This is a genomic window from Clostridium liquoris, assembly GCF_002995785.1.
Lineage (GTDB): Bacteria > Bacillota > Clostridia > Clostridiales > Clostridiaceae > Clostridium_AO > Clostridium_AO liquoris.
Window position 1 is genome coordinate 1 of record NZ_PVXO01000005.1, and the last position, 56,071, is coordinate 56,071.

Genomic DNA, 56,071 nt, shown 5'->3' on the forward strand with positions numbered 1-56,071 from the left:
AGACCATATTGATATGACTGTTGAATTAATAACACCAATAGCAATGGATGAAGGATTGAGATTTGCTATAAGAGAAGGCGGAAGAACAGTTGGTTCAGGAGTTGTTACTAAAATAATTGAATAATATCCCTAATGTAACATATTACTTAATATGATATAAAAAGGAAGGGTGATAATCGCTCTTCCTTTTTATAGGATATATGGTAGAAATGTTATAAAATGCATAATATATAAAAATTTTAGTATAAGTAATATAATAAATAAAAGTAAAGTAAAAAACTACTTGTCAAATTAAAAAAAATATTGTATACTATAGAAGTTGCAATATGGTAATGGCGATGAGGCAAGAGGTTGCCGGGCTTCCGGGTAATTCTTGACTGAGTGAGCTATGGTCTAGAACCAGGCGACGGTTATTCTGTATGGTGACTTTTGTATTTTACATAATGCAACACCAGGAACAGTTTACAGAATACATCCGCTGTTGTGCGTATGAAGTAAAGCATGCAGAAAAAAGGAGGGAAACTAAAATGGCAAAACAAAAAATAAGAATAAGATTAAAGGCATTTGATCACACAATATTAGATCAATCAGCCGAAAAAATTGTAGAAACTGCAAAGTCATCAGGAGCAAAGGTAGCAGGCCCAGTTCCACTACCAACAGAAAAAGATGTAATAACAGTCTTAAGAGCTCCACATAAATACAAAGACTCAAGAGAGCAGTTTGAAATCAGAACACATAAGAGATTAATTGACATAATCAGTCCTTCACCAAAGACTGTAGATTCATTAATGAGATTAGATTTACCAGCAGGTGTTGACATTGAAATAAAATTATAATTGTAATAGATTGACCTATTACGAACTATTATGACCGCTATTGTGGTCCGCTAATATGTTGAGGAGGTGTAGAGAACAATGAAAAAGGCTATAATAGGTAAAAAGCTTGGTATGACACAGATATTCGATGAGAATAATAGAGTAGTTCCTGTTACTGTAATTGAAGCAGGTCCATGTGTAGTTGTTCAGAAAAAAACTACGGAAAAAGATGGATATGAGGCAATACAGGTTGGATTTGGAACAATAAAAGAAAAGTTGGTTAATAAACCATCAAAAGGACATTTTGCTAAAGCAGGTGTTGAATTTAAAAGAATGCTTAAAGAGTTCAAACTTGAAAATGCAAATGAATATCAAGTTGGACAGGAAATAAAAGCAGATATGTTCCAATCAGGAGAAAAGGTTGATGTATCAGGAGTTTCAAAGGGTAAGGGATTCCAGGGTACAATAAAAAGATGGAATGCACATAGAGGACCTATGTCACATGGTTCTAAGTTTCATAGAGCAGTTGGTTCAATGGGCGCTGCATCAGATCCAGCAAGAACTTTCAAAAACAAGAGAATGCCTGGACATATGGGTAATGTTAATACAACTGTATTAAATTTAGAAGTTGCAAAAGTAATTGCAGAAAAAAATCTAATTTTAATTAAAGGTGGAGTACCAGGACCAAATAAAGGCTTCGTTGTAATAAAAAATTCAGTGAAAGCTTAATTTTCTGTAGAAAGGAGGATACAGGATGTCTACAGTAGGATTATTTAATAAAGAAGGACAAAAGGTTGGGGATATCCAACTTGCAGACAACGTATTTGGTGTTGAAGTTAATAAGGATGCTTTACATCAGGTAGTTGTAGCACAGTTAGCAAATAAAAGGCAGGGAACTCAGTCAGCAAAAACAAGAGCTGAAGTTTCTGGTGGTGGAATAAAGCCTTGGAGACAGAAGGGAACTGGCAGAGCAAGACAAGGTTCTATAAGATCACCACAATGGATCCATGGTGGTATAGTATTTGCACCAAAGCCAAGAAATTATAGAGTATCTATTCCTAAGTCAATGAGAAGAGTTGCAATGAGATCAGCTCTTACAGCAAAAGTACAGAACAATGAAATGATTGTTTTAGAATGTCTTGAACTAGAAGCTCCTAAAACAAAAGAAATAGTTAATATGTTAAAAGCTTTAAATGTTAATAAAACATTGATAGTTACTGCTGAATCAAATGAAAATATATATAAATCAGCAAGAAATATTAAGGGAGTATGTGTGCTTCCAGTTAATAACTTAAATGTTTATGACATTTTAAAGTATGAAAAATTCATAGTAACTAAGGATGCTGTATCAAAAATTGAGGAGGTGTACGCATAATGAAGCTAACAAATTATGATGTAATAAGAAGACCTGTTATAACTGAAAAAAGTATGGCTTCTATGAGTGAAAAGAAATACGCCTTTATCGTTGATAAGCATACAAACAAATGTCAGATAAAAAAAGCTATAGAGGATGTTTTTGGAGTAGAAGTTGCAGAAGTAAAAACTGCTAACTACTTAGGAAAAAACAAGAGAGTAGGAGTTCATTACGGGAAAAGATCAGATTATAAAAAAGCTATCATTAGATTAACTGAAGGTAGCAAAGCTATCGAGTTCTTTGAAGGAATGTAATTTCTAGGAATCTAAATAAAGCGCTATTGGCTGCAAGCCAGATAAGCTCAAGATAAGGAGGTAACAAAATGGCTGTTAAGGGATTTAGACCTACCACTCCTACTAGAAGACAGATGACTGTATGTACATATAGTGATATAACAACTGATTCACCAGAAAAATCACTTCTAGTAGCATTAAAAAATACTGGTGGTAGAAATAATAATGGTAAAATAACAGTTCGTCATCGTGGTGGCGGAGTTAAAAGAAAATATAGATTAATAGATTTTAAGAGAGATAAGGATGGTATTCCAGCAAAGGTTGCTACAGTAGAATATGATCCAAATAGAACAGCATTTATAGCACTTGTTGTGTACGCCGATGGAGAAAAGAGATATATTATAGCTCCAGAAGGATTAAAGGTTGGGGATACAGTTTACTCAGGATCAGAATCAGATATAAAGGTTGGAAACTGTCTTCCACTTAAGAATATACCAGTTGGTACATTCGTTCATAACATTGAATTATCAAAAGGTAAAGGTGCTCAGCTTGTTAGATCTGCAGGAAGTTCAGCTCAGTTAATGGCTAAGGAAGGCGATTATGCAACATTAAGACTTCCAAGTGGTGAAATGAGATATGTAAGAATAGAATGTAGAGCAACAATAGGAACAGTTTCAAACTTAACAAATGAAATTGTTAACATTGGTAAGGCTGGTAGAAAAAGGCACATGGGCTTCAGACCTACAGTTAGAGGTTCTGTAATGAATCCTAATGACCATCCACACGGTGGTGGTGAAGGTAAAGCACCAGTAGGACACCCAGGTCCACTTACTCCATGGGGTAAACCAGCTCTTGGATACAAGACAAGAAAACATAAGAAATACTCTAATAGATTTATTATTAAGAGAAGAAATGATTAATTTGGAGAGAATAGTTTTATTCTCTTCAAAAGTAGTTAATAAGGTTTATATGAAGGGAGGCCAATTAAGTTGAGTAGATCCATTAAAAAAGGACCTTTTGTTCATGAAGGGCTTTTAAAGAAAATAAACGAGATGAATAAAATTGGTGAAAAGAAAGTAATAAAGACTTGGTCAAGAAGTTCAACTATTTTTCCACAGATGATAGGTCATACTATAGCAGTGCATGACGGAAGAAAGCATGTTCCTGTATATATTTCAGAAGACATGGTTGGACACAAATTGGGAGAGTTCGTATTAACTAGAACATTTAGAGGCCATGCAGATAAGACAGAAAAGTCATCTGGCTTAAGATAGTGCAGGAAGGAGGTAATAGTCAATGGAAGCTAAAGCAATAGCTAAGTATGTAAGAATGTCCTCAATGAAAATAGGGATTGTTCTTGATTTAATAAGAGGTAAAAATGTAAATGAGGCTTTTGCAATATTACAGTATACACCAAAGGATGCAGCTATAGTAGTTAACAAGGTTTTAAAATCAGCTGTGGCCAATGCTGAAAATAATTTAAATTTGGATACAAGTAGATTATATATTGCTGAAGCTTATGCTTGTGAAGGATCAATATTAAAGAGATTTCAACCACATGCACAAGGTAGAGCGTTTAGAATAAATAAGAGAACTAGTCATGTTACTTTAGTTGTTAAGGAAAGAGATTAAAAGAAGGAGGGAAATAGATGGGACAGAAAGTACATCCACACGGTCTAAGAGTTGGAGTTATAAAAGATTGGGATGCTAAATGGTATGCTGATAAAAGAAACTTTGCAGATAATTTAGTTGAAGATAATCTTATAAGAGAATTTGTAAAAAATAAGACTTATTCAGCCGGTGTTTCAAAGATTGAAATAGAAAGAGCTGCTAAAAGAGTCAAGTTAAATATTTATACTGCTAAGCCAGGTATGGTAATAGGAAAAGGCGGTCAAGGAATTGATGCTTTAAAGAAAGAACTTCAGAAATTAGTTAAAAATGATAAAAATATTTTAATAAATATTGTAGAAGTTAAGACACCAGAAACTAATGCTCAGTTAATGGCGGAAAACGTAGCTCAACAGCTTGAAAAGAGAATATCATTCAGAAGAGCTATGAAACAGACAATTCAAAGAGCAATGAAAACAGGTGTTAAAGGTGTTAAAACTGCTTGTTCAGGAAGACTTGGCGGAGCTGATATTGCTAGAACAGAACACTATCATGAAGGAACAATTCCTTTACAGACTTTAAGAGCTGATATAGATTACGGCTTTGCTGAAGCTAATACTACATATGGAAAAATCGGTGTAAAGGTATGGGTATATAGAGGCGAAGTTCTTCCAGCTAAGAAAGAAATAAAGGAAGAAGTTAATGCATAAGGAAGGAGGAATATGACATGTTAATGCCTAAAAGGGTTAAACATCGTAAGGTACAACGTGGCAGAATGAGGGGTAAAGCTACAAGAGGTAACTTTATTGCCTATGGTGATTTTGGTATTCAGGCTACAGAATGTGGATGGATTACAAGCAACCAGATAGAAGCTGCCAGAATAGCTATCAATAGATATATAAAAAGGGGAGGAAAACTTTGGATAAAGATTTTCCCAGATAAACCAGTTACAGAAAAACCTGCTGAAACACGTATGGGTTCTGGTAAAGGATCACCAGAATACTGGGTAGCAGTAGTAAAGCCTGGTAGAGTATTATTTGAATTAACAGGTGTTGATGAAAAAGTAGCAAGAGAAGCTATGAGACTTGCTTCACATAAACTTCCAATATCAACAAAGTTTGTTAAGAGATCAGATTTCGAAGAAATGGGTGGTGAAATCAATGAAGGCTAGAGAATTACAGGAATTAAGAAAAAGTAGTTCTGAAGATTTAGCAGTTAAGTTAAATGATCTTAAGGGCGAATTATTTAACCTTAGATTTCAGTTAGCTACTGGTCAATTGGAAAACCCAATGAGAATAAGAGAAGTAAAAAAATCTATAGCCCAGATTAAGACCATCCTTAGAGAAGAAGAACTAAGGAACTTTGAGCAGTAAAATTGAAGGGAGGTTTGTCCTGTGGAAAGAGCAAATAGGAAAACAAGAATAGGTAAGGTTGTTTCTGATAAAATGGATAAAACTGTTGTTGTTGCAGTTGAAACTAAGGTACGCCATCCACTATACGGTAAGACTGTAAATAGAACGACAAAGTTTAAAGCTCATAATGAAAATAATGAAGCTAAAGTTAACGATAGAGTTTTAATAATGGAAACTAGACCTTTATCAAGGGACAAAAGATGGAGAGTTGTAGAAATCGTTGAAAAAGCTAAATAGTGTTAGAAATCTGAAAGGAGGGTGTTTTAATGATTCAGCAGCAAACTATGTTAAAAGTTGCAGATAACTCTGGTGCTAAAGAAATTATGTGTATAAGAGTGCTAGGTGGTTCCAAGAGAAAATGGGGTAACATCGGAGATATAATAGTTGCTAGCGTTAAAAGTGCAACACCAGGCGGTGTTGTTAAAAAAGGCGATGTTGTTAAAGCAGTAGTTGTAAGATCTGTAAAAGGTTTAAGAAGAGCAGATGGTTCATACATCAGATTTGATGAAAATGCCGCTGTTATAATAAAAGATGATAAACAGCCCAAAGGGACTCGTATCTTCGGACCTGTTGCAAGGGAGCTAAGAGATAAAGATTTTACAAAAATATTATCACTAGCACCTGAAGTTCTATAAGATAGGGAGGTGGCTTAAATGCAGAATAAAATACATGTAAGAAAAAAGGACACAGTAATGGTTATATCCGGAAAAGATAAGGGAAAAATAGGTGAAGTTTTAAGCGTATTCCCTAAGCATAATAAGGTATTGGTTAAAGGTGTTAACGTAGTTACAAAACACCAGAAACCAAATAAAGGAAATATGCAAGGTGGAATAGTTCATAAAGAAGCATCTATATATAGCTCAAAAGTTATGTTATACTGTACAAAATGCAAATCAGTAACAAGAATTAGTCATAAAATATTAGATGATGGAACAAAAGTAAGAGTATGTAAAAAGTGCGGAGAAACATTCTAATCTTGAAAGGAGGTCCAATAAATGATTCCAAGATTACAGGAAAAATACGAAAAAGAAGTAATTCCAGCTTTAATGGAAAAGTTCGAATATAAAAATATAATGGAAGCACCAAAACTTGAGAAAATAGTTGTTAATATGGGTGTTGGAGAAGCTAAAGAAAATCAAAAAATATTAGAGTCAGCAGTAAGTGATTTGACAATTATTACAGGACAAAAGCCTGTATTAACAAGAGCTAGAAAATCAATAGCTAACTTTAAGATCAGAGAGAATATGCCAATCGGATGTAAGGTCACTTTAAGAAAACAAAAAATGTATGAGTTTGCAGATAAATTAATGAATGTTGCGCTACCAAGAGTAAGAGACTTCAGAGGAATTTCAGATAAATCCTTTGATGGTAGAGGAAATTATTCATTAGGAATTAAAGAACAACTTATATTCCCTGAAATTGAATATGATAAGATTGATAAAGTAAGAGGTATGGATATAATATTTGTTACTACTGCAAAGACTGACGAGGAAGCAAGAGAGTTATTAAGATTCCTTGGCATGCCATTTGCTCAACAATAAGGAGGGAAGATTGTGGCACGTAAGGCTTTAATAGAAAAGTGGAAAAAAGAACCAAAATACACAACAAGAGCTTATACAAGATGCAGAATTTGTGGAAGACCACATTCCGTTTTAAAGAAGTTCGGTATATGTCGTATTTGTTTTAGAGAACTTGCATACAAAGGTGAAATACCTGGATGTAAGAAAGCAAGTTGGTAATTTGTTATAGGAAAGGAGGCACATTAAATATGGTTATGACTGACCCAATCGCGGATTTACTAACACGTATTAGGAATGCTAATATAGTTAGGCATGAAACAGTAGAAGTTCCTTCTTCAAATATAAAGAAGGCTGTTGCAAATATAATGCTTCAAGAAGGATATATAAAAGACATTGAGGAATATAATGATGGTTCAGTTCCAATGTTGAAATTAACAATGAAATATGGCCAGAATAAAGAAAGAGTTATAACTGGATTAAAAAGAATATCAAAACCAGGTTTAAGAGTATATTGCAGAACAGAAGAAATTCCTAAGGTTTTAAATGGTCTAGGAGTTGCAATTATATCCACCTCAAAGGGAATAGTAACGGATAAAGATGCAAGAAAATTATCAGTTGGTGGAGAAGTACTTTGTTATATTTGGTAATGAATGAACAGGAGGTGTAATCATGTCAAGAATAGGAAGACTTCCAATAGCTATACCAAATGGCGTAACAGTTACAGTAACACCAGACAACGTTGTTACTGTAAAAGGACCAAAAGGTCAACTTACAAAGAGTATGCATCCTGCTATTAATATAGCTGTTGAAAGTAATTCAGTAATAGTTACAAGAAATAATGATCAAAAAGAAAACAGAGCTCTTCATGGATTAACAAGATCATTAATAAATAATATGGTTGTAGGAGTAACTGAAGGATATAAGAAAACACTAGAATTAGTTGGAGTGGGTTATAGAGCTCAGCTACAAGGGAAAAAATTAGTATTAAATCTTGGATTCTCACATCCAGTTGAAATAAATCCAGTTGAAGGTATAGACTTCCAACTTGAAGGCGCTAATAAAATCCACGTTATGGGTATTGATAAAGAAGTAGTAGGAGATGTAGCAGCCGATATAAGAACATGGAGAAAACCTGAGCCTTACAAAGGAAAAGGTATTAAATATGATAATGAAGTTATTAGACGTAAGGAAGGTAAAACTGGTAAGAAATAATAATTGAGAAAGGAGTGAGTCTCTATGTTTAATAAAGAGGACAGAAAAAAATCAAGAATTAAACGTCACTTAAGAGTTCGTAAAAAGGTTTTTGGAACTCCAGAGATGCCAAGACTTGCAGTATATAGAAGTGAAAAGAATATATATGCTCAGATAATAGATGATATTAATGGTATAACTTTAGTTGCTTCATCAAGTTTAGACAAAGAGTTTAGTGGCATCGGAAGCAATAAAGAAGGTGCTAAATTGGTAGGAGCATCAGTAGCTAAAAAAGCATTAGAAAAAGGTATTAATGCAGTTATCTTTGATAGAGGCGGATATATTTATCATGGAAGAGTAAAAGAACTTGCAGACGGTGCAAGAGAAGCAGGTTTACAGTTCTAAAAAAGGAGGGAAATAAATGAGAATAGATCCTAGCACTTTGGATTTGAAAGAAAAAGTTGTATTTATAAATAGAGTTGCTAAGGTTGTAAAAGGTGGTAGAAACTTTAGATTCAGCGCCCTCGTAGTTGTTGGAGATGAGAACGGTCATGTAGGCGTTGGCATGGGAAAATCTATAGAAATACCTGAAGCTATAAGAAAAGGTATAGAAGACGCAAAGAAAAACTTAATAGAAGTATCAATGGTAGGAAAAACAATACCACATGATTTGCAAGGAGAATTTGGAACAGGAAAAGTTCTTCTTATGACTGCTAGTGAAGGTACAGGAGTTATAGCTGGTGGTCCAGTAAGAGCTGTACTTGAACTTGCAGGATTAAAAGATGTTAGAGCTAAATCTTTAGGTTCTAATAATCCAAGAAACATGGTTAATGCTACAATTAACGGTTTATCAAGACTAAGAACAGCTGAACAGATAGCTAAGCTTAGAGGTAAAACTGTTGAAGAGATTTTAGGTTAGGAGGGATAGCCTTGGCTAAACTTAAAATAACTTTAAAAAAGAGTATAATTGGTAGAAAGAAAGATCATATAGCTACTGTTAATGCTCTTGGATTAAAGAAAATAGGAAAGTCAGTTGAGCAAAATGATACTCCTCAAATCAGAGGTATGATAAATAAAGTAAGCTATCTTTTAGAAATAGAAGAATTACAGTAAAAGAGGAGGTGTAATATATGAAACTTCACGAATTAAGACCAGCAGAAGGTTCAAGAAAAGCTCCAAAGAGAGTAGGTAGAGGTACTGGTTCAGGACTTGGAAGAAATGCAGGAAAAGGCGAAAAAGGACAGAAATCTAGATCCGGTGGCGGAGTAAGACTTGGCTTTGAAGGTGGACAGATGCCATTATATAGAAGATTACCTAAAAGAGGATTTACAAATATTTTTGCAAAAAAATTTGTAGCTATCAATATTGATAGATTAAATATGTTTGAAAATGGAACAGTTGTAACTCCAGAATTATTAATGGAAAAGGGAGTTATAGGAAAAGTATATGATGGAGTTAAAATTTTGGGAAACGGCGACTTAGAAAAGAACTTAACAGTTAAAGCAGCAAAGTTCTCTAAAGCAGCAGCTGAAAAGATAGAAGCAGCTGGAGGAAAAGTTGAGGTGATATAAGGTGTTATCAACCCTACGTAATGCCTGGAAAGTTCCTGATTTAAAGAAAAGGTTAATCTTTACTTTTTTAATGTTAGTACTATTTAGGATGGGAAACTTTATTCTTGTCCCAGGGATTGATCAGATGAAGTTAAAGTCACTAACAGAAGCAGGAAACGGAAACCTATTTAGCTTTTATGATTTAATATCCGGTGGTGCGTTTAGTAAATTTAGCATTTTTGCTATGGGTGTAGTTCCATATATTAATTCATCCATTATATTTCAGCTTTTGACTATTGCTATACCTTCTCTAGAGCAGTTATCTAAAGAAGGGGAGGAAGGCAGAAAGAAAATTCAGCAATATACTAGATATTGGGCTGTAGTTTTCGCTGTTCTTCAAGGGCTTAGTACATATGTTATAATATCGAGAGCTGGAGCATTACAAGATACATCGAAGCTTAATATGGTATTAATAATACTTACTTTAACCACAGCCTCAACTTTCTTAATGTGGTTCGGAGATAAGATAACAGAACATGGAATAGGGAATGGTATTTCACTTATTATATTTGTAAATATTATTTCAAGATTTCCAAGTACAGTATATGGAATTTCTTCTCTTCAAAAGGCAGAAGAAGTTAATTCTGTTCAAGTTATAATGTTTGTTGCTTTAGCATTGGCATTATTTTTATCAGCAGTTGTGATGAGCCTTGCAGAAAGAAGAATCCCTGTTCAATATGCAGGCAAAAACGTTGGCGGGAAAATGTATAAGGGACAATCAACACATATTCCTATCAATTTGAGTTCTTCAGGAGTTATTGGAATTATATTTGCTATGTCCGTTATGCTTTTTCCAGCAACTATAGGTGCGTTTTGGCCCAATTCTAAGTTTTATTTGTTTGTAACAGGAAGTAAGTATAGTATTTTTAAAGAAGGAAGTTGGCAGTATATTGTAGTTTATTTTTTACTAATAATATTCTTTACATGGTTTTATACAGAAGTTACATTTAAACCTGATGAAATGGCTGAAAATATGCATAAATCATCTGGATTTATACCTGGGATAAGACCAGGGGAATCTACTGCTAATTATATTGAAAAGGTACTGGCAAGAATAGCAGTATTTGGGGGTATTTTTGCTGGAATAATAGCAATTATTCCTATAATAGTGGCAGCAAGTACACCGTTTAAGGGAATATCCTTTGGAGGTACTAGTTTACTAATTATTGTAGGAGTTTCACTTGAATCTGTGAGACAAATAGAATCCCAGCTAGTCATGAGACATTATCAGGGATTCTTAAAGTAATAAGATATTTGGAGATGGTTTAGTTGAAGATAATTTTACTAGGTCCTCCGGGAGCTGGAAAAGGAACACAGGCTAAGTTAATTAGCCAAAAGTATTCCATACCACATATATCAACAGGAGATATATTTAGAAAAAATATATCAGAACAGACGCCCCTTGGAATTAAAGCAAAAAGTTATATGGATAAAGGTCAATTAGTACCTGATGAATTGACTATTGATATAGTTAATGATAGATTAGCCAATGACGATTGCAAAAAAGGCTTCTTGTTAGATGGATTTCCTAGAACTGTAAAGCAAGCAGAAGCACTGGATAAATTTTTAGATAGTAAAGATTCAAAAATTGACAATGCCTTATTGATAGAAGTTCCTCGAGAATTTATTCTAGAGAGAATGACTGGAAGAAGAGTATGTAAAGATTGTGGAGCTAGTTATCATATTAAATTTAATCCTCCAAAAATTGAGGGAAAATGTGATTTATGCTGTGGAAAGATTATACAAAGGAAAGATGACACTGAAGAAACAGTTAAGGAAAGATTAGATGTGTATTCAAAACAGACTGCGCCACTAATTCAGTATTATAAAAATAAAGATTCACTTTGTGTAATTGACGGAACTAGTGAGATTAACGAAGTATTTCAGAAGGTTTGTAATATCCTGGGGAGCGATAAATAAATGATAACTATAAAAAATGATATAGAAATTGAATATATGAGGCAAGCAGGTAAAGTTGTAGGAGAAACCCTTGCAAAACTTGAAGAGGCAGTAAAACCCGGAATAACTACTGCAAAATTGGATAGAATAGCAGAAGAGTTTATTGCAAAATGTGGTGCTAAACCATCTTTTAAGGGATATTATGGATTCCCAGCTTCTATATGTACATCTAGGAATAGTGAAGTAGTTCATGGCATTCCATCAGAAGATATTATTCTACAGGATGGTGACATTATAAGCATCGATTGTGGAGCGATTCTTAATGGATATCATGGAGATGCAGCTAGGACTTTTCCTGTAGGAAAGGTATCTGAAGAAGCCAAAAAGCTTATTCAGGTAACTAAAAAAAGTTTCTTTACAGGAGTAGAAAAAGCTATAGTTGGGAATAGGTTGACTGATATTTCTTCTGCAATTCAGCAGTATGCTGAAGGCTTTGACTATTCTGTTGTTAGAGACTACGTTGGTCATGGTATCGGTAAAGAAATGCATGAAGATCCTGAGGTTCCTAATTTTGGCAGACCTGGTAGAGGCCCTAAATTAATAAAAGGCATGGTTCTAGCCATAGAGCCTATGGTTAATGTTGGAGATTATCATGTTGAAGTTAAACCAAATGGATGGACAGTTGTAACTAAAGATAATAGTTTGTCAGCTCATTATGAAAACACAGTTGCTATTTTAGATAACGGCCCAGAAATACTAACATTGATTTAATAGAGGTGAAAATCTTGAAGGATAATGGCCAAATAGGTAGAGTAGTCTATTCTAAAGCAGGAAGAGATAAAGGTAGATTCTTCATGGTTATAGGTGTTTTAAATGAAGAATATGTTTATATTTCAGATGGCAGTTTGAGGTTTGTAGAGAAACCTAAGAAAAAGAAGGTTAAGCATTTAGTTTTTACTAATGAAGTAGCTGATGAAGTAAGAATTGAATTACTAGCAGGTAATGAAGTTAGCAATTTAATTATCAGGAAATTTTTGCAGTCTCACGACATGAATAAGGAGGTTTGAGACCTTATGTCAAAAGAGGATGTTATAGAAATGCAGGGTACTGTTTTGGAAGCTTTACCTAATGCTATATTTGAAGTAGAATTGGAAAGTGGGCATAAAATATTAGCTCATATTTCTGGTAAATTAAGAATGAATTTTATAAGAATATTACCAGGTGATAAAGTCACTGTGGAGCTTTCTCCATATGATTTAACACGTGGAAGAATAACTTGGAGAGCAAAGTAATAAGGGAGGGTTAGCTATGAAAGTAAGACCATCAGTTAAGCCTATGTGTGAAAAATGTAAAGTTATAAAAAGAAAAGGAAGAGTAATGGTTATCTGTGAAAATCCAAAGCATAAGCAAAAACAAGGTTAATAATGTTTTAGGTACGGCTGACATTAGGCTCACAATATATCCTAATGACCTAAAACTTTATATATATATTTAATAAATTTTAATAAATCCTTTATCTATAAGTAAGATATTCAGGAGGTGTAATATTAATGGCAAGAATAGCAGGAGTTGACCTACCAAAAGAAAAAAGAGTAGAAATAGGTCTAACCTACATTTTCGGTATAGGATTACCAACTTCACATAAAATTCTTAAAGAAACAGGAGTTAATCCTGATATAAGAGTTAAAGATCTATCCGAAGAAGAAGTTAACGCATTAAGAGACTATGTAAATAAAAACCTCACAGTTGAAGGCGATCTAAGAAGAGATATAGCTCTTGATATTAAGAGATTAATAGAAATTGGTTGTTATAGAGGTATTAGACATAGAAGAGGACTTCCAGTAAGGGGTCAGAAAACTAAGACTAATGCTAGAACTAGAAAAGGACCTAAGAAATTAGTTGGTTCAAAGAAAAAGAAATAAGTGTAAGAGACTACATTAAGGAGGGAAAAAGATGGCAGCTGGATCAAAAGTTAAAAAGACAAGAAGAAGAAAAGAAAGAAAAAATATTGAGCACGGAAGTGCACATATAAAGTCAACTTTTAATAATTCTATTGTTACATTAACTGATACTGCTGGTAATACATTGTCATGGGCAAGTGCCGGCGGATTAGGATTTAGAGGATCAAGAAAGAGTACTCCATTTGCAGCTCAGATGGCAGCTGAAACTGCAGCCAAAGCAGCAATGGAACATGGTTTAAAGAGCGTAGAAGTATATGTAAAGGGACCAGGAGCTGGTAGAGAAGCTGCAATAAGATCTTTACAGGCTGCTGGATTAGAAGTAACTTTAATAAAAGATGTCACTCCAATACCACATAATGGTTGTAGACCACCAAAGAGAAGAAGAGTGTAATATTTTAGCAATAGGAGGTGTAATATTAAATGGCAAGATACACTGGAGCAACTTGCAGACTTTGCAGAAGAGAAGGATTAAAACTATTTCTTAAAGGAGATAGATGTTATACAGACAAATGTGCATTCTCAAGAAGAGGATATGCACCTGGACAACACGGACAGGGTAGAAAGAAAATTTCTAACTACGGATTACAGTTAAGAGAAAAACAGAAAGCTAAGAGAATATACGGAGTGCTAGAAAGCCAATTCAGAACATATTATGAAAAGGCTGATAAAATGAGAGGAATAACTGGTGAAAACTTATTAAGACTTCTTGAATTAAGACTTGATAACGCAGTATATAGATTAGGATATGGCAATTCAAGGAAGGAAGCTAGACAGTTAGTAACTCATGGACATTTCTTAGTAAATGGACACAAAGTTGATATTCCATCATATATATTATCAGTAAATGATGTAATTACTGTTTGTGAAAAGAGTAAAGCTACAGAAAAATTCAAGACATTTGCTGAAAATCCAAAGACATTACCAAATTGGTTAACAGGAAACCCAGAGAATTTTGAAGGAAAAGTTGTTAGTGAACCAGCTAGAACTGATATTGATGTTCCTGTAAATGAAACATTAATAGTTGAGTTATACAGTAAGTAATAACTAACAATTAAAAAGAATCAGTTGCCCTCAATGTAAACTAATAGATAATTGAAAAGGAGGGTTCCTAATGTTAGAAATTGAAAAGCCAAAAATAGAATGTGCAGAGATGGCTGAAGATGGTTCCTATGGCAAGTTTGTGGTAGAACCTTTAGAAAGAGGATATGGAATTACTCTAGGCAATGCATTAAGGAGAATACTCCTTTCTTCATTACCTGGAGTTGCTGTTAATTCTATAAAGATTGAGAATGTATTGCATGAATTCTCTACTGTTAAAGGTGTAAAAGAAGATGTTACTGAATTAATATTAAATATTAAATCACTAGCTTTAAAGATGAGCGGAGAAGGCCCTAAAACTATATATATAGATGCAAAAGGACCAGGTGAGGTAACAGCAGGTGATATAAAAACTGACGGCGATGTAGAAGTAATTAGTAAAGACCTACATATAGCTACATTAGATGAAGATGGAAGACTTTATATGGAATTGGTGGTTAATAGAGGTAGAGGCTATGTATCACAAAATCGAAATAAAGTTGAAGGTTTACCAATAGGAACTATCCCTGTAGATTCAATTTATACTCCTGTAAAAAGGGTTAACTTTACTGTAGAAAATACAAGAGTAGGCCAAATTACCGATTATGATAAACTAACTCTTGAAGTATGGACTAATGGAACAATAATGCCTGATGAAGCAGTAAGCTTATCAGCTAAGATATTAATAGAGCATTTCAAATTATTTATGACTTTAACAGATCATGCAAATAATGTTGAAATCATGGTAGAAAAAGAAGAAGATAAGAAAGAAAAAGTCTTAGAAATGACTATAGAAGAACTAGATCTTTCAGTTAGGAGTTATAATTGCTTAAAGAGGGCTGGTATAAATACAGTACAAGAATTAACTGAAAGAACAATGGATGATATGATGAAGGTTAGAAACCTAGGTAAAAAATCTCTTGAAGAGGTTGAGCAGAAACTTGCTGCTTTAGGATTAAGTTTAAAACAGAGTGAAGAGTAGTTTATAAGCTATAATACTACACGGAACGTAAGGAGGTATAGAGATGGCAGGATATCGTAAATTAGGTCGTCCAACTGACCAAAGAAGAGCAATGCTTAGAAGTCTAGTTACTAGTTTCTTAAAGAATGGTAAAATAGAAACCACTGCAACAAGAGCAAAAGAAGCTAAAAATTTAGCTGAAAAAATGATAACTCTTGGAAAAAGAGGAGACTTACATGCAAGAAGACAGGTGCTTGCATTTGTAACTGAGGAAGAAGTAGTTAAAGATTTATTTGAAAATATAGCTCCTAAATACGCTGAAAGAAATGGTGGATATACTAGAATGTATAAAGTTGGTCCAAGAAGAGGCGATGGAGCAGAAATGGTTATACTAGAATTAGTTTAGTAGCTTAGGGGATTAAGTAGAGACATAGCTTAGTCCCCATTTTAATATACTATCAATCATTATGAGGTGTTTATAAATGAATAAAAAAATGATTGAATGTAAGAATGTAGTGTACAAATATGAGGATGGCGGTGAAGGTAACTATAGATTAGCCATAGATGATGTGTCAATGGATGTGGGAAAAGGTGAATTTGTTGTAATACTAGGAAGAAATGGTTCTGGAAAATCTACAATAGCTAAGCATATGAATGCACTGATAATTCCTACTGAAGGAAAAGTTTACGTAGATGGAATGGATACTTCACTTATGGAGAATGTATGGAATATTAGAAGTAATGCAGGGATGGTGTTTCAAAATCCAGATAACCAAATTGTAGCTACAATTGTAGAGGAAGATGTTGCATTCGGCCCAGAGAATCTTGGAATAGAACCAGCTGAGATCAGAAGAAGAGTTGATGAATCTTTAAAGAGAGTAAATATGCAGGAATACAAAAAACATGCACCTCATTTATTGTCTGGTGGTCAAAAACAAAGAGTTGCTATAGCTGGAGTTTTAGCTATGAGACCAGAATGTATTATTTTTGATGAACCAACAGCTATGTTAGATCCGTCAGGAAGAAAAGAAGTAATAAAAACAATAAAAGAATTAAATAAAAAATTTGGTATTACTATAGTACTGATTACTCATTATATGGAAGAAGCTGTCGAGGCAGACAGAATTATCGTAATGGATTCAGGTAAGGTAATTATGGAAGGATCACCAAGAAAGATATTTAGTAATGTAGCAGCTATGAAAAAAATTGGTCTTGATGTACCTCAGGTAACGGAATTAGCTTACGAACTTCGAAAAGAAGGATTAGATATAGATTCAGATATATTGACTATTGATGAGATGGTGGATGCATTATGTCGATTAAAATAGAAAATTTAACCCATATTTATATGAAGGGAACCCCTTTTGAAAAAAAAGCAATAGATAATGTTACATTAGAAATAAAGGACGGGGAATTTATTGCGTTAATAGGTCATACTGGCTCAGGAAAATCTACCCTTATACAGCATATAAACGGTTTACTTAAGCCTGATTCAGGTAAAATTATAATTGATAATGTGGATATAACTAGTAAAAACATAAAGTTATCAAACATAAGAAAAAAAGTGGGTTTGGTATTTCAATATCCAGAATATCAACTTTTTGAGGAAACTGTTGAGAAGGATATTGCTTTTGGACCTAAAAATTTAGGATTAGGTGAAGAGGAAATAAACTCTAAAGTAAGAAGAGCCATGAATATCGTAGGTCTAGATTATAAAAAGTATAAGGATAAATCCCCATTTGAATTGAGTGGTGGACAAAAGAGAAGAGTTGCTATTGCTGGTGTAGTAGCAATGGAACCTAAGGTTCTTATATTAGATGAACCTACTGCTGGGTTAGACCCAAAAGGTAGGGATGATATATTAAGCAATATAGTAGATCTTCATAGAGAGTATAATATGACTATTATACTTGTTTCTCATAGCATGGAGGATGTAGCTAAGGTAGCTTCTAGGATACTTGTAATGCATAATGGGAAATGTATATTGGATGGAGAACCTGCAAAAGTATTCAAGGAAATAGATACCTTGGAGAGTGTAGGATTAGCTGTGCCCCAAGTAACTTATTTAGTAAAAAGATTAAGAGATAAAGGTTTTAATATATCTGAGGATATATTTACTGTAGAGCAAGCTAAAAAAGAGTTACTTAAGGTGTTAAAGAAATAAGATTGTTTATAATTATAAAAATCAAAGATAATTGTTAGGAGAGCATATAGATGATTAAAGATATTACATTAGGACAATATATACCTGGTGATTCCTTTGTACATAAACTTGACCCAAGAATTAAAATATTAATATCTTTAATATTCATTATAGATTTATTTATCATTAATAATTTTATAGGATATATATTTATAATACTATTTACAGCAACTGCCATAATAGTATCTAAAGTTCCTTTAAAATTCATCTATAAAGGTCTTAAACCTATTTTTGTATTGATAATTATTACAGCTATATTAAATATCTTCATGACAAGTGGAGGCAGAATAATATATCAGGGGAAATTTATTACTATATATGAAGAGGGATTAAGACTAGCAATATTTATGGTTATAAGATTAGTTTTTTTGATTATTGGTACATCACTTCTTACTTTAACTACGTCACCCATAGAACTTACAGATGGTATAGAGAAACTCTTAAACCCTTTAAGGAGAATAGGAGTACCAGCCCATGAACTAGCCATGATGATGACTATTGCTTTAAGGTTTATTCCTACGCTTATGGATGAGACAGATAAAATTATGAAAGCTCAAATGGCAAGGGGAGCCGATTTTGAATCTGGAAATATCATTCAAAGAGCTAAGAGTTTAATACCACTTCTTGTACCATTGTTTATAAGCTCATTTAGAAGAGCTGACGAATTAGCTATGGCTATGGAGGCAAGGTGTTATAGAGGGGGAGAAGGCAGAACTAGAATGAAACAGCTAAAACTAACCAGTAGAGATCTTATAGCTTCATTAGTTGTATTAGTTTTAATAATTTTATCAGTATGGAGTAGGTACTTATAATGAAGAATATAAAATTGTTAATAGAATATGATGGAACAAACTATTCTGGCTGGCAAAAGCAAATTAACAATAACGTAAGTACAATACAGGGAACCATAGAGCAATGTTTAAGCAAAGTTACCGGGGAGAAAGTGGAGGTAATAGGTTGCAGTAGAACAGATGCAGGAGTACACGCAAAGGGATTTGTAGCAAACTTTATTACTGAAAGCAGGATACCTAGTGATAAGTTTAAATATGCTATTAATAGAGTATTACCAGAGGATATAGTAATAATAGACTCTAAGGAAGAAAATATAAATTTTCATGCTCGATATTGTTGTATAGGTAAAAGATATATATATAAAATCTTAAATAGGCAATGGAAATCGCCAATATTGCGAAATTATGCCTATCATTTTAAAGATAAACTAGATGTAGAAAGTATGAATAAAGCTGCACAATATCTAATAGGAAAACATGATTTTACTTCCTTTAAAAGTTCTGGCAGCAGTGTTAGATCATCAGTTAGAACAATAATGGATGCGAAAGTGTATGCAGTTGAGGATTTGGTAATCTTTATTATTTCAGGCGATGGATTTTTATATAATATGGTAAGAATAATAGTTGGTACTTTAATAGAAGTTGGAATAGGTAAAAAGAAACCAGAAGATATTGTTAGTATATTAGAGGCTAAGGACAGGCAGAAAGCAGGAGCATCTGCTCCAGCAAGAGGGCTGTATTTAGATGAAGTATTTTATTAAAGAATGAAATTTCATTGACACGCCAGGCTGCTTGTATTATAATATAAATGTTTGTATTTTAAAGTATAAAGGATCCACTAGCCCCGGGTCTTTATATAGAACGAAAGTTTTTATGTCAATAGTTTAAGGAGGGAAAAAGATGAAATCGTACATTGCAAAACCACAAGAAATTGAAAGAAAATGGTATGTTGTAGATGCTGCTGGAAAACCACTAGGGAGAGTAGCAAGTCAGGTTGCATCAATATTAAGAGGAAAAAATAAGCCTATATTTACACCACATGTAGATACAGGAGATTTTGTAATAGTAATAAATGCTGAGAAGATAGTTTTAACTGGTAAAAAACTAGATCAAAAAATGTTAAGACACCATTCATTATATCCAGGCGGATTAAAAGAAACTTCATACAGAGAAGCTTTAGCAAAGAAACCAGAATTTGTTTTTAGTGAAGCAGTAAGAAGAATGCTTCCAAAGGGAGTTCTTGGAAGAGATATGCTTAAAAAGCTAAAAGTATACAGAGGAACAGAACATAATCACGAAGCTCAAAAACCTGAAATATTAGAATTAAGATATTAATAGGTAGAGCTGGGAGAAGGAGGAATAAAAATGGCAAAAGTTCAATATTTTGGAACTGGTAGAAGAAAGAAAGCAATTGCTAGGGTAAGACTTGTACCAGGTGAAGGTAAAGTAGTTGTAAATAAAAGAGATATAGAAAATTACTTTGGGTTAGAAACTTTAAGAGTTATTGTAAATCAACCATTAGTTTTAACTGGAACAAAAGATAAATTTGATGTTTTAGTAAATGTTCATGGTGGTGGATTTACTGGTCAGGCAGGAGCTATAAGACACGGTGTATCAAGAGCATTATTAAAAGCAGATGAAAGCTTAAAACCTGAATTAAAGAAAGCAGGATTCTTAACAAGAGATCCAAGAATGACAGAAAGAAAGAAATACGGTCTTAAGAAGGCTAGAAGAGCTCCACAATTCTCAAAGAGATAGTGGAAAGGAGAGGTATATCCTCTTCTTTTTTTTATAAAAATTTATAATAAAATCTATAATTATGAGAAGAATATTAAGGAGAAGGAGGAGGTGAAAACTTTGCACAGTCATAAAAGAAAAATAATTACTTTATTGGCCATTGGTGTTTATTGCATATGCATTTTTGTAAATATGGACGTATTAGCCTGTACAGCCGAAAAAAATTTAATTGATCAAAAGATAATATTAATAGATCCAGGCCATGGAGGTATGGATGGAGGAGCAGTATCTAAAAATGGCACCATAGAAAAGGATATAAATTTAAGTATAAGCCTAAAATTAAGAAGTGAATTAGAAAAGCTTGGATTTAAGGCTGTAATGACAAGAGAAGAGGATAAATGGTTATGTAGCGATAAGGGGAAAATTAGGGAGAAAAAGAGAGAAGACCTATATAATAGATGGAAAATGAAAAAAGAATCAAATTGTGATGCTTTTGTAAGTATACATCTAAATATGTTCCCGGAAAGTAAGTACTACGGAGCACAGGTATGGTACTCAAATAATGAAAACAGTTTAAAATTGGCATCATTGATTCAGTCCAATTTTAAATTATATTTAGATCAAAGTAATAAAAGATTGGAGAAACCAGCCAATGATGCTTATAAAATATTAAGAAATGGTGATAATATACCTTCTGTTATAGTAGAGTGTGGATTTTTATCTAATGCTCAAGAAGAACAAAAATTAAAAGATGAAGAATATCAAAGCAAGATAGCGATTATTGTCGCAAAATCAGTAAAAGAATATTTTGAAAATCAGTAGAAGGTAAACATAAATATTACATTTATGATATAATAATATACAAAATGACAAAAACTTAAAAAAATTTTATGTTTTTAAAAAAAAGATATTGATGTTATAAATAGGTTATGATATTATTAAATTGGTTAATGGATTAGTCCATTGGTCAATTTAGCTTTAAAGCTTTGGGAGTGATTTATATTCAAATTGTAATAGATAAGGGAAATAGAATTCCTTTATATTTACAGGTGAAAAAACAAATAATGGATTTGATTAAAGATGGATCTCTCAAAGTAGGATTTAAAATGCCAACAGAAAGAGAATTATCACAAAAGCTTCAGGTAAGCAGGAATACAGTAAGTATGGCTTATCAGGAACTTGAAAAAGATGGAGTGCTTAAATCTTATCAAGGGAGAGGTACCTTTGTAGCTGAAGAAGTCAAGTTGTGGGAAGATGAAGATATAAGAGATAAGTTAAAAAAGTTTGTTGATTTGGCTTTTGAAGAGGCTATAGAAACTGGAATAGATGCAGACGAATTTATGGAGATTGTTACAGAAAGAATCGAAGAGAAAAGAAGACTTATAAATGAGATAAGCGGGATATATGTTGAGTGCAATATAGAACAATCTAGGATATTTGCAGCTCAGCTAAAGGAAAGAACTAATATAGATTTTAAACCTGTAACAGTAAACGATTTAAGGATAATGGATAAAGATACGGAAGAGCTATTACAAAAATCGCAGATAATAATAACTACCTTTAATCATGTGAATGAAGTAAGAAGACTAACTAGAAACTTTAATAAAAACGTACTAGGGGTCGCCATTACACCAGACTTAGAAACTATAGTAAAGATTGCTAGATTCCCTATAGGAACTAAATTTTACTTTGTCTGCATATCTGAAGAATTTAAGTTTAAAGTAAGGGACGCTTTGGAGAGTGCAGGATTAGGTAACATAAATATAGAATATACAAATTCATCATATAAAGAGGAATTAATAGAAATAATAGAGAGGTCTGATGTGATAATAGCTTCACCAGGTAGATATAAAGAAATTAATGAACTAAACGGTGGAAGGAAGCAAATTATTAATTTTCTATATAGTTTAGATGATGGCTCTGTAAAGGCATTAAAATCTAAACTTTTAGAGATCAAATATTCAAAATAAGCTTAAGATAGATATATAATTTTTATATATATAAATTATCTAGGAGGTTTTAAAAATGGAGAAAAAGACTATTGTTCTTGGAGTTATTGGTTCAGACTGTCATGCAGTTGGTAACAAAATATTAGACCATTCATTTACAAATGCAGGCTTCAATGTTATTAACATAGGAGTTTTATCATCACAGGAAGATTTCATAAATGCAGCTATAGAAACTAAAGCAGAGCTTATATGTGTTTCTTCTCTATATGGACAGGGAGAAATTGACTGTAAGGGATTAAGAGAAAAATGTGATGAAGCAGGACTTAAAGGAATAAAACTATTTGTTGGTGGAAATATCGTTGTTGGAAAGCAAAACTGGCCAGATGTTGAACAAAGATTTAAAGCAATGGGATTCGATAGGGTATACCCACCAGGAACATCTCCAGAAACAACAATAGCTGATATGAAAGAAGTTTTGGGAGTAAAATAATTAACAAAGGCTACTGTGTATTGCCTAAATTATAGGAGTTGATTAGGGTGGATGCTTATTTACTTTTAGACTTTGGTAGCACTTATACAAAATTAACAGCAGTAGACATCGAAAATGAGGAAATACTAGCTACAGCACAAGATATTACAACTGTAGAAACTGATATAATGATAGGATTTAATAAGGCTTATGAAAGTCTTACAGAACAGCTTAAAGGCAAAGAAGTAAACTTTGTAAAAAAACTAGCATGCTCTTCAGCTGCTGGTGGATTAAAGATGATAGCCATTGGTCTTGTACCAGAACTTACAGCAGAAGCTGCAAAAAGAGCTGCTCTTGGAGCAGGAGCTAGAGTATTAAATGTATATAGTTATGATTTAACTAATAAGGAAATTGAAGAAATAAAAAATACAAATTTAGATATAATACTATTAGCTGGTGGTACAGATGGTGGAAATAAAGAATGTATAATCCACAATGCAAAGATGTTGGCTGAACATGGAGTTAAACTTCCAATAGTTGTAGCAGGGAATAAAGTAGCTAGTGATGAAATATCAGAAATATTGGATAAAGCAGGTATATTCTATAAAGTTACAGAAAATGTAATGCCAAAGCTAAACATTTTAAATGTAGAGCCTGCAAGGGAACAAATAAGACAGATATTCATGAAAAGAATTGTAGAAGCAAAGGGAATGAAAAATGCAGAAAACTTTATTAATGGAATTCTTATGCCTACCCCGGCAGCAGTTTTAAAAGCTGCTAGAGCATTAGCAGAAGGAACTGATAAAGAAGAGGGCGTTGGAGATCTTGTAGTTGTTGATATTGGTGGCGCTACCACTGATGTACACTCTCTTGCAGAGGGTGATCCATCTAAGCCAGGAGTAACATTAAGAGGACTTCAAGAACCTTTTGCAAAAAGAACTGTCGAAGGTGACCTGGGAATGAGATATTCTGCACTTTCTTTATGGGAAGCAGCAGGAACAAGAAAGGTTCAAAAATATCTATGCGATAATAGTGTAGATATAGAAGCTTCTTGTAAATATAGATCTGAACATATAAAAATGGTACCTGACACAGAAAAAGAAATTAAATTTGATGAAGCCATGGCTAAAGTAGCAACAGATATGGCTTTAGAAAGACATGTTGGGGTTATAGAAAGCATGTATACTCCTATGGGAGTTGTATATAGTCAGATAGGCAAGGATTTATTAGATGTTAAATGTTTAATAGGAACTGGAGGGGTACTAGTTCATAGTAAAAATCCAGGGGAAATATTAAAAGCAGGAACATTTGATATGGCCGATCCTACTCATTTAAAACCACAGCATCCAGATTACTATATAGATAAGACATATATATTATCTGCAATGGGTCTTCTAGCAGAGGATCTTCCAGATAAAGCGGTTAGAATTATGAAGAAATATTTAGTTAAAGTTAACTAAAATTTGATAGGAGGGAATTTCAGTGGAACTTAGAAATAAAAGATGGACAGATGAAGAGTTTTTTAAAGAGAGAGAAGAAGTATTAAGCCAGTGGCCAACAGGTAAGGAAGTAGATTTACAGGAAGCTGTAGATTACTTAAAGAAGATACCAACAGAAAAGAACTTTGCTGAAAAATTAGTTAGAGCAAAAAAAGCAGGAGTAACTATGGCTCAGCCAAGAGCAGGTGTTGCATTAGTTGACGAACATATTACTTTATTAAGATACTTACAGGATGAAGGTGGCGCAGATTTCTTACCTTCAACAATTGATGCATATACAAGACAGAACAAATACGAAGAGTGTGAAATTGGTATTAAGGAAAGCTTAAAAGCTGGAAGATCATTATTAAACGGTTTCCCAGCAGTTAACCACGGTGTTAAAGGCTGTAGAAAAGTTTTAGAATCAGTAAACTTACCATTACAGGCAAGACACGGTACACCAGATTCAAGATTACTTGCTGAAATAATCCATGCTGGTGGATGGACTTCAAATGAAGGTGGATGTATTTCCTACAATGTTCCATATGCAAAATCAGTATCAATAGAAAGATCACTTAAAGATTGGCAGTATTGTGATAGACTTGTTGGTTTCTATGAAGAACAAGGTGTTCATATAAACAGAGAACCATTCGGACCATTAACTGGAACACTTGTACCACCATCAATGTCAAACGCAATAGGAATAATAGAAACTTTACTTGCAGCAGAACAGGGAGTTAAAAATATAACTGTTGGATATGGTGAGTGTGGTAACATTATCCAAGATATAGCTGCATTAAGATCATTAGAAGAACTTACAAATGAATACTTAAAAACTTATGGATACAATGATGTATTTGTAACAACAGTATTCCATCAGTGGATGGGTGGATTCCCACAGGATGAATCACAAGCATTTGGTGTTATAGTTACAGCTACAACTATAGCAGCATTAGCTGGAGCAACTAAAGTTATAGTTAAGACTCCACATGAAGCTGTTGGTATCCCAACAAAAGAAGCCAACGCTGCAGGTATCAAAGCTACAAAGATGGCATTAAATATGTTAGAAGGACAAAGAATGCCAATGTCAAAAGAATTAGAAACTGAAATAGCTATTATCAAAGCTGAAACTAAATGCATACTTGACAAAGTATTTGAATTAGGAAATGGAGATTTAGCAGTAGGTACAGTTAAAGCATTTGCAAATGGTGTTCTAGATGTACCATTTGCTCCAAGCAAATACAATGCAGGTAAAATGTTACCAGTAAGAGATAATTTAGGCTGTGTAAGATACTTAGAATTCGGTAATGTTCCATTTACTGAAAAATTAAAGAACTTTAACAGAGAAAAATTAGCTGAAAGAGCTAAATTCGAAGGAAGAGATGTAAGCTTCCAGATGGTTATCGATGATATATTTGCAGTAGGTAAGGGAAGACTTATCGGAAGACCAGAAGCTAAATAATTAAATACAACTTGGTTATTACCACATTTAATGCTGGCAGGAAACTGTCAGCGTGGATGTGGATAAAAATATATAACAAAAACTAGTTATTAAATAAAAAAAAGGACAGGTGAATAATTATGAAAATTGTTGACGTACTTTGTACACCAGGTTTGACTGGATTCTACTTTGATGACCAGAGAGCAATCAAAAAAGGAGCAGGACATGATGGATTTACATACACAGGATCCACTGTAACTGAAGGATTTTCTCAGGTTAGACAGAAGGGTGAATCAATATCTGTATTATTCGTTCTTGAAGATGGTCAGGTTGCTCACGGAGACTGTGCAGCAGTTCAGTATTCAGGAGCAGGCGGAAGAGATCCATTATTCTTAGCTAAAGACTTCATACCTGTTATAGAAAAAGAAATAGCTCCAAAATTAATTGGAAGAGAAATAACTAACTTCAAATCAATGGCAGAAGAGTTTGATAGCTTAAAAGTAAATGGCAAGAGATTACACACTGCTATTAGATATGGTATAACTCAGGCTATACTTGATGCAGTAGCTAAAACTAGAAAAGTAACTATGGCTGAAGTAATCAGAGATGAATATAATCCAGGAGCAGAAATCAAAGCAGTTCCTGTATTTGCTCAGTCAGGTGATGATAGATATGACAACGTTGATAAGATGATAATTAAAGAAGCTGATGTTTTACCACACGCTTTAATAAACAACGTTGAACAAAAATTAGGCCTTAAGGGTGAAAAACTTCTTGAGTACGTTAAATGGTTAAGAGACAGAGTAATCAAATTAAGAGTAAGAGAAGACTACTCTCCAATATTCCACATCGACGTATATGGAACAATTGGTGCTGCATTCGATGTTAATACAAAAGCTATGGCTGATTACATCGAAACTTTAGCTAAAGCTGCTAAGCCATTCCATTTAAGAATAGAAGGACCAATGGACGTTGAAGACAGACAGAAGCAGATGGAAGCTATGAGAGATTTAAGAGCTGAATTAGATAGAAGAGGAGCAGACGTAGAACTAGTTGCTGATGAATGGTGTAATACAGTTGATGATGTTAAATTCTTCACTGATAACAAAGCTGGACACATGGTTCAGATAAAGACTCCAGATCTTGGCGGAGTTAACAATATAGCAGATGCTATTATGTACTGTAAAGCAAACGGAATGGGAGCTTACTGTGGTGGTACTTGTAACGAAACTAACAGATCAGCTGAAGTTACAACTAACATAGGTATGGCTTGCGGAGCTAGACAGGTTCTTGCTAAACCAGGCATGGGTGTTGATGAAGGAATGATGATAGTTAAGAATGAAATGAACAGAGTATTAGCTCTTGTAGGAAGAAGAAAATAATTATATAAGGTTTATACAACTTAGGTTTTGAAAAGGCGGTTTACTTTTAAACTGCCTTTTCAACTATAAATAAGTATTTAATAATATTTTGAAAGGAGGCATTTATCTGGTAAGTGAATTAAGCCTACACTTACTTGGTAAATAATTCATATATGAAAGAAGTAAATGTTGCCGAGATAACAAAAGCTATAAAAGAATTGTGTATAGAAGCTAACTATAGACTTCCAGCTGATGTTAAAGCAAAGCTTGAAGAATACAATAATAAAGAAAAATGGCCAATGGCTAAAGGTATAATTGAAAAAATATTACAAAATGTTGATATATCTGATAAAGAAGATAGACCAGCTTGTCAGGATACTGGTATGGCATGTGTATTCGTTGAGATGGGTCAGGATGTGCATATTGTAGGTGGAAGCCTTGAAGATGCAATCAACGAAGGTGTAAGACAGGGATACACTGAAGGATATTTAAGAAAATCAGTTGTTAGTGATCCAATTGAAAGAATAAATACAAAGGACAATACTCCAGCTGTTATTTACTATGATATAGTACCAGGAGATAAGTTAAAGATAACTGTTGCTCCAAAGGGATTCGGTTCTGAAAACATGAGCCAGCAAAAAATGTTAAAACCTGCTGATGGACTTCAAGGTGTTAAAGACTTTATAATAAAAGTTGTAAAAGATGCAGGTCCAAACCCATGTCCTCCAATAGTTGTAGGTGTTGGTATAGGAGGAACTTTTGATAGATCAGCTAACTTAGCTAAAAAAGCTTTAATGAGGCCATTAGATGAAAGAAATTCAAATCCTTTCTATGCAAATCTTGAAAATGAATTATTAGAGATGATAAATTCATTAGGAATAGGACCTCAGGGATTTGGGGGACTTACTACAGCAATAGCTGTTAACATTGAAACTTATGCTACTCACATAGCAGGACTTCCTGTAGCAGTAAATATCAACTGCCATGTAACAAGACATAAGAGCGTAGAATTTTAGGGGGTGCTAATATGGAAAAGAGAATAACTACTCCACTAACTGCTGAAAAAGTTAAAGGCTTAAAAGCAGGGGATTCAGTATTAATATCAGGAGTTATATATACATCAAGAGATGCTGGTCATAAAAGACTAGTTGATTTATTAGATAAGGGAGAACAACTTCCAATAGATGTAAAGGATCAAATTATATATTACGTTGGACCAACACCAGCAAAGCCTGGTCAGCCAATAGGTTCAGCAGGTCCAACTACTAGTTACAGAATGGACCCATATACTCCAAGACTTCTTGACGTTGGATTAAAAGGAATGATTGGAAAAGGATTAAGATCAAAAGAAGTTATAGAAGCTATAAAGAGAAATACTGCGGTTTATTTTGCTGCAATCGGAGGAGCCGCTGCATTAATGGGAAGAGCAGTTAAAAAAGCTGAAATAGTTTGCTATGAAGACTTAGGTGCAGAAGCTCTAAGAAGATTAGAAGTAGAAGATCTACCAGTTGTTGTTGTTATAGATAGCGAAGGCAATAACTTATATGAAATGGGACAAAAAGCATATTTAGATAGCTTAAAGTAATTTGAATCCATAATTGAAACTGAAGATTTACATAGTCTTCAGTTTTCAATTGTTGATTTTAGAAAGGAAGGTTTAGAAAATGAAAATAAATAAAGTAGCTAAAGCTGGAACACTAGAATCAAATGACATTCTTATTATGGTTATGCCAAATGATAAAGCAGGCGTTGAAATAGAACTTGAAAGTATTGTTATGAAACAGTTTGGTGACCAAATCCGTAAAGTATTAACTGAAAAAGCTGCAGAATTAGGACTTGATGGAGTTAAAATTCAGGCTCAGGATAAGGGAGCCCTTGATTACACAATAAAAGCAAGATTAGAAACTGCTGTAAACAGAGCGCAGTAATAACACAATAGACAACTTGATCTAAAATGTAAAATTGAGGTGATTAATTCATGAAAACATTAAGAAGAACTATGCTATTTATGCCTGGTAATAACCCAGGAATGCTTCAAAATGCACCAATATTGGGAGCAGATGCTGTAATACTTGACTTAGAAGATGCTGTTAGTTTAACAGAGAAAGACGCTGCTAGAGCATTAGTTAGCGGCGCTATAAAAACATTAGACTATTCAAATGTTGAATTAGTAGTAAGAGTAAATCCATTAGATACACAATTTGGACACAAGGATTTAGAGACAATTGCAAGGGTTAAACCAGATACTATATTATTGCCAAAAGCAACAAGAGAACAGTTACAGGAAGCTGATACAATAATAACAAAAGTAGAAAAAGAAGAAGGATTTGAAAAGGGAAGTATCAACCTATTCGGACTTATTGAAACTGCTTATGGATTAGAAACAATTTATGAAGTAGCTACAGCAACTAAAAGATTAGTTGGATTACTTCTTGGAGCAGAAGATTTAACTTCTGACTTTGGTATAAAGAGAACAAAAGAAGGTAATGAAATTTACTATGCAAGAAACAGATTTTCAGCAGCTTGTAGAGCAGCAAGAATTGATGCAATAGATACTCCATTTACTGATACAAACGATTATGAAGGATTAAGACTTGATACAGAAAAAGCAAAATCTCTTGGATTTACAGGAAAGTCTTCTATCAATCCAAGACAGATAGATACAATTCACTCAGTTTATAATCCAACTGAAGATGAAATTAAATATTCTGTAAGGGTACTTGAAGCAAGAGATGAAGCTTTTGCTAAGGGTCTTGGAGTATTCGCATTAAACGGAAAAATGATAGATGCTCCTGTAATCAACAGAGCCATTACAACAGTAGAATTAGCTAAGAGATTAGGACTTTTAAAATAATCTCAATAAACTAAATTTGTAATATAAATGATAAAGTGAGGGATTAACATGAAAAACGTACTTGGCAGAGAGCTACCAGAATTTATAGAAGGTTATGGTAAAGTAAAGCCATTTGAAGGCGCTTTTGCAAATTGTGGAGCTGCTGAAAAGAAAGCAGTTAAAGTACAAAGTGTAGTACCAGGTGATAATAAAGTTTTAGCAAGTATTGAAGAAGCTTTAGATAAAGTAGGAATAAAAGATGGAATGACAATATCTTTCCACCACCATTTAAGGAATGGTGACTTCGTACTTAACATGGTTATGTACGCTATAGCTCAAAGAGGAATAAAAGACATAACAATAGCTGCAAGCTCAATATTCCCTATTCATGAACCACTTGTAGAATACATGAAGAGTGGAGTAGTTACAGGAATATATGCAAACTATATGTCAGGTCCAGTAGCTGAAGCCATTTCAAAAGGATACTTAAAAAAACCAGCAGTAATGATGACTCATGGTGGAAGACCAAGAGCAATTGAAAGTGGAGATTTACATATAGATGTAGCTTTTGTTGCAGCACCAACAGCTGATACATATGGTAACTTAAACGGAGTTGAAGGACCATCAGCTTGCGGTACAATGGGATATGCTATGTCAGATGCAGAATATGCTGATAAAGTTGTTGCTATAACTGACAATTTAGTACCATATCCAGCATCACCAATAGATATTAACCAGACTTATGTTGATTATGTTGTAAAGGTTGATTCTATCGGAAATCCAGCAGGTATTGTTTCAGGTACAACTAAAATAACAAAAGATCCTGTAGGATTAAAAATAGCTAAAATGGCTACTCAAGTTATAGAAGCTTCAGGGCTAGTAAAGGATGGTATATCATTCCAGACTGGGGCAGGTGGAACATCACTTGCTGTTGCAGCTGAATTAAAAGAAATAATGAAGAAAAAAGGAGTAGTTGGAAGCTTTGCAGCAGGTGGAGTAACTGGCTATATTGTAGATATGTTTGAAGAGGGATTATTCAAAGCTATATTTGATGTACAGTGCTTTGATTTAAAAGCTATAGAATCATATAAGAAAAATCCAGCACATATGGCAATGTCAGCATCTATGTATGGTAACCCACATAATAAGGGATCAGTTGTAAACAACCTTGATGTTATGATTCTTGGTGCAACAGAAATAGACACTGACTTTAACGTTAATGTTACAACTGGATCAGATGGAGTTATCATGGGTGGTTCCGGTGGACACAGTGACACTGCAGCAGGAGCAAAACTTTCTATAATAGTTACTAACCTTGTAAAAGCAAGACTTCCAATTATAAAGGATAAAGTAACTACAGTTACTACTCCAGGTGAAAGCATAGATGTTTTAGTAACTGAAAGAGGCATAGCTGTAAATCCAAGAAGAACAGATTTAATTGAAAAATTAAAGGAAACAAATCTTCCAGTAATGACTATAGAAGAATTAAAAGAAATTGCTGAAAAAATGACTGGAAAACCTGAACCAATAAAGACTACAGATGAAGTAGTTGCTGTAGTTGAATACAGAGATGGTACTGTAATCGACGTAGTTAAAAAAGCAATAGAATAATATATATAAATATGGACTGTATATAATCTACAGTCCATATTTTTATATGAAGAAATATTAAGATCTTATACACTTTGTTATTTAAATATTATGGGGTATAATAATATATAATTGTAAAAATTGTAGATAATAATAAAAAAGCGGGTGTTAAATGTATGTTTGGTTTACAGGTAAAAACAGTTAATTTAAAAAATGAAGAAGAACGATTAAGTGTACATAAATTTTTAGAAAGCTTTGGATTAAAGCTGGATGATGATGTAGATTATACTTTAGTTATAGAAATTGATGGAAATATAAAAGCAACTTGTTCTAAAGCAAAAAATATATTTAAATGTTTTGCAGTATCAGATGATTTGAGAGGAGAAAATGTTACTTCAACATTAATATCCGCATTAATAGATAAGCTTTTTGAAGAGGGAATGTACCATAGTTTTATATTTACTAAGCCAGATAAAATTAAAGTGTTTACTTCATTAAATTTTAAACCTATTTATGAAGCACATGATGCTGTTTTTTTAGAGTATGGAATTTATGACATAAACAAAGCCTTAGATAAAATGGGAAAAGATTATGAAATAAATTCAGATAATGAAAAAGGTGCCTTGGTTATGAACTGCAATCCTTTTACATATGGACATAGATATCTTATAGAAGAGGCGTCAAAGCAGTGTAAAGAGGTAATAGTCTTTATAGTTGAAGAAGATAAGTCATTATTTCCCTTTGGAGAAAGATATAAATTAGTAAAAGAGGGAACAAAGGATTTGTCTAACGTAAAAGTTGTACCTGGTGGGGAATATATAATTTCATCCGCAACTTTTCCAACCTATTTTATAAGACAGGAAGATGTAAGATTAAAAGCTTATGCTGAAATTGATGCAGGAATATTCGGAAAATACTTTGGCCCAAAGTTTAATATAACAAAGAGGTTTGTAGGGGAAGAACCTTATTGCATAGTAACTAATGCATATAATGAAACATTAAAAGAAGTATTGCCTAAGCATGGGATGGAACTAATAGAAATAAAGAGAAAAGAATATAATGGAAGCTTCATAAGTGCATCTAAAGTTAGAGAATTAATTAAAAATAACAATTTAGAAGAAGTAAAAAATGTAGTCCCAGAAGTTACATGGAAATTTTTAAATTCGCAAAAAGGAAAGGAGATAGCGGAGAAGATAAAGAAAAGTAATTCTCCCCATTAGTATGAGCAAATATACTATAGAAGATCTACTACTAGCAAAAGAAGAAAGGGTAAACTTTCAATATGAACTTATAGATAAATATAAATTGCCTATAGTTTCCATGCGAGTAAACTATCCAGGCATTAATAAAGATAATGAATTATCAAGAAAAATAGCGGAAATAATTAAAAATGAATTAATTAGTAAATTTAAAGAGAATATTGTATATAAAGATTATAAAAATACTGCTGAAGGACCTGTATTTACCCTAGTTTTAAAAAATATTGCCGAGGAAATAAAAAGAAAAACAGTAGATGTAGAAGAACATCACTTATTAGGCAGATGCGTTGATATAGATGTATATGATGCACAGGGAAATGGATTAAGCAGGACTTCTTTAGGACTTCCTAGTAGAAAATGTTTTTTATGTGAAGATAAAGCACAAAATTGTGGAAGATCTAGAAAACATAATATAGAAGATGTAGTAGGATTTATAGAAAATAAATATAATGAATACATGCTACAGCATAATATATAGTTTGGAGAGATTGTATGATAAATAATTACAATATAAATGATATATCTTTTGACATAAGTAGTTTTGCTCTTCAAGGTATGCTTTATGAAGTAGCATGTTTTCCATCTCCAGGGCTAGTATCTTCTATCTCACAAGGTGCTCATAAGGACATGGACCATTATACATTTATAGATAGTAGTTGTAGTTTGATTAAATATTTAATGCTATGTTCTGAAAGCGGATTTTCTAATAACTCTCCTAAGGAAATACTAAAGGAATGTCGATCCTTAGGTATAGATGCAGAAAAAAGAATGTTTAGTAAAACTAAAGGAGTAAATACCCATAAGGGTATGTTATTTTTAATGGGCATTTCTTGCATTGCAGTAGGAAAAACTATACATGATAATAAAGGCTTTAAAGATATACAGGGTATAATAAAAGAGATGTGCTATGATATAGTAGAAAAAGAGCTTTATTACTTAAAAAAGTACATAAAAGATTACAATTCTATAGAAGAAATGTGTAAAGAAATGAAATTATCCTACGGGGAAAAATTATTTTTGATTTATAACACTGAAGGAATAAGGGGAGAGGTGGCAAAAGGTCTCCCTACAATATTTCAGTTTGCCTTAGATTTTTATAAAGAGAATGAAGATTTAAGTAAAAATGATAGGCTGATACAAACTTTAATAGGAATTATGCAATACTCGGAGGATTCAAATATACTTCATAGACATTCTATAGAAACCTTAAAAGAAATGCAGAAAAAGGCAAAATATATTTTAAGTATAGGTGGAATGAGAACCAAAGAAGGTAAAGATGCTATAGAAGAGCTAGATAGAGATTTTAGTAAAAGAGGAATAAGTCCCGGAGGAAGTGCAGATTTGCTGGCAGTTACAGTATTTTTTAATTTGGTAGAGAAATATATGAATAAAAAGGAATACCAATAAATAGTAAGAGAGTATATAGTAAGGGGATACCATCTATATACTCTCTATTAAATTTAAACAGTATATTATTCAATATTATATAGTATAATAATTTTAAGTTAAGGCATTGTTTAACAATCAAGGAGGATAAAAAATGTCTAATAATTTATCATTGAAAAGGAAATTAATTATTTTCTCCATATTAAGTATAGTTAGTATATATTTTATATATAATGGAGAAGTAAAAAATAAGGGTATAGCAGAAGTGCCTAAAGAAACAAAGAAAATAAATACAGAGTCAAAACAACATGGCTCTATAAAAAATGTTGAAGATAAAAAGATTACAGATGAGGAAAAGAAAAATAAAAAGTTAGAAGAAAAATATAACGCAGGGTATAAGGCCTTTTTTGATAAAAAATATGAAGAAGCTATAAAAATTGAAGATGAAGTTATAAATGAAGATAACAAATTTTATAAAGCGTACAATGTTAAAGGTATAGCTTTATGTTTTAATGGAGATTTTAATGAAGGTATGAAAAATATAGATAAAGCCTTAGAAATTAAGCCAGACTATGGATATGGCAGATTTAATAAAGCATTAGCTTATGAATTAAATGGTAAATATGAAGAGGCATTACAGTGGTATGATAAGGATTTACAAGTAGAAAATTATATATGGAGTTACTATGGTAAAGCCAGTATTTATGGAAGAAGAGGAGACGTGGAAAATGCAGTAAAGAATTTAAAAATAGCTATTTCTATGGATAAAAGCATAAAAGAGGAAGCAAAAGCAGAAAGTGATTTTGACCCTATAAGAAAAAGTAAAGAATTTATTGACTTAGTTGAATAATTTAAGCAAAAATATATTTGCTCTTATTTTTGCTAAAAAGTAAATAGTAAATTTCTTATGCAAGAGTTATAATTTATGATATAGGTATAAAAATGTAAAGGGAGAAATTTATGGACAAGTCTTCAAAATTATATAATAAGGCATTAAAAAAATATAATAATGGATTTATTGATAAGGCATTTGAGCTATGTGAAAAAAGTATATCATTAAATATAAATAATTCTGCTGCAATAAACCTTAAAGGTTTATTGTATTACATAAAGGGGGATATAAATAGTTGCAGAGGATTGTGGAAAATGAATTTCCAATTAAATAAAGATAGAGTATCTGAAAAATATATACAGGATAGTAGTAATGATGAAAAACTATTGGAATTATATAATACAGCTTTAATATTGATAAAGGAATTAAAAATCAATGAAGCTTTGATTTTACTTAAACAGTGTGAAAAAAGTCATTTTAATTACATAAATGTAAATAACTATTTAGCTTTATGTTATATAAAAAAAGGCAACTATGAGAAGGCTATTGAATATGTAAATAATGTATTGAAAGTAGATAATAAAAATAAAGATGCTTTGGAAAACAAAAAAAGTTTACAGGAATATAGTGATATAAAAAGAGTTACAAATTACAAAAGTATTATAGCAATACTTATAGGTATTACCATAATATTCTCCATAGTTATATTTATAATATTAAACAGAAATAACACAACTACAGTTCAAGATACACAGCATCCTCAATATAATGCAGATGAGAACAAAAAGGAAGTTTTCCCTTATGGTGAAATAAAAAAACATATAGATGAAAAAGATTTTAATAAAATATTGGAAGATTTAATAAAATGGAATAATAAAGACATAGGCATAAATGAAAAATCATTATTGGCACAAGGAAAGGATCTAATAGAATCAGAAGGAGCAGAGTATTTTTATAATAATGGGTATGATTTATTAACAAAAGGAGACTATAGTACAGCTAAAATATATTTGGAAAGGGCTTATAAATATGGAAGCAGCGGATGGTATTATCCTCACGCTATTTATTTATTAGGAACTACCTATGAAAAATTAGGGGATATAGAAAAAGCTATAATGTATTATACTATTTATGATAATAAATTTGAAAGTGGAGATTATGAAGAAACTGTCCTGTATAAATTATCTCTTTTGTATAAAAATATAGATATAAGTAAAGCAGAAGTTTATGCCAAGAAATTGGTAAACAAGTTTCCACAATCAATATATAACAATTCTAAAATAAAAAGTATAATAGGTAACTAATAATTATTATTAAAAGCTATTGACTAAATTCATTTTATGTTATACAATCATATTATCAAGAATACCCAGGTAGGGTATAAAATTTGGAGGGATATTATTATGATAAAAGAAATAAATGATAAAGATTTCAAACAAGAGGTAGTAAATTCTGAAAGCACAACAGTTGTTGATTTCTGGGCTTCCTGGTGTGGTCCTTGTAAAATGCTTTCACCAGTTATAGACGAGTTAGCACAGGAACTTAATGGAGAGGCAAAATTTGTAAAGGTAAATGTAGATGAAAACCCAGTTGCTTCAAGTGAATATAGAGTAGCTAGCATACCTACAGTAATGGTGTTTAAGGGAGGAAAAGTTGTAGAAACTTTAGTAGGATTTAGACCAAAACAGGCTATAAAAACAGCTATTGAAAGACATATTTAGTAAAAAACAGCAATAATAAGTTAACACCTTATAGTGTTAACTTATTATTTTACATATATTTGATCTAAAAAGGAGTGTAAATATGAGCAAGAGATATGATATAGCTATAATAGGCAGTGGACCTGCAGGATTATCTGCGGCCATAAATGCAAAAATAAGAAATAAAGATGCAATAATTTTCGGAAATAAGGAATTAAGTTATAAGCTAAGCAAAGCACCTAAGATTAACAATTATTTAGGCTTTTTTGATATTACAGGTAGTCAATTAAAAAAAGCTTTTAAAAATCATATAGAAGCTATGGATATTAATATTACGGAAGAAAAGGTAAATGCAGTTTATGCTATGGGGGATTATTTTGCCATAATGGTAAATGAAAAGTCATATGAGTCAAAAGCCATAGTTATAGCTACCGGAATGGAGCATAGTAAACCAATTAGAGGGGAGGAAGAATTTCTAGGAAGGGGAGTAGGATATTGCGCAACCTGCGATGCCCCATTGTATAAAGGAAAGGTTGTTACAGTAATTGGATATAATAAAGAGGCAGAAGAGGATGCTAATTTTGTAAGTGAGTTAGCGTCAAAAGTGTATTATATACCTATGTATAGAGATAAATATGGATTAAATAAATCTATTGAGGTAGTTGAAGATAAGCCTATGGAAATACTAGGCGAAAATTTAGTCAATAAACTGGTATTGAAAAATAAGGAAATAAATACAGATGGGGTATTTGTATTAAAGGATAGTGTTTCACCAGAACAACTTGTGCCAGGATTAGAAATGGAAGAAGGACATATTAAAGTTGATAAAAATATGAAAACCAGTATTGAGGGATGTTTTGCAGCTGGTGATTGTACAGGAAAGCCATATCAATATATAAAATCTGCAGGAGAAGGGCAAGTAGCTGCATTAAACGCTGTATCTTATTTGAATTCTAAAAAATAAGCAATATTAAAGGGCCTCCTAAAAAATAGGAGACCTTATGTTTTATGTTAAACTTTGAATATTACTTTGCTATAAAAAATACATGATTTCCTATGGCCTTTAAATTTTCTTTTTCTATATTTTTCATCCAAACTGAGGTAGCTATTTTAGGATTATAGAAAAATAAAGCTTCTCCAGTAGGGTCTTTTCCATTTAAAGCTTCCATCACTGCTTTATAACAACTTTCATCTGGCGTTACTGTTATCTCACCATTTCGTACACAAGAAAAAGCACTGGGTTGTTTGATAACTCCTTCTATAGATTTTGGGAATGAAGGATCTTTTACCCTATTAAGTATTACAGAAGCCACTGCTACTTTTCCTTCATAAGGTTCCCCTTTGCTTTCTGCATATACTACCTTAGCCATTAAATTTACATCTTTATCGGATATATATATGTTTTTACCCAAATGGCTTAGCACCTGTACTGTATTAGTTTGCTGCTTGAATAAATCGGAATCCGTATCACATTCTATGCCTGCTTTAGCAGTAGCATGCGGAAATAATAACATAGTGGTTAATAGTACAATTAATACATTTTTTTTCATTTAAATATCCTCTCCTTTTACCTACGGGGTTAGCTGACGGGTTCGGCAAAGGTAAGCCTACGTGAAGACGATTCACCCCAAAATATTGGTTCCCCCGTGTTTTTTTATAAAACTTAGGCTAATGCTATTATTCCCTAAACTTAATAAATAATACATTATTATTTATTAGATTCTTTAAAATAAGAATAGGTTTGTATAAATTCACTATAAGTAGTGTTCATTATTTTATAATTTAAACCTGCTTCTATATATAAAGAATCTAATTTTTTCTTTGAGGTATTATTAAACACCTCTGTAGATTCTGTACTCAATGCATACCTATAATTTTGTAAATAAGAATAATAATTATCAAAAGTTTTCAATAGTAAATTATAAGAGGAAATTCCCTTTGAAGGTACAGTTATTTTTGAAAATTGGTTTTTTATTTCTACAAACTCTGTTTTAATCTTATCTATCTCACTTAAAGCATTTTCATAGGTCATAGATTTATTATCAATCTTATCTTTAAAATAAGAAAAATCCATTTTTATTTCTATAAAAGAACTTAATATCTCATCCATTTCATTTACAAAATCCGTATACTGGCTTTTGCGAATTTCCCTATCTTTTTTTAAATTAACTAATTCATCTACGTAGTAAGTACAATTATTTATATATTTTAAAGTGTTTTCACTTAATGTAATCTCTGCAGTTTTTATATGAAAGAGAGAATAGTTCTGCATACACGCATTTTTATATTTTTTTAAAGCTTCTAAGGATTTATCGATGTCATTACTTTCAGGATTATTAAGAATAGATACTATTTGCTCGTATATATGTATATTATTAGTTAATCCATTCACTAAATATTCATGAGATTTTGCATGTTTTTCTGTTGGGTTTAGTGTAGTAATCGTATTTTTAATGTTTAATAAAGAAGAAGTTTTTTCAGGCAATTCTTTTCTGGACTTTTCAGCATCTATAGATTGTCCCTTAATACAAGAAACCACACTATTATTTATTTCATTTATATTTTTTATATTTGCTCGTATATTTTTCTCATAGCCTTTATCTGTAGTATTAATAAATGAATAATAGCTAAACACAAATATGAATATAATAATTAGAATGGAAAATAAAGCAATTGAAGTTATTAATATGGTTTTTTTATTTTTCATATGCAAACTCACCTCTTTAGCTATAATATTCTTTTCATATAATTAAAATTCCTTTAAAGAATTATTTATTAATATTTTATAAAATTATTTTATAATATTATATAAACATCTAAAGATAGTGTATAATTATTAATGTATAGTGTACATAATCCATTAGAGGGGGTGAGCCTATGGAAATTATCGATGTTATCGATGTTATTGTAAACTCAGTTAAAAATATTAAATTATCATCTATACTGGACATATTGGTAGTATCTTATATTTTTTATAAGAGTTATATTCTTATAAAAGAAACAAGAGCGGAACAGTTACTAAAAGGAATCATATTTATAATTATACTTATTCCCATAAGCAAGCTATTAAATTTAGAAATGCTCTACTGGATTTTAAGTAATACAATTACTATAGGAGTTCTTTCATTAATAATTATATTTCAGCCAGAAATTCGTAGGGCACTAGAACATATAGGTAGAAGTGCCTTTAATGATAAACATATACTAGAAGATGAAGAAACTATGGAAAAGGTTATAACAGAAATTGTAAATGCAGTGTATAACTTATCAAAGTCAAAAACCGGTGCACTTATAGTTATAGAAAGATTGACAGGTCTTGGAGAAACTATAAATACTGGTGTAAAATTAGATGCTTTGGTTTCTTCGGCATTACTTGAGAATATCTTTGTAGTAAACACACCTCTTCATGATGGAGCTACTATAATAAGAAATGACAGAATAGTATCTGCAGGATGTTTTCTCCCTTTAACAAGCAATAATAATTTAAATAAAACACTTGGTACGCGGCATAGAGCTGCTATAGGGTTATCTGAGAACTCAGATGGAATTATAATTGTTGTATCGGAAGAAACAGGAGTTGTTTCTTTAGCTGTCAATGGTAATCTTACTAGGAATTATGATAAAGATAAATTAAAGGATATTCTAATAAGAATAATAAGAAAAAGTAAGAGTAAGAAATCGAATTTCAGGGAGCGGGTGGTAACGTGGATGAAAAAAACCAAAAACAACAAATAATCATTAAGATATGTTGCGTTATTGCTGCTTTTGGATTATGGTTGTATATAACCAGTGTATTAAATCCTGTAAAAAATTACAAGAAAAATATACCTGTTACCATAATTAATGAAGACGCATTAGAACAATCTAGATTAGCGTTAGTTCCTGGTCAAAAGCCATATGTTACACTTACCTTAAAGGGTACAATAAATGACATATATTCCGTTAATGAGGATCAATTTAAAGTAGTAGTTGATCTTGGGGCTTATGTGACTAAAAAAGGGGAAAATAATATACCCGTTCAAATACAACAAAGTCCAGATAATATAAAGATATTAAATAGTGATAATTTGTGGGTAAAAATAACACTAGATGACTTAGTTGAAAAAACTGTACCTTTAAAGGTAGTTACTTCGGGTAAGGCTAAAGATGGTTATTATCCTGGGGAACCTAGTACCAATATCACTGATGTATCTGTGAAGGGACCTGAAAGATTTGTAAAATTAATAGATAGAGGGGAAATAAGGTGTGATATAGATGGTATGTATAGAGATCTAAATACAATATTACCTATACAAGCTGTTGATATTAATGGAAATGCTATAGGAGAAGTTAAGATTCAGCCTAAATCTGCAGAATTAAAGATCCCTATTAAAAAAGCCAAGTCTGTTGGTATAAATATAAAAACAACGGGAAAGTTAAATAATAATAGTGTATTGGATAAAATTACTGTAACGCCGGAAAAGGTAGATATAGTAGGGGAAGAAAACATAATAAATAATATACCTAGTCTAGACACTGAACCTATAGATTTAGGAAATTTATCTGGAGATGAGGTTGCAGCAAAATTAATATTGCCTAAAGGAGTTACTTTAGTTAACAATAATGGATTTGTAAAGGTAAAAATATACTCAAACTCCATGATAAATAAGAATATTTCTTTAGATATAAAAACTATAAATGAAGATAATAATTATAATACAACTTTAGATGCAGACAAAGCTGTTCTAAGTGTATCTGGATTAGAAACAGCCATAAATAATTTAAAACCAGAAGATATACAATGCTATGTAGATTTAAATTCCATGAAAGAGGGTGAGCATAAGCTCCCCGTTAAAGTAAATTTGCCAGAAGGAATAAAACTAGTATCAATATCTCCTGAAAATATTACTGTAAATATAAAAAAGAAAGTAACATCGGAGGGCGTAAATGTCAATCAGAATCAATAATATAATATTGGATATAGAAGAAGATATATCAGTATTAAAAGAAAAGGCTGGGAAAAGGTTGAAATTACCGGTTAATTCAATAAAAGATTTTAAAGTTTTAAGGGAGTCTATAGATGCAAGAAAAAAGAACTCTATAAAATTCAATTATACTGTAGAGGTAAGCTGCGATAATGAATCCAAAGTAGTATCAAAAATTAGGGATAAGGATGTAAAAATAGAAGAAGTAAAGTATAACGAAGAATTTAAATTTGGAGACAAATTGTTAAATCATAGACCTGTAATTATTGGAATGGGGCCAGCAGGCATGTTTGCTGGCCTTTTAATGGCGCAAAAGGGATACAATCCAATAATAATAGAACGTGGAGAAAGTGTAGAGTATAGAACCAAGACTATAGACACATTTTGGAATGGAGGAGATTTTAATAAAGAATCCAATATTCAATTTGGGGAAGGTGGAGCAGGTACCTTTTCTGATGGAAAGTTAACAACTAGAATAAAGGATTTCAGATGTGATTTTGTATTAGAGCAATTTGTAAAGAATGGAGCTCCGAAGGAAATTTTATATATGGGAAAACCTCATATAGGAACAGATATATTAAAGGAAGTAGTAAAGAATATAAGAAATAAAATTATAGAATTAGGTGGAGAAATTCATTTCAATAGTAAGTTAGAGGACATTATAATAAAGGACAATAAAATAAAAGCGGCTATTGTAAATGGAAAAGAAATACCCTGTCAGGCATTAGTTTTAGCTGTTGGTCATAGTGCCAGAGACACATATGAGATGATATTTAATAGAAACATATTTATAGAACCTAAACCTTTTGCAATAGGAGTTAGAATTGAGCACCTACAAAGCATGATAGATGAAAATCAGTATGGAAAATATGCTGGTCATCCAAGGCTTAGAGCAGCAGATTATAGATTGGCTTATAATACAAAAGGGAATAGAGGAGTATATAGTTTCTGCATGTGCCCGGGAGGTAATGTAGTAGCTGCGGCTTCTGAGGAAAAGAGGGTTGTAGTCAATGGCATGAGTTATTATAAAAGAGATGGTAAAAATGCTAATTCAGCCATAGTTGTATCTGTAACACCTGAAGATTTTCAGGGCAGTTCACCTTTGGCTGGAATGGAATTTCAAAGGCATTATGAAAGTTTGGCTTATAATGTAGGGGGGAAAGAATACTTTGCTCCAGTACAATTATTAGGTGATTTTATGGAAGACAGGGTAAGCAAAAAAATAGGTAATATAGAACCAACTTATAAACCAGGATATGTTTTAAGTGATTTAGGACAATGTTTGCCAAGTTATGTAGTGGAATCTCTTAAAGAAGGTTTATTGAATTTTGATAAAAAAATAAAAGGATTTGCAGATAAAAATGCTGTGCTTACTGGAATAGAAACTAGAACATCAGCTCCAATTAGGATGCTTAGAAATGAGAACCTACAAAGTATATCTGTAGAAGGCATATACCCAGCTGGAGAAGGAGCAGGATATGCTGGAGGTATAATGTCCGCAGCGGTAGATGGATTAAAAGTGGCTGAATCCATAATGAAACAATGGGCGCCAATATAACAGTTGAGATTTAATTTTCTGAAAACTTGTCATTTATAAGGAATATTTGTTAGAATATAATATAATGTATAGGTTTATTTTAATTAGTTAAAATTTTGACGATAAAATAAGAAGAGGTGTTTTTAATGATTAAAAGTTTTGACGAAATCTTATCAAAGGTTAAAAGCCAAGAAACTAAAAAGGTAGCAGTTGCAGTAGCACAGGATAGACCAGTACTAGAAGCAGTTAGAGATGCTAAAGAAAATAACATAGCTGATGCGATACTTGTTGGAAACAAAGGCGAAATAGAAGCTATAGCAAAAGAAATAGGAATGGATCTAAATAAATTTGAAATTGTACATGAGCCAGATGTAAAGAAAGCTGCATTAAAAGCAGTAGAATTAGCATCCACTGGCAAAGCTGATATGGTTATGAAGGGATTAGTTGATACAGCAAATTTCTTAAGAGCTGTATTAAATAAAGAAGTAGGTTTGAGAACTGGAAAGCTAATGTCCCATGTAGCTGTTTTTGAAACAGAAAAATTTGATAGACTACTTTTCTTAACAGACGTTGCATTTAATATGTATCCAGAACTTAAGGACAAAGTTGATATAATAAATAATGCAGCTACTGTTGCTCGTGCTATAGGAATTGAACGTCCAAAGGTTGCAGCAGTATGTGCAGTTGAAGTTGTAAATCCTAATATGCCAGAAACAATAGATGCTTCAATACTTGCAAAAATGAGTGATAGAGGACAGATAAAGGGTTGTGTAGTTGATGGACCTTTTGCATTAGATAATGCTTTATCAGAAGAAGCTGCAGCTCATAAGAAAGTAACAGGAGAAGTAGCAGGAAAAGCAGATATATTATTACTTCCAAACATTCAGGCAGGCAATATAATGTATAAAACATTAACATATACAACTGATTCAAAGAATGGCTGCCTATTAGTAGGCACATCTGCACCGGTTGTATTAACTTCAAGAAATGACAGTCACGAAACAAAGATGTACTCAATAGCTTTAGCAGCATTAGTTGCTAACAATATGAAAAAAGGGAAATAGTACTTTTGAATAAACGGAGGGAAAGAAATGTCAAAAAAATTATTAATAATAAATCCAGGTTCTACATCAACAAAAATAGCTGTATTTGATGATGAAAACTTAGTTTTAGAAGAAACCCTAAGACATTCAGCTGAAGAAATAGGAAAGTATGATACTATTTATGATCAGTTCCATTTTAGAGAGGAAGTAATACTTAACGTATTGAAAGAAAAGGGATTTGACATAAATACTTTAGATGCAATAGTTGGTAGAGGCGGACTTTTAAAACCTGTAGAAGGTGGTACATATACTGTAAATAAAGCTATGCTTGATGATTTAAAAACCACTGTAAGAGGAGAACATGCTTCAAACTTGGGCGGAATTATAGGCAATGAAATAGCAAAATCATTGGGAATACCAGCATTTATTGTAGATCCTATTGTTGTTGATGAACTTCAGGATGTGGCAAGAGTTTCCGGTATGCCAGAAATTGAAAGAAAGAGTATATTTCATGCATTAAACCAAAAGGCAGTAGCTAGAAGATATGCAAAAGAAAATGGAAAACCTTACACAGATATAAGAGTTATAGTAGGACATATGGGTGGTGGAGCATCTGTTGGTGTACACAAAGGTGGAAGAATAATAGATGTTAACAATGCATTAGATGGGGAAGGTCCATTTTCACCAGAAAGAACAGGCGGACTTCCAAGTGGAGATTTAGTTAGACTTTGCTATTCAGGTAAATTTACTTTAGAAGAAATGTTAAAGAAAGTAAATGGAAAAGGTGGAGTTGTTGCTTACCTTGGAACAAACGACTTCAGAGAGCTTGAAGCTAAAGCATCAGAAGGTGACAAACATTTTAAATTAATATTAGATGCATTTATTTATCAAATGGCTAAAGAAATAGGAAAATGTGCAGCAGTACTAGAAGGAAAAGTTGACGCAATTATATTAACAGGTGGAATAGCTTACAGCAAGTATGTAACTTCAGAGATTCAGAAAAAGGTTGGATTTATAGCTCCATTTGTAATTTATCCAGGAGAAGATGAAATGTTAGCATTAGCTCAAGGTGGATTAAGAGTGTTAAATGGAGAAGAAGCTGCAAAAGAATACAAATAATTTAGCAGTTTATATAATGACCAGTGATGAAAATCACTGGTCATTTGTTAAATTTATATATATATATTGTTAAATTATTAGAAACATTAACATTTACATAGGGCATTTTTATTGTTAGTAAGAGAAAATTATATTATAATTAGTCTGTGGCTTTATGATATTTTATACATGATATAAATTATAGTGATTTATTGAAAAATTAATATTGAATATTGGATAAAATAAAAAGAGAGGTATTAAAATGGGTAGGATGTTTGGAACAGACGGAGTTAGAGGAATTGCTAATGATGAACTGACAGCAGATACAGCTTATAGTCTTGGAAGAGCAGGAGCTTATGTGTTAACAGAAGGGACGCATAAACCTAAAATATTGGTAGGAATGGATACCAGAATATCTGGATATATGTTAGAAAGTTCTTTAGTAGCAGGAATTCTTTCTGTAGGAGCGGAAGCAATTTGCGTAGGAGTTATACCAACTCCGGCAGTAGCGTATCTTACAAGAAAATATGGAGCAGATGCTGGAGTAGTTATATCTGCATCTCATAACCCAGTAGAGTATAATGGAATAAAGTTCTTTGATGGTAAGGGATATAAGCTTCCTGATGAATTAGAAGATAGAATTCAAAGTGTAATAGAGAATAATTTTGAAGGAGTACCATGCCCTACAGGAGCAGATATAGGAAGAAAAGTTGTTGAAAAAGGTGCTTTAGAGGACTATATGGAATTTGCTAAAAATACTATAAAGACTGATTTAAAAGGCCTTAAAGTGGCTCTTGATTGTGCTAATGGCGCGGCTTACAAAGTAGCAGTAGAAGCTTTTAGGGAACTTGGGGCTGAAGTATTACCTATAAACAATGATCCAGATGGTATAAATATAAACAAAAATTGCGGATCAACTCATCCTGGAGAACTTATGGAATACGTAGTTAAGAAAGGATGTGACTTAGGCCTGGCATTTGATGGAGACGCAGATAGATGTTTAGCTGTAGATGAAAAAGGAAACCTTATAAATGGTGACTTTATAATGGCTATTTGCGGTAAGAATATGAAGAAATGTGGTAAGCTAGATAAAAATACAGTAGTAGTTACTGTAATGAGCAATATGGGACTTTTCATTGCTATGGATAAAGAAGGTATAAATCTTGTAAAAACAAAAGTTGGAGACAGATACGTTCTTGAAGAAATGCTAAAGAAAGGTTATAAAATAGGAGGAGAACAATCAGGCCATATAATATTCCTAGATTATAACACTACAGGAGATGGTCTTGTAACCGCTATTCAACTTTCAGCTATTGTTAAAAATAGTGGGAAAACATTATCACAGTTAGCTTCTATCATGAGGGAATTACCTCAAGTTTTAGTAAATGCTGCAGTACCAAATGATAAAAAGAACATTTACATAGAAGACAGTGAGATATCAGAAGAAATAAGGAAGATAGAAAAAAAGATGGATGGCAAGGGAAGAGTTTTAATAAGACCTTCAGGTACCGAACCCCTAGTGAGAGTTATGCTTGAAGGAGAAGATCAAAAAGAAATTGATGAAATAGCCCACTCCTTAGCTAAGTTGATTGTAGAAAAGGCAAAGTAATTTACTTTATGTAGTTTAGCTATTCCATTTACTATAATGGAATAGCATATTCAATTAATAACTAATTTTGTCATTGACCAAAGCTATTATTAAAAATATAATAAAATATAGTGCTTAATATGTAAAAGGAAGTGATGCTTATAGAAAGGAATATATGGAACTTTTAATATTATTATAAAAAGCGCCAGGACTTAAGTAGATTACACTTAAATCAAAGATTTGGAGTGTCACTTAAGTTGACGAGGATGGGGAGTATCGAATCTTCGGCGGGTGCCCCACGGTATCGCACTACCGTTAAAGATTGATAAAACCGAAAAGCAATTTTCGATACAATATCAGTCAGGTGTTAAAACCTTAAGCCTAGGGTCATGGCGAGAATATAATGACCTGCTTTTCTGTTTCATAATAACTAGAAAAGCATAAATTGAAATGTGAAAGGAAGATTTTTTATGTGCGGAATAGTAGGATATATAGGGAAAAAACAGGCTTCAGATATATTAATAGAAGGATTATCAAAACTTGAATATAGAGGATATGATTCAGCAGGTGTAGCTATCATAGACAATGATTCAATAAATGTAATGAAATGCAAGGGCAGATTGGCTAATTTAGAGCAAAAGTTAAAAGAGGCTCCTTTAAAAGGATCATTAGGTATTGGACACACAAGATGGGCAACTCATGGAGAACCATCAGATGTAAACTCACATCCACATAGTAATGAAAAAGGAACAATTAGCGTTGTTCACAATGGAATAATAGAAAATTACATTCACTTAAGAGAATGGTTAACTTCTAAGGGATACAATTTTAAATCAGAAACTGATACAGAAGTTATACCTCATTTAATAGATTATTTCTATAATGGAGATTTGCTAGATGCTGTTATGAAAGCAGCAGCTAAAATGGAAGGCAGCTATGCAATAGGAGTAATATCAAGCAATGAACCAGATAAAATAGTAGCTGTAAGAAAAGATAGCCCTATGATAGTAGGCCTTGGAAAAGATGAATATTTTATAGCTTCAGATATACCAGCAGTATTAAATCATACTAGGGATGTATATCTTCTTAATGACAAAGAATTTGTTGTATTAACAAGGGATGGAGTAAAATTATTTACTGAAGATAAAGAACAAATAGAAAGAGAAGTATACCATGTAACTTGGAATGCAGATGCTGCTGAAAAAGGCGGCTATGAAGATTTCATGTTAAAAGAAATACATGAACAACCAAAGGCTATAAAAGATACTATGACTTCAAGAGTAATGATGGGGAAACCAATAACCCTTGATGATATAAAAATAACAAAACAGCAAATAGAAAATATAAACAAAATATATATAGTTGCTTGTGGTACAGCTTACCACGCTGGAGTAGTTGGCAAGTATGTAATAGAGAGGCTAGCAAGAATACCAGTAGAAGTAGATATAGCTTCAGAATTTAGATATAGAAATCCAATAATAGATGAAAAAACATTAATGATAGTAATAAGCCAATCGGGAGAAACTGCAGACACCTTAGCTGCTTTAAGAGAAGCAAAGAGCCATGAAGCTAGAGTTATTGCTGTAACAAATGTTATTGGAAGCTCAGTGTCAAGAGAAGCTGATGATGTTTTATACACTTGGGCTGGACCAGAAATTGCAGTAGCATCCACAAAGGCTTATGAAACTCAGCTTATAGCAATGTATATAATAGCATTATTTTTCGCTCAGAATAAAGGAACTTTAAGTGAAGCGGAATTAGAAGAATTAAAGAAAGAAATGCTAAAATTGCCTGAAAAAGCACAGAAATGCTTAAATCATAAAGAAGTAATACAGAGGTTTGCATCTAAGAATTACATGCACAAGGATATATTCTTCTTAGGAAGAGGTCTTGATTATGCAGTAGCTATGGAAGGTTCATTGAAGCTTAAGGAAATATCTTATATCCACTCAGAAGCTTATGCAGGGGGAGAGCTAAAGCACGGTCCAATAGCTTTAATAGAAAAAGGGACAGTGGTAATAGCACTTGCAACTCAAGATGATTTATTTGAAAAAATGGTAAGCAACGTAAAAGAAGTTACAACTAGAGGAGCACGTGTTTTAGGATTAGCTTTTGAAGGCAAGGAAAGCATAGAAAAAACAGTGGATTCGGCAATATATCTACCAAGAACCAATCCATTATTTGCACCAGTACTTTCTGTAATCCCATTACAGTTATTCTCATATTATGTAGCAGTACAAAAAGGCTGCGACGTTGATAAGCCAAGGAATTTAGCCAAGTCAGTTACAGTTGAATAGTTGTCCACATTAGTTTAAAAAATTGATCCACATTGTTGATTAAAAATAATCAGCAATGTGGATTGTTTTTTGTTTTAGAGGAAAAACAGGAGCTTTTTAGGTAGGTGTACTTTGCCCATATTACTATGAAAGAGGTAGTATATCTATCAAATGGAAGACAATTTATGGTATAATATTATTGGGTATAGCTGATAAAAGTGTTAAATATAGTATATGAATTGGATTATGTAATGTTCATAGACTAGATAAGATGTGGGGGTATTTATTATGTTTCATATTGCAATATGTGATGATGAATTAATAGTATGCAACCAGATTGAAGATATAATATTAAAAGTAAGTAGTGAAATCAGTGAAAAAATTGAAGTGGAAGTGTTTTATTCAGGAGAAGAGCTATGTGAATATATGTTAAGACAATCAGATTTTGATTTGATTTTTTTAGATATAGAATTAAAGCTATTGAATGGTGTTCAGGTTGGTAGGAAAATACGAGAGGAAATGGGAAATGATATTGTTCAAATAGTATATATTTCCGGGAAACAAGGATATGCAATGGATTTGTTTGAGATAAGGCCTATGAACTTTTTAGTAAAGCCATTAAGTAAAGAAAAAATTACGCAAGTTGTAAAAAAGTTCATAGAATTATCCGGAAGGGGCAATGAATACTTCCAGTTTAACATTGGGAAAACATTATATAAGATACCTCTTAAAGACATTTTGTATTTTGAGAGTGAAATGAAAAAAATTAAGGTAATAACAAAAGATAGTATAAAGGAATGTTATGGCAAACTTTCTGATGTGCAGCAGGAAATTGGAAATAGTGATTTCTTATTAATTCATAAATCGTATCTTGTAAACTATTTTTATGTTGCAGAATATCAGTATGAGTCTATTAAATTAACAAATGGTGATATTTTACCTATAAGCCAAAATCACAGAAAAGATATTAGGCAAAAATTGCTTAATCTTAAGAAAGACAGAAAATAAATTATGTATATTTTAAATATAAATGATTTATTATACTTAATTTCAGGTTTATTTAATACTTATGTGGCTTTTAGGTTTATGAATGTGTTTTTCCATAGGAATCATACAAATAAAAAAATTGAAATAGAGTCATTTATGCTATATTTTACAATCAATGGTATTGTATATATATTCTTTTCATCGCCTCTTATAATCTTTGCATTGAATTTATTAGTATTTTTTATGTTTACTTATAAATATCCAGGTAAGTTATCAACAAGGTTAATATCAACGGCATTGATTTATTCAGTAAATATATGTGTGTATGGTATAGTTTATAATTTAATGAAAACAGTAGATACAATAGGTGATGTAACAAGTATTACTGAAATTATAGCTAATTTATTACTATATCTATTTGTGCTTGTATTTGAAAATGTATTAAATCATAAAAACAGGTATAATATAAATATTTTGCAATGGGGTGCAATTTTTTTTATTCCTGCAGGTAGTATTATTATCATTGTTTCTACACTACTTTTATCTGATTATAGAACTATTTCTAATATCTTAAATATGGGTTGCTTGTTAGGTATAGATGTAATGATTTTTTATTTGTATAATGTGCTCATAAAATTCTATAAAGATAAATATGAGGAAGAATTGCTTAGACAACAAAATAACTCATATAAAAATCAACTTAAGATTATAAAGAAATCACAGGATAATATAGCCATGATACGTCATGATATGAAAAATCATATTTTCAAACTTCAGGATATTATACAAAAAGGTGATAAGCAGGATATTCTTGATTATTTAAAAAATACTATAGAATTTATAGATGTATCAAATCAGTATGTAAATTCACAAAATTTAGATGTGGATAGTATTCTTAATTATAAAATAGATGAAGCAAAAAAGGCAGGAGCAGTAGTTGATGTTGTTATAAATATTCCTAATAAGTTAAGAATAGATTCCTTTGATTTAAATATTATTATAGGTAATCTAATGGACAATGCTATTTATGCTATAAAAAACAGTGAGGATAAGCAGATAAAAATAGAAATTGAATTTGATAGAAACATTTTCTACATTATAATAACTAATTCTTATTGTGGAAGAATTTTATCTAAGAATGGGCAATTGCAGACAACCAAAAAAGATAAGGATAATCATGGTATAGGGTTAAGAAGTGTAGAGGCGGTTATAAAAAAATATGATGGAATAATGGATATAGATTATGATAATAGTAATTTTTGTGTAAGCATATTACTATATAACCTAACTAAATAGTAATAGCAAAAAACATTAGTTTTACCAGATATATATATATATTCTACCATGTTTCCGCATAATGTAATTTTTTTTGGTAATATAGAACTAACGGAAATAAAAATAATTTAATTACTATAGATAGATTAACAGGAAAGGAAGTATAAGGGATATGAAATACTTGTGTCATGATATTTTTATGGTAAGAGTACCAAGCTTGCCTGTTAAAATATTTCGGGATTTCCATAAAACCAATGGAAATATTTCAGATTATATTTCTGAGAATGAAGATGTAATGAATTTTATGAAGGAAAGCGTACTGTTATCAAGTAAATCCCTGTATAATTCTTTAAATAATCCACCAACGGAAAAGAAAAAGATTAAGAACTATAAATTAGGACTCTTGAAATACTTTACAAGAGCTTCAACAAGACCAACCCCTTATGGACTTTTTGCCGGAGTAGGTTTAGGGAGTTTTTCTGATAAAACTAAAATTATTGTTGATGAAAATAAATTTAAGCGTGACATAAAAGTAGATACTTATTGGATATGTCATGTTATCCATGATTTAGAAAGTGATATGAAAATAGCTTCTCAACTAAAACTTAAATTTAATCCAATTTGTTTTATAAGTGGGGATAGGGTGAAAAATCCATACTTCTCTAATCATGGTGATATCAATAAATATGATGATTATGTAAAAGAAAATAGTATAAGATATACTCCTTTAATTAAATTAATAAAAGAAAAATCTCAAGATTTCACTTCTTTTCAAGATATAAAAAAGGAAATTCTAAAAGTTTATACTAATGCACCTGATGAATTGTTAAATAATACTTTAATGCAGTTAATAGAAAATGAATATTTGATTACAGAACTAAGGCTTCCAGCATATTGTGACGATGCTATGGGATATATTATAAAAATTTTACAGGATAAGAGTGGAGTAGAAGAACTATTAAACAAGCTTCAAGGTATAAATAAATCAATAGCTTTATATAGGAATTCAAATGAAAGATTAGATAGGATAAAAATTTTGGAAGATATCTATAAAAATATGTCTGAGATGTATAAGTCTAAAAATTATTTAGAAATTAATAAAGGTTTAATGCTGCATGAAAATTATCTATCGGATAAGATAAAGGAAAAGCTTGAGAAATTTGTACAAACTCTAAGTATGATCCCATTAGACTCAAATGATTATTGTATATTAGATAAATTTAAAGAAGAATTTACAGAAAGATATGGACTCAATATTGAAGTGCCATTAGTTGATATAATAGATGATAATGATTTTAATGGATTAAATTTACTTAGTGATGAGTCATACAAGCTCTCACAAAGGGAAAGTGAAATTAGAAAAATTATTGACAATAAAATTTTACTAGCTCTAATGAATGGAGAAGAAGAAGTAAACTTAACAACAGATGATTTTTTGAAGGTAGAGGAAATCCCAATAAGTACAAATCCTGCAAAATCCTTCGATATGAACTTTTATATAACAAAGGGAAATGAAGATTATTATTTTACCCTTGGGCCAAATGGGGGATCTTCAAAAGCAGGGAGCATGTTTCAAAGATTTGCAAATGCCTTTGATAATGATTTGATGAAAGATTATAACAAAATATATGAAAAAGAAGTAGAACTTACAAAGGAGGATTATATACTTGTAGAGGCAAGGGAGCTTTCTACCACAGGAAGATCAAATAATGTTACAAATAGATTTAAAAATTATGATTATTATCTTGCTATAGCCTGCACAGATAAAAGTGCTAAAGAAGAAATTCCCATTAATGATTTATATATAGGAATATCTCATAGGAGAGAATTATATATAAAGTCCAAAAGCAGAAATAAGAAAGTTAAAGTAGTAGTTGATAACATGTTAAATCCAGCTTTAAACAGTAAACTTTTAAATCTATTAAGAAAAATATCCAATGAATATGAAAATCAAATAGTGGGAAGAGCTTTTATGCAAGGCAAAAATGAATATATATACACTTCAAGAATTAAAATAGAAGGAGTTACAGTTAGACCAAGAAAGTGGAAATTTGGTTCTAATGACTTAATAATTAGAGATTTCGATGGTTTTAAAAAGAGTTTTTTAAGTGCTTCTAGTGAATATAAAATTGATAAATATGTGTATATTTGTGAAAACGATAATAGATTGATAGTTGATATAAAAAGTCCAGATGCCCTTGAAATAATGTATTCCACAATAAAAAAACAAAAAAACTTAGAATTGAGTGAAGTTGAACAGGGTATTTTCAATGAGGGAATTGTAAAGGATTTAGAAGGTAATAACTATATTAGTGAATTTGTATTTTCGTTTATTCAGAAAAGCAATGAGGAAGTTATGTTAGAAAAAAAGGAAACTAATTTTTCAAATTAGAAGGAACATATACTTGAAAATATAGAATTTCAAAGGGAAAATAATAAATTTCCACTATGTAGAGATGGATGGATATATATAAAGCTCTACGGTCTGGGTAATAGAGGAAATGAACTTCTTACAAGAGAAGTACCTGATTTACTATCAAAGAGTACAGATGTAAAATTTTTCTTTATAAGATATTATGATTCCAAAAATCATTTGAGATTGAGATTTAAATTCAAAGATGAAGAATCAGCATTATCTGGATTAAAAATAATTAACTCATGGATTAGAAATTTAGAGATAAAACAAATAATTGATAAAGCAGTATTTGACACCTATGAGAGGGAGAGCAATAGATATGGAGGCATAGAATTAATAAGATTTGCAGAAAATGTATTCTTTTCAGATAGCTTATTTGTAATTGACATGCTGCAGCAATTTGATTTAGATGAAGAGGATGATAGAGAAACTGCGTATATAATTGGAATGATATCAATGTTAAAATACTTGGCAAGAGATGAAGAAGAAATGCTTGAAATACTTGAAACCAATAATTTAAAAAAATTTTATAGAAAAGAGTTTAGAAATAATAGCAAGAAGTATTTAAAGATCACAGAAGCTATATTAGATGAAGATATTCTAAGTATTGATGAAAGATTAGAAAATGTGGTAAATTCCTATAATAAAAGAAAATTGGAACTTCAGAGTTACAAAATAGAATTAGAAAAACAACTAGAACTAAAAAACAATACAAATTATAAAAGTAATATTATTTTATCAATTATCCATATGTACTGTAATCGTATGACAGGTATAAAAGCCTATGAGGAACAGTATTTAGCTATTATAAGACATTCAATACATGCCCTATTGCAAAAAAGAAAATATATAAAGGGTATATAAATTAGCTTAAATTCAGTGGAAGGGCTATATAATAAAAATTTAAATAATTAAAAATAATAGGAGGTAGGTATAATGCCTAATTTTGAAGATTTTGACCTTGATTTAAAAAAAGTTAAAACAAATAGTGACAAGGTTTCAGTTAACACTCCAACTCCCACAATATCTTATTTAGTACATTGTAACACTGCAGATTGTCCTAGTACAGATTGTTCTCCTGGAGACATGACAATTGGATGTTATGCTGCAGATAAAGGAGTATGTCGCTGCTAGAATAAAGTTTAAACAATCTGATTTAAAGTAAGACAGGCCCTTCCACTGAACTTATAAATTATAAGGAGTTATAAATTATTTGAGAGAATGCTAAATACAACACAGGATAATTTAAAATCAATTGAAAAAATATATGTAATAATAAGGGGGTCAAAATGGCCGAGTACAATTTTTCCAACAAAGAGCTTTTTATATTTTTGTTAGTAACCTTTGGTTTAACCATATGTATGGGCATTGCTATGGGGTTTGCATACACTAAATATCCAGTGGATTCTTTTGGCTTGACACAGATGTATTATCCATCTATAGGTGTGATGACAGCTTTATTGTTAAACAAAGAAAGACGGAAAAATCTTCCCATGAAGTTTTATGGAACTTATTTGTTTTTTACCATTACATCAATTTTAGTTCTTTTAATAGATATATTTGTATTTCATAAAAACCCAAATGCATATATGGATATGTTGTTGCTTGTAGGGAGCATTATCTTATGTCTTATATACTTTGCAGATAAAAAAGAGAAAATATATGATTTCGGATTGGGGCTTGAAAAAAATGTGAAGGCATCTATTGGTTATATTTTGTTATTTTTTGTTCTATATATGTGTGTAGATTTTTTAAGCGCACTTATCTTGGGAAACGGTAAAAAATTTATTGATGCTTTCATAAACGCAAAAAAATCCATTGTTTTGTTTTACTTTCCGGGTATGTGTATTTTATTTTTAGGAGAGGAATATGGCTGGAGGTATTTTCTCCAAACTGCTCTTCAGCAAAGACTTGGTAAACGAACTGGTGTAATACTTTTGGGAATCATATGGGGAATATGGCATTTGCCACTAAACCTGTTTTATTATAGTCCAATGACACCTTTTTATTCTATTCTAAACCAAGTGGCTGGTTGTATTGGCTATGCCATATTTTTTGGCTTTGTTTATATGAAGACGGAAAACATATGGACTGTTTCTATACTCCATTGTTTAGCCAGTGGAATTGCTCCTACTTTTAACGATGCTTTAGGGAGTA

Annotated in this window: 72 protein-coding genes and 1 riboswitch (1 of these 73 cut by a window edge); of the genes, 70 read left to right on the forward strand and 2 right to left on the reverse strand. The window is 31.9% G+C overall.

Going from position 1 to position 56,071, the window contains the following annotated elements:
• From CLLI_RS00310 to CLLI_RS00590, 57 genes are all read left to right on the forward strand, one after another.
• A partial coding sequence (locus tag CLLI_RS00310; protein ID WP_479723237.1) for an EF-Tu C-terminal domain-related protein occupies positions 1 to 124 on the forward strand: 124 nt, incomplete at its 5' end.
• Between the two features lie 403 nt (positions 125 to 527).
• Complete coding sequence (gene rpsJ / locus CLLI_RS00315) at positions 528 to 836, forward strand: 30S ribosomal protein S10 (protein ID WP_027625076.1); 309 nt, start codon at positions 528 to 530, stop codon at positions 834 to 836.
• Positions 837 to 914: 78 nt separating this feature from the next.
• Entirely contained in the window at positions 915 to 1,544 is a 630-nt protein-coding gene (gene rplC / locus CLLI_RS00320) for a 50S ribosomal protein L3 (protein ID WP_106062294.1), read from the forward strand.
• A gap of 25 nt (positions 1,545 to 1,569) precedes the next feature.
• Positions 1,570 to 2,190, forward strand: coding sequence for a 50S ribosomal protein L4 (gene rplD, locus CLLI_RS00325; RefSeq protein WP_106062295.1), 621 nt, complete (start codon positions 1,570 to 1,572; stop codon positions 2,188 to 2,190).
• Complete coding sequence (rplW, locus tag CLLI_RS00330) at positions 2,190 to 2,483, forward strand: 50S ribosomal protein L23 (RefSeq protein ID WP_106062296.1); 294 nt, start codon at positions 2,190 to 2,192, stop codon at positions 2,481 to 2,483. The genes rplD and rplW overlap by 1 nt, the downstream gene beginning before the upstream one ends.
• Positions 2,484 to 2,551: 68 nt before the next feature.
• A complete protein-coding gene (rplB, locus tag CLLI_RS00335; RefSeq protein WP_106062297.1) occupies positions 2,552 to 3,382 on the forward strand; it encodes a 50S ribosomal protein L2 in 831 nt (276 codons plus the stop codon).
• 69 nt (positions 3,383 to 3,451) lie between these two features.
• Positions 3,452 to 3,736, forward strand: a complete 285-nt coding sequence (rpsS, locus tag CLLI_RS00340; protein WP_106062298.1) for a 30S ribosomal protein S19 — start codon at positions 3,452 to 3,454, stop codon at positions 3,734 to 3,736.
• A gap of 22 nt (positions 3,737 to 3,758) precedes the next feature.
• Positions 3,759 to 4,094 carry a 50S ribosomal protein L22 gene (gene rplV, locus CLLI_RS00345; protein WP_106062299.1) on the forward strand — a complete coding sequence of 112 codons (336 nt, stop codon included), beginning with the start codon at positions 3,759 to 3,761 and terminating at the stop codon, positions 4,092 to 4,094.
• A 17-nt stretch (positions 4,095 to 4,111) separates the two neighbouring features.
• Complete coding sequence (gene rpsC / locus CLLI_RS00350) at positions 4,112 to 4,780, forward strand: 30S ribosomal protein S3 (RefSeq protein ID WP_106062300.1); 669 nt, start codon at positions 4,112 to 4,114, stop codon at positions 4,778 to 4,780.
• A 17-nt stretch (positions 4,781 to 4,797) separates the two neighbouring features.
• Positions 4,798 to 5,241 carry a 50S ribosomal protein L16 gene (gene rplP, locus CLLI_RS00355; protein ID WP_106062301.1) on the forward strand — a complete coding sequence of 148 codons (444 nt, stop codon included), beginning with the start codon at positions 4,798 to 4,800 and terminating at the stop codon, positions 5,239 to 5,241.
• Positions 5,231 to 5,443, forward strand: coding sequence for a 50S ribosomal protein L29 (gene rpmC, locus CLLI_RS00360; protein ID WP_106062302.1), 213 nt, complete (start codon positions 5,231 to 5,233; stop codon positions 5,441 to 5,443). Before rplP ends, rpmC begins: the two co-directional genes overlap by 11 nt.
• Positions 5,444 to 5,464: 21 nt before the next feature.
• Positions 5,465 to 5,719, forward strand: coding sequence for a 30S ribosomal protein S17 (gene rpsQ, locus CLLI_RS00365; RefSeq protein WP_106062303.1), 255 nt, complete (start codon positions 5,465 to 5,467; stop codon positions 5,717 to 5,719).
• 29 nt (positions 5,720 to 5,748) lie between these two features.
• Complete coding sequence (rplN, locus tag CLLI_RS00370; RefSeq protein WP_106062304.1) at positions 5,749 to 6,117, forward strand: 50S ribosomal protein L14; 369 nt, start codon at positions 5,749 to 5,751, stop codon at positions 6,115 to 6,117.
• An 18-nt stretch (positions 6,118 to 6,135) separates the two neighbouring features.
• Complete coding sequence (gene rplX, locus CLLI_RS00375) at positions 6,136 to 6,456, forward strand: 50S ribosomal protein L24 (protein WP_106062305.1); 321 nt, start codon at positions 6,136 to 6,138, stop codon at positions 6,454 to 6,456.
• A 21-nt stretch (positions 6,457 to 6,477) separates the two neighbouring features.
• Positions 6,478 to 7,023, forward strand: a complete 546-nt coding sequence (gene rplE, locus CLLI_RS00380; RefSeq protein WP_106062306.1) for a 50S ribosomal protein L5 — start codon at positions 6,478 to 6,480, stop codon at positions 7,021 to 7,023.
• Between the two features lie 12 nt (positions 7,024 to 7,035).
• Positions 7,036 to 7,221 (forward strand): type Z 30S ribosomal protein S14, encoded by a 186-nt coding sequence (locus tag CLLI_RS00385; RefSeq protein WP_106062307.1) that lies wholly within the window; start codon positions 7,036 to 7,038, stop codon positions 7,219 to 7,221.
• Positions 7,222 to 7,250: 29 nt separating this feature from the next.
• Positions 7,251 to 7,649 (forward strand): 30S ribosomal protein S8, encoded by a 399-nt coding sequence (gene rpsH, locus CLLI_RS00390; RefSeq protein WP_106062308.1) that lies wholly within the window; start codon positions 7,251 to 7,253, stop codon positions 7,647 to 7,649.
• A 22-nt stretch (positions 7,650 to 7,671) separates the two neighbouring features.
• The gene (gene rplF, locus CLLI_RS00395) at positions 7,672 to 8,214 is read left to right on the forward strand and encodes a 50S ribosomal protein L6 (protein ID WP_106062309.1); all 543 of its coding nucleotides are present in this window, start codon (positions 7,672 to 7,674) and stop codon (positions 8,212 to 8,214) included.
• Positions 8,215 to 8,238: 24 nt separating this feature from the next.
• Positions 8,239 to 8,598 carry a 50S ribosomal protein L18 gene (gene rplR, locus CLLI_RS00400; RefSeq protein WP_106062310.1) on the forward strand — a complete coding sequence of 120 codons (360 nt, stop codon included), beginning with the start codon at positions 8,239 to 8,241 and terminating at the stop codon, positions 8,596 to 8,598.
• 16 nt (positions 8,599 to 8,614) lie between these two features.
• Positions 8,615 to 9,112, forward strand: a complete 498-nt coding sequence (gene rpsE / locus CLLI_RS00405) for a 30S ribosomal protein S5 (RefSeq protein ID WP_106062311.1) — start codon at positions 8,615 to 8,617, stop codon at positions 9,110 to 9,112.
• Positions 9,113 to 9,123: 11 nt separating this feature from the next.
• Complete coding sequence (gene rpmD, locus CLLI_RS00410; RefSeq protein WP_106062312.1) at positions 9,124 to 9,306, forward strand: 50S ribosomal protein L30; 183 nt, start codon at positions 9,124 to 9,126, stop codon at positions 9,304 to 9,306.
• Positions 9,307 to 9,323: 17 nt separating this feature from the next.
• Positions 9,324 to 9,764: a 50S ribosomal protein L15 gene (gene rplO, locus CLLI_RS00415; protein ID WP_106062313.1), complete on the forward strand. Its 441-nt coding sequence runs from the start codon at positions 9,324 to 9,326 to the stop codon at positions 9,762 to 9,764.
• A gap of 1 nt (position 9,765) precedes the next feature.
• Entirely contained in the window at positions 9,766 to 11,049 is a 1,284-nt protein-coding gene (secY, locus tag CLLI_RS00420) for a preprotein translocase subunit SecY (RefSeq protein ID WP_106062314.1), read from the forward strand.
• Positions 11,050 to 11,072: 23 nt separating this feature from the next.
• On the forward strand, positions 11,073 to 11,723 hold the full coding sequence (locus tag CLLI_RS00425; protein ID WP_106062315.1) for an adenylate kinase: 651 nt from the start codon (positions 11,073 to 11,075) through the stop codon (positions 11,721 to 11,723).
• On the forward strand, positions 11,724 to 12,473 hold the full coding sequence (gene map / locus CLLI_RS00430) for a type I methionyl aminopeptidase (protein ID WP_106062316.1): 750 nt from the start codon (positions 11,724 to 11,726) through the stop codon (positions 12,471 to 12,473).
• A gap of 14 nt (positions 12,474 to 12,487) precedes the next feature.
• A complete protein-coding gene (locus CLLI_RS00435) occupies positions 12,488 to 12,769 on the forward strand; it encodes a KOW domain-containing RNA-binding protein (protein WP_106062317.1) in 282 nt (93 codons plus the stop codon).
• Positions 12,770 to 12,775: 6 nt separating this feature from the next.
• Positions 12,776 to 12,994: a translation initiation factor IF-1 gene (infA, locus tag CLLI_RS00440; protein WP_106062318.1), complete on the forward strand. Its 219-nt coding sequence runs from the start codon at positions 12,776 to 12,778 to the stop codon at positions 12,992 to 12,994.
• Between the two features lie 16 nt (positions 12,995 to 13,010).
• A complete protein-coding gene (gene rpmJ, locus CLLI_RS00445; protein WP_021122033.1) occupies positions 13,011 to 13,124 on the forward strand; it encodes a 50S ribosomal protein L36 in 114 nt (37 codons plus the stop codon).
• Between the two features lie 128 nt (positions 13,125 to 13,252).
• Positions 13,253 to 13,624, forward strand: coding sequence for a 30S ribosomal protein S13 (gene rpsM / locus CLLI_RS00450; protein WP_106062319.1), 372 nt, complete (start codon positions 13,253 to 13,255; stop codon positions 13,622 to 13,624).
• 31 nt (positions 13,625 to 13,655) lie between these two features.
• Positions 13,656 to 14,054 (forward strand): 30S ribosomal protein S11, encoded by a 399-nt coding sequence (rpsK, locus tag CLLI_RS00455; protein WP_035147472.1) that lies wholly within the window; start codon positions 13,656 to 13,658, stop codon positions 14,052 to 14,054.
• Between the two features lie 29 nt (positions 14,055 to 14,083).
• Positions 14,084 to 14,704, forward strand: a complete 621-nt coding sequence (rpsD, locus tag CLLI_RS00460; RefSeq protein WP_106062320.1) for a 30S ribosomal protein S4 — start codon at positions 14,084 to 14,086, stop codon at positions 14,702 to 14,704.
• A 70-nt stretch (positions 14,705 to 14,774) separates the two neighbouring features.
• Positions 14,775 to 15,722, forward strand: coding sequence for a DNA-directed RNA polymerase subunit alpha (locus tag CLLI_RS00465; protein ID WP_106062321.1), 948 nt, complete (start codon positions 14,775 to 14,777; stop codon positions 15,720 to 15,722).
• A gap of 43 nt (positions 15,723 to 15,765) precedes the next feature.
• Positions 15,766 to 16,107 (forward strand): 50S ribosomal protein L17, encoded by a 342-nt coding sequence (gene rplQ, locus CLLI_RS00470; RefSeq protein WP_106062322.1) that lies wholly within the window; start codon positions 15,766 to 15,768, stop codon positions 16,105 to 16,107.
• Between the two features lie 76 nt (positions 16,108 to 16,183).
• Entirely contained in the window at positions 16,184 to 17,029 is an 846-nt protein-coding gene (locus tag CLLI_RS00475; RefSeq protein WP_106062323.1) for an energy-coupling factor transporter ATPase, read from the forward strand.
• Positions 17,014 to 17,865, forward strand: coding sequence for an energy-coupling factor transporter ATPase (locus CLLI_RS00480; RefSeq protein WP_106062324.1), 852 nt, complete (start codon positions 17,014 to 17,016; stop codon positions 17,863 to 17,865). Before CLLI_RS00475 ends, CLLI_RS00480 begins: the two co-directional genes overlap by 16 nt.
• 50 nt (positions 17,866 to 17,915) lie before the next feature.
• A complete protein-coding gene (locus CLLI_RS00485) occupies positions 17,916 to 18,716 on the forward strand; it encodes an energy-coupling factor transporter transmembrane component T family protein (RefSeq protein ID WP_106062325.1) in 801 nt (266 codons plus the stop codon).
• The gene (truA, locus tag CLLI_RS00490) at positions 18,716 to 19,456 is read left to right on the forward strand and encodes a tRNA pseudouridine(38-40) synthase TruA (protein WP_106062326.1); all 741 of its coding nucleotides are present in this window, start codon (positions 18,716 to 18,718) and stop codon (positions 19,454 to 19,456) included. Before CLLI_RS00485 ends, truA begins: the two co-directional genes overlap by 1 nt.
• A gap of 139 nt (positions 19,457 to 19,595) precedes the next feature.
• Entirely contained in the window at positions 19,596 to 20,030 is a 435-nt protein-coding gene (gene rplM / locus CLLI_RS00495; RefSeq protein ID WP_106062327.1) for a 50S ribosomal protein L13, read from the forward strand.
• A gap of 30 nt (positions 20,031 to 20,060) precedes the next feature.
• Positions 20,061 to 20,453 carry a 30S ribosomal protein S9 gene (gene rpsI / locus CLLI_RS00500; protein WP_106062328.1) on the forward strand — a complete coding sequence of 131 codons (393 nt, stop codon included), beginning with the start codon at positions 20,061 to 20,063 and terminating at the stop codon, positions 20,451 to 20,453.
• 99 nt (positions 20,454 to 20,552) lie between these two features.
• A complete protein-coding gene (gene cwlD, locus CLLI_RS00505; protein WP_423236787.1) occupies positions 20,553 to 21,254 on the forward strand; it encodes an N-acetylmuramoyl-L-alanine amidase CwlD in 702 nt (233 codons plus the stop codon).
• Positions 21,255 to 21,481: 227 nt separating this feature from the next.
• Positions 21,482 to 22,402 carry a GntR family transcriptional regulator gene (locus CLLI_RS00510; protein ID WP_341456989.1) on the forward strand — a complete coding sequence of 307 codons (921 nt, stop codon included), beginning with the start codon at positions 21,482 to 21,484 and terminating at the stop codon, positions 22,400 to 22,402.
• A 55-nt stretch (positions 22,403 to 22,457) separates the two neighbouring features.
• Complete coding sequence (gene glmS, locus CLLI_RS00515; protein WP_106062330.1) at positions 22,458 to 22,871, forward strand: methylaspartate mutase subunit S; 414 nt, start codon at positions 22,458 to 22,460, stop codon at positions 22,869 to 22,871.
• A gap of 47 nt (positions 22,872 to 22,918) precedes the next feature.
• Complete coding sequence (glmL, locus tag CLLI_RS00520) at positions 22,919 to 24,310, forward strand: methylaspartate mutase accessory protein GlmL (RefSeq protein WP_106062331.1); 1,392 nt, start codon at positions 22,919 to 22,921, stop codon at positions 24,308 to 24,310.
• Positions 24,311 to 24,332: 22 nt separating this feature from the next.
• Positions 24,333 to 25,790 carry a methylaspartate mutase subunit E gene (locus CLLI_RS00525; RefSeq protein WP_106062332.1) on the forward strand — a complete coding sequence of 486 codons (1,458 nt, stop codon included), beginning with the start codon at positions 24,333 to 24,335 and terminating at the stop codon, positions 25,788 to 25,790.
• A 119-nt stretch (positions 25,791 to 25,909) separates the two neighbouring features.
• Positions 25,910 to 27,151 (forward strand): methylaspartate ammonia-lyase, encoded by a 1,242-nt coding sequence (locus CLLI_RS00530; RefSeq protein ID WP_106062333.1) that lies wholly within the window; start codon positions 25,910 to 25,912, stop codon positions 27,149 to 27,151.
• Positions 27,152 to 27,303: 152 nt separating this feature from the next.
• Complete coding sequence (locus CLLI_RS00535) at positions 27,304 to 28,146, forward strand: fumarate hydratase (protein WP_106062334.1); 843 nt, start codon at positions 27,304 to 27,306, stop codon at positions 28,144 to 28,146.
• An 11-nt stretch (positions 28,147 to 28,157) separates the two neighbouring features.
• A complete protein-coding gene (locus CLLI_RS00540) occupies positions 28,158 to 28,715 on the forward strand; it encodes a Fe-S-containing hydro-lyase (RefSeq protein WP_106062335.1) in 558 nt (185 codons plus the stop codon).
• Positions 28,716 to 28,794: 79 nt separating this feature from the next.
• Complete coding sequence (gene citD, locus CLLI_RS00545) at positions 28,795 to 29,058, forward strand: citrate lyase acyl carrier protein (RefSeq protein WP_027625121.1); 264 nt, start codon at positions 28,795 to 28,797, stop codon at positions 29,056 to 29,058.
• Between the two features lie 50 nt (positions 29,059 to 29,108).
• On the forward strand, positions 29,109 to 29,984 hold the full coding sequence (locus CLLI_RS00550) for an HpcH/HpaI aldolase/citrate lyase family protein (protein WP_106062336.1): 876 nt from the start codon (positions 29,109 to 29,111) through the stop codon (positions 29,982 to 29,984).
• Positions 29,985 to 30,032: 48 nt separating this feature from the next.
• Complete coding sequence (gene citF / locus CLLI_RS00555) at positions 30,033 to 31,574, forward strand: citrate lyase subunit alpha (protein WP_106062337.1); 1,542 nt, start codon at positions 30,033 to 30,035, stop codon at positions 31,572 to 31,574.
• Between the two features lie 155 nt (positions 31,575 to 31,729).
• The gene (gene citC, locus CLLI_RS00560; RefSeq protein WP_106062338.1) at positions 31,730 to 32,773 is read left to right on the forward strand and encodes a [citrate (pro-3S)-lyase] ligase; all 1,044 of its coding nucleotides are present in this window, start codon (positions 31,730 to 31,732) and stop codon (positions 32,771 to 32,773) included.
• Between the two features lies 1 nt (position 32,774).
• Positions 32,775 to 33,290, forward strand: a complete 516-nt coding sequence (citX, locus tag CLLI_RS00565; protein WP_106062339.1) for a citrate lyase holo-[acyl-carrier protein] synthase — start codon at positions 32,775 to 32,777, stop codon at positions 33,288 to 33,290.
• A gap of 14 nt (positions 33,291 to 33,304) precedes the next feature.
• Complete coding sequence (gene citG / locus CLLI_RS00570; RefSeq protein WP_106062340.1) at positions 33,305 to 34,219, forward strand: triphosphoribosyl-dephospho-CoA synthase CitG; 915 nt, start codon at positions 33,305 to 33,307, stop codon at positions 34,217 to 34,219.
• 133 nt (positions 34,220 to 34,352) lie between these two features.
• On the forward strand, positions 34,353 to 35,048 hold the full coding sequence (locus CLLI_RS00575) for a tetratricopeptide repeat protein (protein WP_106062341.1): 696 nt from the start codon (positions 34,353 to 34,355) through the stop codon (positions 35,046 to 35,048).
• 110 nt (positions 35,049 to 35,158) lie between these two features.
• On the forward strand, positions 35,159 to 36,334 hold the full coding sequence (locus tag CLLI_RS00580) for a tetratricopeptide repeat protein (RefSeq protein WP_106062342.1): 1,176 nt from the start codon (positions 35,159 to 35,161) through the stop codon (positions 36,332 to 36,334).
• A gap of 99 nt (positions 36,335 to 36,433) precedes the next feature.
• Positions 36,434 to 36,751 carry a thioredoxin gene (trxA, locus tag CLLI_RS00585; protein ID WP_106062343.1) on the forward strand — a complete coding sequence of 106 codons (318 nt, stop codon included), beginning with the start codon at positions 36,434 to 36,436 and terminating at the stop codon, positions 36,749 to 36,751.
• An 82-nt stretch (positions 36,752 to 36,833) separates the two neighbouring features.
• Positions 36,834 to 37,694, forward strand: coding sequence for an NAD(P)/FAD-dependent oxidoreductase (locus CLLI_RS00590; protein WP_106062344.1), 861 nt, complete (start codon positions 36,834 to 36,836; stop codon positions 37,692 to 37,694).
• 61 nt (positions 37,695 to 37,755) lie between these two features.
• On the opposite strand, the gene CLLI_RS00595 is transcribed toward CLLI_RS00590, so the two are convergent.
• Both CLLI_RS00595 and CLLI_RS00600 read right to left on the reverse strand, forming a co-directional pair.
• Positions 37,756 to 38,280, reverse strand: a complete 525-nt coding sequence (locus tag CLLI_RS00595; RefSeq protein WP_106062345.1) for a cell wall hydrolase — start codon at positions 38,278 to 38,280, stop codon at positions 37,756 to 37,758.
• 4 nt (positions 38,281 to 38,284) lie between these two features.
• Positions 38,285 to 38,410, reverse strand: a riboswitch (cyclic di-AMP (ydaO/yuaA leader).
• Positions 38,411 to 38,438: 28 nt separating this feature from the next.
• On the reverse strand, positions 38,439 to 39,437 hold the full coding sequence (locus CLLI_RS00600; RefSeq protein ID WP_106062346.1) for a hypothetical protein: 999 nt from the start codon (positions 39,435 to 39,437) through the stop codon (positions 38,439 to 38,441).
• Between the two features lie 170 nt (positions 39,438 to 39,607).
• Here CLLI_RS00600 and cdaA point away from each other — a divergent pair, with 170 nt between their 5' ends.
• The 13 genes from cdaA to CLLI_RS00665 form a co-directional block, all read left to right on the forward strand.
• Positions 39,608 to 40,465, forward strand: coding sequence for a diadenylate cyclase CdaA (cdaA, locus tag CLLI_RS00605; protein WP_423236788.1), 858 nt, complete (start codon positions 39,608 to 39,610; stop codon positions 40,463 to 40,465).
• Positions 40,435 to 41,676 (forward strand): CdaR family protein, encoded by a 1,242-nt coding sequence (locus tag CLLI_RS00610; protein ID WP_106062347.1) that lies wholly within the window; start codon positions 40,435 to 40,437, stop codon positions 41,674 to 41,676. Before cdaA ends, CLLI_RS00610 begins: the two co-directional genes overlap by 31 nt.
• Positions 41,657 to 43,252: an NAD(P)/FAD-dependent oxidoreductase gene (locus tag CLLI_RS00615; RefSeq protein ID WP_106062348.1), complete on the forward strand. Its 1,596-nt coding sequence runs from the start codon at positions 41,657 to 41,659 to the stop codon at positions 43,250 to 43,252. Before CLLI_RS00610 ends, CLLI_RS00615 begins: the two co-directional genes overlap by 20 nt.
• Before the next feature lie 125 nt (positions 43,253 to 43,377).
• Positions 43,378 to 44,295, forward strand: coding sequence for a phosphate butyryltransferase (ptb, locus tag CLLI_RS00620; RefSeq protein ID WP_106062349.1), 918 nt, complete (start codon positions 43,378 to 43,380; stop codon positions 44,293 to 44,295).
• 27 nt (positions 44,296 to 44,322) lie between these two features.
• Positions 44,323 to 45,393, forward strand: coding sequence for a butyrate kinase (buk, locus tag CLLI_RS00625; protein WP_106062350.1), 1,071 nt, complete (start codon positions 44,323 to 44,325; stop codon positions 45,391 to 45,393).
• 241 nt (positions 45,394 to 45,634) lie between these two features.
• The gene (gene glmM / locus CLLI_RS00630) at positions 45,635 to 46,981 is read left to right on the forward strand and encodes a phosphoglucosamine mutase (RefSeq protein ID WP_106062351.1); all 1,347 of its coding nucleotides are present in this window, start codon (positions 45,635 to 45,637) and stop codon (positions 46,979 to 46,981) included.
• 449 nt (positions 46,982 to 47,430) lie between these two features.
• Positions 47,431 to 49,257 carry a glutamine--fructose-6-phosphate transaminase (isomerizing) gene (gene glmS, locus CLLI_RS00635; RefSeq protein ID WP_106062352.1) on the forward strand — a complete coding sequence of 609 codons (1,827 nt, stop codon included), beginning with the start codon at positions 47,431 to 47,433 and terminating at the stop codon, positions 49,255 to 49,257.
• Between the two features lie 267 nt (positions 49,258 to 49,524).
• Entirely contained in the window at positions 49,525 to 50,244 is a 720-nt protein-coding gene (locus CLLI_RS00640) for a LytR/AlgR family response regulator transcription factor (RefSeq protein ID WP_106062353.1), read from the forward strand.
• A gap of 135 nt (positions 50,245 to 50,379) precedes the next feature.
• Complete coding sequence (locus CLLI_RS00645; RefSeq protein WP_170063612.1) at positions 50,380 to 51,519, forward strand: sensor histidine kinase; 1,140 nt, start codon at positions 50,380 to 50,382, stop codon at positions 51,517 to 51,519.
• A 151-nt stretch (positions 51,520 to 51,670) separates the two neighbouring features.
• Positions 51,671 to 53,890: a lantibiotic dehydratase family protein gene (locus CLLI_RS00650; protein ID WP_106062355.1), complete on the forward strand. Its 2,220-nt coding sequence runs from the start codon at positions 51,671 to 51,673 to the stop codon at positions 53,888 to 53,890.
• A gap of 78 nt (positions 53,891 to 53,968) precedes the next feature.
• Positions 53,969 to 54,778, forward strand: a complete 810-nt coding sequence (locus CLLI_RS00655; RefSeq protein WP_278335548.1) for a thiopeptide-type bacteriocin biosynthesis protein — start codon at positions 53,969 to 53,971, stop codon at positions 54,776 to 54,778.
• 72 nt (positions 54,779 to 54,850) lie between these two features.
• Entirely contained in the window at positions 54,851 to 55,048 is a 198-nt protein-coding gene (locus CLLI_RS00660) for a hypothetical protein (protein ID WP_106062357.1), read from the forward strand.
• Positions 55,049 to 55,203: 155 nt separating this feature from the next.
• Positions 55,204 to 56,071, forward strand: partial view of a CPBP family intramembrane glutamic endopeptidase gene (locus tag CLLI_RS00665; protein ID WP_106062358.1) — the 5' portion only. Its footprint extends 128 nt past the window's final position; only the first 868 of its 996 coding nucleotides appear in the window; the start codon lies at positions 55,204 to 55,206; its stop codon lies beyond the right edge, outside the window.

What these genes read in the sequence shown, in the direction of transcription:
- rpsJ (WP_027625076.1), top strand. Translation starts at nt 528, where the DNA reads ATGGCAAAACAAAAAATAAGAATAAGATTAAAGGCATTTGATCACACA.
- rplC (WP_106062294.1), top strand. Translation starts at nt 915, where the DNA reads ATGAAAAAGGCTATAATAGGTAAAAAGCTTGGTATGACACAGATATTC.
- rplD (WP_106062295.1), top strand. Translation starts at nt 1,570, where the DNA reads ATGTCTACAGTAGGATTATTTAATAAAGAAGGACAAAAGGTTGGGGAT.
- rplW (WP_106062296.1), top strand. Translation starts at nt 2,190, where the DNA reads ATGAAGCTAACAAATTATGATGTAATAAGAAGACCTGTTATAACTGAA.
- rplB (WP_106062297.1), top strand. Translation starts at nt 2,552, where the DNA reads ATGGCTGTTAAGGGATTTAGACCTACCACTCCTACTAGAAGACAGATG.
- rplV (WP_106062299.1), top strand. Translation starts at nt 3,759, where the DNA reads ATGGAAGCTAAAGCAATAGCTAAGTATGTAAGAATGTCCTCAATGAAA.
- rpsC (WP_106062300.1), top strand. Translation starts at nt 4,112, where the DNA reads ATGGGACAGAAAGTACATCCACACGGTCTAAGAGTTGGAGTTATAAAA.
- rplP (WP_106062301.1), top strand. Translation starts at nt 4,798, where the DNA reads ATGTTAATGCCTAAAAGGGTTAAACATCGTAAGGTACAACGTGGCAGA.
- rpmC (WP_106062302.1), top strand. Translation starts at nt 5,231, where the DNA reads ATGAAGGCTAGAGAATTACAGGAATTAAGAAAAAGTAGTTCTGAAGAT.
- rplN (WP_106062304.1), top strand. Translation starts at nt 5,749, where the DNA reads ATGATTCAGCAGCAAACTATGTTAAAAGTTGCAGATAACTCTGGTGCT.
- rplX (WP_106062305.1), top strand. Translation starts at nt 6,136, where the DNA reads ATGCAGAATAAAATACATGTAAGAAAAAAGGACACAGTAATGGTTATA.
- rplE (WP_106062306.1), top strand. Translation starts at nt 6,478, where the DNA reads ATGATTCCAAGATTACAGGAAAAATACGAAAAAGAAGTAATTCCAGCT.
- rpsH (WP_106062308.1), top strand. Translation starts at nt 7,251, where the DNA reads ATGGTTATGACTGACCCAATCGCGGATTTACTAACACGTATTAGGAAT.
- rplF (WP_106062309.1), top strand. Translation starts at nt 7,672, where the DNA reads ATGTCAAGAATAGGAAGACTTCCAATAGCTATACCAAATGGCGTAACA.
- rplR (WP_106062310.1), top strand. Translation starts at nt 8,239, where the DNA reads ATGTTTAATAAAGAGGACAGAAAAAAATCAAGAATTAAACGTCACTTA.
- rpsE (WP_106062311.1), top strand. Translation starts at nt 8,615, where the DNA reads ATGAGAATAGATCCTAGCACTTTGGATTTGAAAGAAAAAGTTGTATTT.
- rplO (WP_106062313.1), top strand. Translation starts at nt 9,324, where the DNA reads ATGAAACTTCACGAATTAAGACCAGCAGAAGGTTCAAGAAAAGCTCCA.
- map (WP_106062316.1), top strand. Translation starts at nt 11,724, where the DNA reads ATGATAACTATAAAAAATGATATAGAAATTGAATATATGAGGCAAGCA.
- infA (WP_106062318.1), top strand. Translation starts at nt 12,776, where the DNA reads ATGTCAAAAGAGGATGTTATAGAAATGCAGGGTACTGTTTTGGAAGCT.
- rpmJ (WP_021122033.1), top strand. Translation starts at nt 13,011, where the DNA reads ATGAAAGTAAGACCATCAGTTAAGCCTATGTGTGAAAAATGTAAAGTT.
- rpsM (WP_106062319.1), top strand. Translation starts at nt 13,253, where the DNA reads ATGGCAAGAATAGCAGGAGTTGACCTACCAAAAGAAAAAAGAGTAGAA.
- rpsK (WP_035147472.1), top strand. Translation starts at nt 13,656, where the DNA reads ATGGCAGCTGGATCAAAAGTTAAAAAGACAAGAAGAAGAAAAGAAAGA.
- rpsD (WP_106062320.1), top strand. Translation starts at nt 14,084, where the DNA reads ATGGCAAGATACACTGGAGCAACTTGCAGACTTTGCAGAAGAGAAGGA.
- CLLI_RS00465 (WP_106062321.1), top strand. Translation starts at nt 14,775, where the DNA reads ATGTTAGAAATTGAAAAGCCAAAAATAGAATGTGCAGAGATGGCTGAA.
- rplQ (WP_106062322.1), top strand. Translation starts at nt 15,766, where the DNA reads ATGGCAGGATATCGTAAATTAGGTCGTCCAACTGACCAAAGAAGAGCA.
- CLLI_RS00475 (WP_106062323.1), top strand. Translation starts at nt 16,184, where the DNA reads ATGAATAAAAAAATGATTGAATGTAAGAATGTAGTGTACAAATATGAG.
- CLLI_RS00480 (WP_106062324.1), top strand. Translation starts at nt 17,014, where the DNA reads ATGTCGATTAAAATAGAAAATTTAACCCATATTTATATGAAGGGAACC.
- CLLI_RS00485 (WP_106062325.1), top strand. Translation starts at nt 17,916, where the DNA reads ATGATTAAAGATATTACATTAGGACAATATATACCTGGTGATTCCTTT.
- truA (WP_106062326.1), top strand. Translation starts at nt 18,716, where the DNA reads ATGAAGAATATAAAATTGTTAATAGAATATGATGGAACAAACTATTCT.
- rplM (WP_106062327.1), top strand. Translation starts at nt 19,596, where the DNA reads ATGAAATCGTACATTGCAAAACCACAAGAAATTGAAAGAAAATGGTAT.
- rpsI (WP_106062328.1), top strand. Translation starts at nt 20,061, where the DNA reads ATGGCAAAAGTTCAATATTTTGGAACTGGTAGAAGAAAGAAAGCAATT.
- glmS (WP_106062330.1), top strand. Translation starts at nt 22,458, where the DNA reads ATGGAGAAAAAGACTATTGTTCTTGGAGTTATTGGTTCAGACTGTCAT.
- CLLI_RS00530 (WP_106062333.1), top strand. Translation starts at nt 25,910, where the DNA reads ATGAAAATTGTTGACGTACTTTGTACACCAGGTTTGACTGGATTCTAC.
- CLLI_RS00535 (WP_106062334.1), top strand. Translation starts at nt 27,304, where the DNA reads ATGAAAGAAGTAAATGTTGCCGAGATAACAAAAGCTATAAAAGAATTG.
- CLLI_RS00540 (WP_106062335.1), top strand. Translation starts at nt 28,158, where the DNA reads ATGGAAAAGAGAATAACTACTCCACTAACTGCTGAAAAAGTTAAAGGC.
- citD (WP_027625121.1), top strand. Translation starts at nt 28,795, where the DNA reads ATGAAAATAAATAAAGTAGCTAAAGCTGGAACACTAGAATCAAATGAC.
- CLLI_RS00550 (WP_106062336.1), top strand. Translation starts at nt 29,109, where the DNA reads ATGAAAACATTAAGAAGAACTATGCTATTTATGCCTGGTAATAACCCA.
- citF (WP_106062337.1), top strand. Translation starts at nt 30,033, where the DNA reads ATGAAAAACGTACTTGGCAGAGAGCTACCAGAATTTATAGAAGGTTAT.
- citC (WP_106062338.1), top strand. Translation starts at nt 31,730, where the DNA reads ATGTTTGGTTTACAGGTAAAAACAGTTAATTTAAAAAATGAAGAAGAA.
- citX (WP_106062339.1), top strand. Translation starts at nt 32,775, where the DNA reads ATGAGCAAATATACTATAGAAGATCTACTACTAGCAAAAGAAGAAAGG.
- citG (WP_106062340.1), top strand. Translation starts at nt 33,305, where the DNA reads ATGATAAATAATTACAATATAAATGATATATCTTTTGACATAAGTAGT.
- CLLI_RS00575 (WP_106062341.1), top strand. Translation starts at nt 34,353, where the DNA reads ATGTCTAATAATTTATCATTGAAAAGGAAATTAATTATTTTCTCCATA.
- CLLI_RS00580 (WP_106062342.1), top strand. Translation starts at nt 35,159, where the DNA reads ATGGACAAGTCTTCAAAATTATATAATAAGGCATTAAAAAAATATAAT.
- trxA (WP_106062343.1), top strand. Translation starts at nt 36,434, where the DNA reads ATGATAAAAGAAATAAATGATAAAGATTTCAAACAAGAGGTAGTAAAT.
- CLLI_RS00590 (WP_106062344.1), top strand. Translation starts at nt 36,834, where the DNA reads ATGAGCAAGAGATATGATATAGCTATAATAGGCAGTGGACCTGCAGGA.
- CLLI_RS00595 (WP_106062345.1), bottom strand. Translation starts at nt 38,280, where the DNA reads ATGAAAAAAAATGTATTAATTGTACTATTAACCACTATGTTATTATTT.
- CLLI_RS00600 (WP_106062346.1), bottom strand. Translation starts at nt 39,437, where the DNA reads ATGAAAAATAAAAAAACCATATTAATAACTTCAATTGCTTTATTTTCC.
- cdaA (WP_423236788.1), top strand. Translation starts at nt 39,608, where the DNA reads ATGGAAATTATCGATGTTATCGATGTTATTGTAAACTCAGTTAAAAAT.
- CLLI_RS00615 (WP_106062348.1), top strand. Translation starts at nt 41,657, where the DNA reads ATGTCAATCAGAATCAATAATATAATATTGGATATAGAAGAAGATATA.
- ptb (WP_106062349.1), top strand. Translation starts at nt 43,378, where the DNA reads ATGATTAAAAGTTTTGACGAAATCTTATCAAAGGTTAAAAGCCAAGAA.
- buk (WP_106062350.1), top strand. Translation starts at nt 44,323, where the DNA reads ATGTCAAAAAAATTATTAATAATAAATCCAGGTTCTACATCAACAAAA.
- glmM (WP_106062351.1), top strand. Translation starts at nt 45,635, where the DNA reads ATGGGTAGGATGTTTGGAACAGACGGAGTTAGAGGAATTGCTAATGAT.
- glmS (WP_106062352.1), top strand. Translation starts at nt 47,431, where the DNA reads ATGTGCGGAATAGTAGGATATATAGGGAAAAAACAGGCTTCAGATATA.
- CLLI_RS00640 (WP_106062353.1), top strand. Translation starts at nt 49,525, where the DNA reads ATGTTTCATATTGCAATATGTGATGATGAATTAATAGTATGCAACCAG.
- CLLI_RS00645 (WP_170063612.1), top strand. Translation starts at nt 50,380, where the DNA reads ATGCTATATTTTACAATCAATGGTATTGTATATATATTCTTTTCATCG.
- CLLI_RS00650 (WP_106062355.1), top strand. Translation starts at nt 51,671, where the DNA reads ATGAAATACTTGTGTCATGATATTTTTATGGTAAGAGTACCAAGCTTG.
- CLLI_RS00660 (WP_106062357.1), top strand. Translation starts at nt 54,851, where the DNA reads ATGCCTAATTTTGAAGATTTTGACCTTGATTTAAAAAAAGTTAAAACA.